Below are 53,108 nucleotides of genomic sequence, written 5' to 3' on the forward strand. Positions count from 1 at the left end.
CCATGAGGAACACCTGCGGCTTGCGCACGATGGCGCGGCCCATGGCGACGCGCTGGCGCTGACCGCCGGAGAGCGCCTTCGGCTTCCGGTCGAGGTACTGGGTGAGGTCGAGCATCTTCGCCGCGTCCTCCACCTTCTTGCGGATGGTGGCCTTGTCCTCACCGGCGATCTTGAGCGCGAACCCCATGTTGTCGGCGACGGACATGTGCGGGTAGAGCGCGTAGTTCTGGAACACCATCGCGATGTCCCGGTCCTTGGGCGGCAGGTGCGTGACGTCGCGGTCACCGATGCGGATGGCACCGCCGTTGACGTCCTCCAGGCCGGCGAGCATGCGCAGCGAGGTGGACTTGCCGCAGCCGGACGGGCCGACGAGGACGAGGAACTCGCCGTCCTGGATCTCCAGCTCAAGCTGGTCGACGGCGGGCTTGTCGCCGCCGGGGTACAGCCGGGTCGCCTTGTCGAAAGTGACAGAAGCCATGGTGATGAATCCCTTCTACCGGCAGGAACGTGCCGGACGATCCGAGTGGAAGGAAGAATGGGTCTAGTCCACCAGGTGGACTTCCGCTCGACGCTACCCGCCCGGACGGCTCCTGTCAGCACCGGGAAGGTGTCGGATTTCGCATTACGCGATGTGGGCCGCTGTGTAGAGTGAGGACGGTTGCGCCTCCTTAGCTCAGCTGGCCAGAGCAACGCTCTTGTAAAGCGTAGGTCGTCGGTTCGAATCCGACAGGGGGCTCCGAGGAAGTACACCAGAGGCCCTGTCGTCCGAGCGGACGGCAGGGCCTCTGACCGTTCGGGGGCTGTCCGGCAGGGGAGGCGGCAATGGTCACGCGGTACGTCGTTTCACCGCACGGGGGCCGGCGCGCCCACCGGGACATCTCCTCCGCCCTCGCCGAGGCGGCCCGGCGCGGCCGGCCGGCGCTGATCGAGATCGAGCCCGGCCACTACGAGGAGACGCTCACCGTCCGCGGCGAGGTCCGGCTGGTCGCGGTCCGGGGCCCCGGCTCGGTCGTGGTGGCGCGGCCCCGGGGCGCCGTCCTCGACACCTTCGCACCGGTCGCCGTCCAGGGGCTCGTACTGGTCGGCCGGGACGCCGACGTGGTGGGCTGCCGTGCGGGAACACTGACGCTGGACCAGACCGAGATCCGCGCCCACGACGGTGTCGCCGTCCACGCCCGGCCCGGTACCTCGGTGACGCTGCGGGACAGCACGGTCCTGCACGGCCGGGTGCTGATCGCGGGGGCCGGCGGGCTCGTCGAGCGGTGCCTGTTCACCGACGCCGCGGACAACGCGCTCGCCGTGATCGACGGCGGGCGGCTCTCGGTCGTCGCCAGCCGGATCGAGGGCAGCCGCATCCACGGGGTCCTCGTCAGCGGCGGGCGGGCCCGGATCGAGGGGTGCGTGCTGACCCGCACCGGGAAGGCCGCGGTCTTCGCGGGAGCGCGGGCGGAACTGACCGTGACCGACTGCCTCGTCGAATCCGTGGAGGCGGAGGGCATCGCGTACGTCGAGCAGTCCCGCGGCCGCGTGGACCGCACCCGCGTCGTCGACGCGCGGTTCGGGATCGCGGTGGCGAGCGGCGCCGACCCGGTGGTGCGCGACAGCGTGCTCACCGGCTGCCGCGACACCGGCCTCGACGTCAACAACGGCGGCCGCGGCCGCTTCGAGGAATGCGAGATCTCCGCGGCGGGCAACGTCGCGGTGCTCTCGACCCGGGGCGGAGCGCCAGAGGTCCACGGCTGCCGTGTCACGGGCGGCAAGGTCGGCGTCGCCGTCACCGACGGCGGCCGCGGCCGGTTCACCCGGATCGAGATCCGGGACCTGAGCAGTGCCGCCCTGCGGGTGTACGACGAGGCCACCGCCGTCTTCGAGCACGTCACGGTGGAACGCTGCCCGTCCGGGCTGGAGACCCGGGGCAACGGCGGCACACAGGCCGAGATCAGTGACAGCGTGCTGCGAGACGTCGCGATGGCCGCGGTGACCGCGCTCGGGCAGTCCTGGGTGACACTGCGACGGGTCTCGGTGGAGCGGGCGGCGCTGGCCTTCGGCGCCGGGGAAGAGGCCCAGCTGCTCGCGCACGACTGCGGGGCCGCGGCGGTGACCACCGGCGGGGTGTCCGCCTTCGGCAGTGCCCGGGTCGTCGCGCGGAACCTCACCGTGACCGGCAGCGACGGACTGGGCGTCTTCGCGCGGGACACGGCCCGGCTGGAGATCGAGGGCGCCACCCTCGTCGACTGCGCGGTGGGCGGCGCGGGTTTCGTCGACGACTCCGGAGGCCGGCTCCAGGACTGCTCCGTGACGGGGACGGGGCAACTGGGCATCCTCCACAACGGGCTCGTCGACCTGACCGGGCTGCGCACGCCGCTGCCCGTGCTCGAAAAGGCCGTCAGGACCGAACCGGGCCCCACCGTGATCCACCACCACTACGAGGGACCGGTGTTCAACGGCCCGGTCCGCGACGTCCAGCTGGCGTGGCGGAACATCCATGCCGTCCAGCACCGGACGACGAACGAGGACGGTACCCGCACATGAGCGATCGACCGCAGGGCGACGACCGGTCCGGTCCGGTCTTCCACGGCCCCGTCTCCGGAGCCCAGTTCGCCTGGGGCAACGACACGGCCACCCAGAACCAGCAGCACAACACCGCGCCCGCGCCCGGCTCCGAGGCCCTCGCCGCCCTCGTCGCCGACCTGCTGCGGCAGCTCCCCGGCGCGGGCCTGCCCGACCGGGACCGCGAGGACGCCGAGGCCGCCGCCCAGGACGTCCTGGCGGAGGTCGCCGGGGACGGCGAACCCGACCGGGGACGGCTGCGCCGGGCCCTGGCCGCGCTCAAGGGAGCCCTGGCACCGGTCGCGACCGGCGTGGTGGCCGGGACGGCGGTGGGGGCCCAGGAATGGGCCCGGACGGCGATCGAGGGCCTGACCTCGGCCGTCTGATCAGTGGCGGCCCGAGATGCGGTCGGCCAGGCGGGCCAGGGGGGTGGTCGTCGGGCGGTGGGTGGAGCTCTCGTGGCGGTCCGCCTCGCGGTAGGCGGCGTAGAGGGCCTGCACGCCGAGCCAGCGGAAGGGCTCCGGCTCCCACCGGCGGACGCGGTGGCCGACCCAGGGGAGGCCGGTCAGCTCGGTGGCTTCGCCGAGGACGAGGTCGCGCAGGGTGCGGGCCGCGAGGTTGGAGGTGGCGACGCCCGAGCCCACGTAGCCGCCCGCCCAGCCCAGGCCCGAGGCGCGGTCCAGGGTGACGGTGGCGCACCAGTCACGGGGCACGCCGAGCACGCCCGACCAGGCGTGCGTGATCTCCGTACCCGCGAGCTGCGGGAAGAAGGCGGTCAGGAGGTCGGTCAGCGCGGAGACGGTGGCCGGCTGGGTGCGGCCGTCGTGGTCGGTGCGCGAGCCGAAGCGGTACGGGACCCCCCGGCCGCCGATCGCGATGCGGTCGTCGGCGGTGCGCTGGGCGTACATGTACGCGTGGGCCATGTCGCCCAGGAGCGTGCTGTCCGACCAGCCCAGCCGGGACCAGGTCTCGGCGGGGAGCGGGGCCGTCACGATCATCGAGGAGTTCATCGGGAGCCACGAGCGCTTCTGGCCCTTGAGGGCGGCGGTGAACCCCTCGGTGCAGCGCAGTACGTAGGGCGCGCGGACCACGCCGTACGGGGTGACGGCCCGGCGCGGGGCGATCTCGGTGACGGGCGTGGACTCGTGGATGACCACCCCGAGGGCCTCGACGGCGGCGGCCAGGCCCCTGACCAGCTTCAGGGGGTGGATGCGGGCGCCGTGGGGGCTCCAGCTGGAGCCCACGGCATCGGCGATGTCGATGCGGGCGCGGGTGGCGGGGGCGTCGAGGAGCTCGCGGTCGGTCTCGCCGAAGGCGACCTCGTGGGCGTGGAAGGCCTTCAGACGGCCGAGTTGGGCGGGGGTGCGGGCGACTTCGAGGACGCCGCCGCGGTGGATGTCGGCGTCGATGCCTTCCTTGGCGGCGACGTCGATGACCTCGGTGACGGTCTCGTTCATGGCCTGCTGGAGGCGGAGGGCGGCCTGGTGGCCGTGGAGGGCGGCGTAGCGGTCGCGGCCGGCGATGCCGTTGTAGAGCCAGCCGCCGTTGCGGCCGGAGGCGCCGTAGCCGCAGAACTTCTGCTCCAGGACGGTGATGCGGAGGTCGGGGGCGGCGCGCTTGAGGTAATAGGCCGTCCACAGGCCGGTGTAACCGCCGCCGACGATGACGACGTCGGCGGTGGTGTCGGCGGTGAGGGGTGCGCGGGGTGGGGGCGCGGGGGTGCGGCTTCGCTCGGACGCGTACCAGAAGGAAATACCGCCGTTGATCGTCATGGGGGATTTGGTACACCTCGTTCCGGAAGGGTGTCCAGGGACGGGGTGTCGCGGTTCGGGGCGGGCGGCTAGGCGCTGTGCGGTGCCCCTGCGGGGGTGCTCGGCGGTGTGCGGTGCCCCTGCGGGGTGCTCGGCGGTGTGCGGGTCGTCCCGGCCGGGGGTGCGCGGGCCTGTCGGCATGGGGCGGGGTGGGGTGCCGCGCCGGGGTGTCTCCTCGGCTCGCGCCTGCGGCGGGAGCCCAGTCATACGGCCTGGGTTGCGCGCTCGTCCTGCGGGGACACCCCGCCACGTCCCCCCACCCCGCCGCCCAGGTGTCCGTCGAAGCCCTGCCGTGGGGCGGGGACACGCAGGAGGGTCCCCGCAGGACGAGCGCGCAACCCAGGCCGTCCAACTAGACCCCGGCCGCAGGCGCGAGCCGAGGAGACCCTCGTGCGGGGCCCCGCCCCACACCACCCAGCCCCGCCGGCGTTTGAGGCGCACCCCGCGGCGCGGGAAGGCCGTACCGCACACCGCCGAGCAACCCCGCAGGGGCACGGCCCCGCCGGCGCTTGAGGCGCGACCCCGCGCACAGGAAGGCCGTACCGCGCACCGCCGAGCACCCCGCAGGGGACCGGTACCGTCGGGGGATGGTCGAGGTTCCGGACGGGTTGGTCGAGGCGCAGGTCAGGTACAACGGGGACGCGGGGCGGGAGTTCATCGCCGCACTGCCCGGGCGGGCGGCACGCTTTCTGGAGCAGTGGGGGCTGCGGCGGACCGGGCCGGTGATGCACGGGGTGACCGCCCTGGTGCTGCCGGTGGAGCGGGCCGACGGGAGCGGGGCCGTGCTGAAGCTGGTGTCGGTGGACGAGGAGAGCGTGGGGGAGCCGGTCGCGCTGCGCGCGTGGGCCGGGGAGGGGTGCGTACGGCTGCTGCAGCACGACGTGGACACCGGGACCCTGTTGCTGGAGCGGTTGGACGAGGGCCGGGACCTGGCGGCGCTCGCGCGTGCGGACGCGCGGCAGGCGGTGGTGGTCGTCGGGGAGCTGTTGGCGCGGCTGACGGCGGTGCCGGCTCCGGCCGGGTTGCGCGGGCTCGGTGAGATGGCCGCCGGGATGCTGGAGCAGGTGCCGCGGGCGCTGGGGCAGCTGGTGGAGGCGCGGGACCGGCGGCTGCTGGCGGAGTGTGCGGCGGCGGTGGCGGAGGTCGCCGGGGAGCCGGGGGACCGGCTGCTGCACTGGGACCTGCACTACGGCAACGTGCTGGCGGGCGGCCGGGAGCCGTGGCTGGCGATCGACCCGAAGCCGCTGGCGGGCGATCCGGGTTTCGAGTTGCTGCCGGCGATCATGGGCAACTTCCGGGCCGAGGGTGTGCGGTGGCGGTTCGACCTGCTGACGGAGGCGGTCGGGCTGGACCGGGAGCGCGCACGGGCGTGGACGTTGGGGCGGGTGCTCCAGAACTGCCTGTGGGACGTGGAGGACGGGGAGGAGCGGCTGGACGAGGAGCAGTTGGCGGTCGTCGAGGTGCTGCACCCCCGTTCTAGGCTGCGGTAATGATCCGTAGTGCTGAAGTCAGCGACGTCCCCGCCATCCACGCGATGATCCGCGAGCTCGCGGAGTACGAGAAGGTGCCGCACGAGGCGCGGGCCACCGAGGAGCAGCTGCGGGAGGCGCTGTTCGGGGCGAGCCCGGCGGTGTTCGCGCACATCGCGGAGACGGAGGGCGGGGAGGTCGTCGGTTTCGCGCTGTGGTTCCTGTCCTTCTCGACGTGGCGCGGGGTGCACGGGATCTACCTGGAGGACCTGTACGTACGGCCCGGCGTGCGCGGCGGCGGCCACGGCAAGGCGCTGCTGCGGGAGTTGGCGCGGACGTGTGTGGAGCGGGGCTACGAGCGGCTGGAGTGGTCGGTGCTGAAGTGGAACGCGCCCACGATCGCCTTCTACGAGGCGCTCGGCGCCCGGCCGCAGGAGGAGTGGTCGGTGTACCGGCTGACGGACGGCGCGCTGGCCGCGTTCGGGGCCCCCTAGGCGCTCAGGGTTCCAGGACGACCTTGCCGGTCGTGGCGCGGGTTTCCAGGTCGTGGTGGGCGGTGGCGGCCTCGGCGAGGGGGTAGCGGGTCAGGGCGGGGCGCAGGCGGCCCGCGGCGGCCTCGGCGAGGGCGCGGGTTTCCAGGACGCGCAGGGGGTCGGGGGCGCCGACCCGCTGGAGCATGGCGGGGCCGAGGACGCTCCGGGTGGTGATGGCGCGGGCGTCGAGGTCGGCGCGTTCGGCGTCGGTGAGGTGGAGGGGGCCGCCGGACCAGCCGAAGACGAGGTGCCGGGCGCCGGGGGCGAGGAGGCCGAGGGCGGTGCGGGCGGTTGCGCCGCCGACGGAGTCGAAGAGGACGGTTGCGCCGTCGGGGTGGCGGGCGCGGACGGCGTCGGCCCAGCCGGGGTCGGTGTAGTCGAGGGCGAGGTGGGCGCCGTTGGCGGAGGCCCGGGCGGTTTTGGCGGGGCCGCCGGCCAGGGCGATGACGGTGGCGCCGGCGTTGACCGCGTACTGGACCAGCAGGGTGCCGATGCCCCCGGCGGCGGCGGGGATCAGGGCGACGGAGTCCGGGCCGAGGTCGGCGAACTGCAGGATCCCGAGGGTGGTGCGGCCGGTGCCGATCATGGCGACGGCCTGGGCGGGGTCGAGGCCGGGCGGTACGGGGTGCAGTCGGTCGGCGTCGGCGACGGCGTACTGGGCGTAGCCGCCGGGGGCAAAGCCGAGGTGGACGACGACGGTGCGGCCGAGCCATGCGGGGTCGGTGCCGGGGCCGAGCGCGTCCACGGTGCCGGCGACCTCGCGGCCGGGGATGGTGGGGAGCTCGGGGAGCGGGGCGGGCGGGCCCTGGATGCCCTGGCGGAGGCTGGTGTCGAGGAGGTGGACGCCGGCGGCGGCGACGGCGATGCGGACCTGGCCGGGGGCGGGGACGGGGGCGTCCGCGTGCTCGTAGGAGAGGTTCTCGGCGGGGCCGAAGGCGTGCAGGCGGATGGCTCGCATGGTGGTCATGGCGCCAGGCTGCGACCTCAGGCGGGGTTGAGGTCAAGAGCGGCCTCTGTCAGTGGGGTGGTCCACGATGGGGGCATGGCGCGCAAAGGGCAGCAGGAGCGGACGGTCAGGGCGGCGCGGCGGCCGGAGCTGAGGCTGCCGGAGCTGACGGTGTGGGAGGGGGGCGGGCTGGAGCCGGACGGGGACTACGACGGGGTGGAGTTCGCGGATCTCGACCTGGCGGGGCAGGAGGGGATCGGGGCCCGGTTCATGGACTGCGCGCTGCGGCGGTGTGCGCTGGACGAGGCGGGGCTGGCGAAGGCGCGGGTCCTGGATTCGGTGCTGGAGGGGGTCCGGGGCGTGGGGACGGACCTGTCGGGGGCTTCGCTGCGGGACGTGGAGGTGGTGGACGCGCGGCTGGGCGGGGTGCAGCTGCACGGGGCGGTGCTGGAGCGGGTGGTGGTCCGCGGGGGCAAGATCGACTACCTGAATCTGCGGAAGGCGCGGCTCAAGGACGTGGTCTTCGAGGGATGCGTGCTGGTGGAGCCGGACTTCGCGGGGGCGGTGCTGGAGCGGGTGGAGTTCCGGGACTGCGCGCTGCGGGGGGTGGACTTCGGCGGGGTGCGGATGACTGATGTGGATCTGCGGGAGGCGTCCGTGCTGGAGATCGCGCGGGGGGTGGAGGCGCTGGCCGGGGCGGTGATCAGCCCGGCGCAGCTGTTCGACCTGGCTCCGGCGCTTGCTTCCCAGCTGGGGGTGCGGGTGGTTCCGTAGGTGGGCCCGTGGGTCGGGTGCGGGCCGTTGCCGGGGCGGTTGCGGCGAATGGCCGAGCGTCCGGATGCCTGGAGGGGCGATGCGCCGGGTGAGGCGCCTAACGTCGCAGGCAGACACATCGGTGCGCGAGGCCTCTGGAGGTGGCATGTCCCGTCGGAGCCGCTGGTTGGCAGGTGCCTGCGCCAGTACGGTCGCCGTCGGCCTGCTCGTCGTGGGGGGCTTCTTCGGGAGTCCGCCGTCGCGGGAAGGGGCCGGGGGCAGCGCGGGGACGGAGGGCGCCGAGGTCACGGGGGTCGCCGTGGGCGCCTACCTCCACTACGACTCGCCCGGCGTCGAGCGGATGGCGGAACTTTCGCGCTGGCTGGGCGGTACCGAGCTGCGCGCCGGGCACACCTATCTGCCCGGCGACACCTGGCCGAACATCGAGGGGGAACCGTATTTCCTGAGCACCTGGGCACAGTGGCGCAAGGAGAAAGCCGATCGCCTGTTCGTGCTGAACGTGCCCATGCAGCAGCACAACGAGGCCCGTGTTGCCGACGACCGGGTCGCCGAGCTGATCCGCTCCGGCGCGCAAGGTGCGAACGACCACCACTTCCAGCGGCTGGCGAGGCGTCTGGTCGACCTCGGGGTGCCGGACACGGTGATCGTGCTCGGCTGGGAGATGAACGGCTTCGACTACACCCACCGGTGCAGTCCCGATCCGGAGAACTGGAAGACGTACTGGCGGCGCATCGTGACCGCCATGCGGTCGGTGGAGGGCCAGCGGTTCCGTTTCGACTACGCCCCCAACCGCGGGAGGGACGCGATCGCCTGGACCAGCTGCTATCCCGGCGACGACGTGGTCGACGTCGTCGGCATGGACTCCTACGACCAGGAGCCCGGCCGGACCTTCGAGGAGCAGGTCACCCAGCCCTACGGACTCCAGCAGCAGGTCGACTTCGCGAAGGCGCACGGCAAGCGGATCTCGTACCCCGAATGGGGGCTGTTCCGGCACGGCGACAATCCCGAGTACGTGCGGGGCATGCTGGCCTGGTTCGCCGAGCACCAGCCGCTCTACCAGAGCATCACCGACTACTGCCCGCACGGCGTGTGGCAGTGCGGGCAGAACCCGCGCTCCACGCAGGTGTTCCGGGAGTTCCTTTCCACCGGACAGGGCCACGACGCCCGGGACATCCCCCGCCGGCCGTTCTGAACCGTTCCGAACCTCCGGTCTACGCCGGGACGCGGGGGAAGCGGGCCTGGAGGGTCCAGATGGCCGGGTTGTCGGCGAGGCCGTCGTGCATGTCGATCAGGTCCGCGAGGAGGTCGTGCAGGAAGTCGCGGGCCTCGCGGCGCAGCAGGCGGTGGCTGAAGGTCAGCGGGGCCTCCTCGGCCGGCATCCAGTCGGCCTCGACGTCGACCCAGCCGAAGCGGCGCTCGAAGAGCATGCGGTCCGTGGACTCGGTGAAGTCGAGCTCGGCGTACTGGCGGTTGGCGGAGCGGTTGCCGCGGGGGTCCTTGTCGAGCTGTTCGACGATGTCGCACAGCGCCCAGGCGAAGTCCAGTACGGGCACCCATCCCCAGGCTGTGGACACTTCCCGGTCCGCGGCGGTGTCGGCGAGGTACACGTCCCCGCAGAACAGGTCGTGCCGCAGGGTGTGGACGTCCGCGGAGCGGTAGTCGGTCTGCGGGGGGTCGGGGAAGCGCCGGGAGAGGGAGTAGCCGATGTCGAGCACGTAGCTGATGGTGTCACGCGCGCCGGGGCCGCTCATCTCCGGTGTCAGGGCAGCAGGCGCTGTTCCTTGGCCACCGAGACCGCGCCCGCGCGGGTGTCGACGCCGAGCTTGTCGTAGATGCGGCCCAGGTGGGTCTTGACCGTGGCCTCGCTGATGAACAGGGCGCGGGCGATGTCGCGGTTGCCCAGGCCCCGGGCCAGCTGGCCGAGGATGTCCAGCTCGCGGTCGGTCAGGGTGGGCCGGGTGCCGCGCATGTGGGCCATCACCCGGCTGGCGACCGGAGCGGACAGGGTGGTGCGGCCCTGGGCGGCGGAGTGGATGGCGGCGAAGAGTTCCTCCGGGCGTTCGGCCTTGAGGAGGTAGCCGGTGGCGCCGGCGCCGATCGCCCGGGTGATGTCCGCGTCGGTGTCGTAGGTGGTGAGGACCAGGACGTGCGGGGGCCGGGGGAGGGCCGTGATGCGGCGGGTGGCTTCGACCCCGTCGATGCCCTCGCCCAGCTGGAGGTCCATCAGGACCACGTCGGGGTGGAGTTTCGCGGCGAGCGCGACGGCCTCCTCGCCGCTGCCCGCCTCGCCGAGGACCTCGATGTCGGGCTCGCTGCCGAGCAGGGCCAGGAGTCCGGCGCGGACCACCACGTGGTCGTCGCAGAGGAGGATCGTGGTCATGGGGCCGGCTCCAGGGGGATGGCCGCGGAGAGGACGGTGCCCTCGCCCGGCGTGGATTCGATCGTCAGGGTGCCGCCCAGCTGGCGGACGCGGGCCCGCATGGCCGGGAGGCCGTGTCCGCGCCCGTCGGCGCCGGTGCCGGAGCGGGTGCCGGAGCGCGGTTCGGTGAAGCCGTGGCCGTCGTCGGCGATGTCGAGGACGACCTGGTCGCCGAGGAAACTCAGGGTGAGCGCGGCCGTACGGGCTCCGGAGTGCTCGCGGACGTTGGCCAGTGCGCCCTGGGCTATGCGCAGCAGGGCCGACTGGACGCGGTCGGGGAGCGGGGCGGGGGTGCCTTCGAGGTGGAAGCGGACCTCGATGTCCGGGCCGGCGTCGAGGGAGCGCAGGGCCTCGGGGAGGCCGGCGCCGTCGGCGAGCTCGGGCGGGGCCAGGTCGTGGACGAGCCGGCGGGCCTCGGCGAGCCCGTGCGCGGCGATGCCGGTGGCGGTACGGACGTGCGCGCGGGCGGTGCCCGGGTCGGTGTCCCAGGTGCGGTCCGCGGCCTGGAGCAGCATCTGCTGGCTGGACAGGTTCTGGGCGAGGGTGTCGTGGATCTCCATCGACAACCGCTGCCGCTCGGCGAGGGTGCCCTCGCGGCGTTCGGTGGCGGCGAGCTCGCGGCGCGTGCGGATCAGGTCGTCGATCAGCGTGCGCTGGGCCTGGGCCTGGCGTTCCATGTGGACGAAGACGGCGGTGGCGAGCGCGGCGACGGCGGGCGGGGCGAGCAGGAGGTTGGGGTCGAAGGACTTCGACAGCTGCAGCTGGGCGATCACCACGAAGGCGGTCAGGAGGGCCACGAGGACGACGGCGGCGCGGGGCGGGAGGGTGCGCAGGGCGGTGAAGAACAGCGGTACGGCGCACCAGGCGAAGCTCGGCGCGAGGACGACCAGGATCACCCAGGTGGTGACGACCAGGCCCAGCCACAGGAGCCGCCGGGCGGTGGGGGCGGCGCCGAGGGCGGGGCCGAGCACGTAGAGCAGGGCCAGCGTGATGCTGAGGGCGATGATCCACGGGGTGCGGGGTTCGCCGGGGTGGCGCAGCAGGAAGCGGACCACGGAGGCGCCGAGGAGCAGGAAGAACGCGGTGTGGGCGACGGTGGTCAGCGTGCGGGTGTCGTCGCGCGGCGGCGGGGCGGGGTGCACGGGGTGCTCCTCGGTCGGGGGCATGCGTCCATTGTCGGCTGCGGCGTCGTTGCGGGGCTCCGCCCCGCACCCCGTACCCCGCGCCTCGAACGCCGGCGGGGCTGAGCGAGCCGGCGTGGCGTGACCAGCCAATACCTCGCCGGAGGCGGTGCGCATCGACCGATCGGACGACCCGGGGGTCAGCCGGTGCGCTGGGTGGGGCGAGCCGGTACGGGGACGGGGTGGCGGGGGGTTCGGACCGAGGCTTGGAGCAGTGAAGGAGCCGGTCCGACCGGCCGCCCCGTGCCACCGTTCTCAGGAGCAGAGATGAAGACCCGCACCCGCGTTCTCACCGGTACCGCCCTTGCCGTCGCCCTGGGCGCCGGAGCCTTCGGTGCCGTGAGCGCCAGCGCGACCCCGGCCTCCGAGGCCGCTTCGGCGTCCGTCGCCTCGGTCTCCTCGAAGAAGGACGGGCCGGCCGACAAGAACTTCACCACGACGACGCACCTCACCGTCGATGCCGCGACGCGCGCCGCCCAGGCCGCCCTGAAGGCCGCGGAGTCCGAGAACCAGAAGGTGACGGTCGCGGTCGTCGACCGCAACGGCAACACCATCGTCACGCTGCGCGGCGACGGCGCGGGCCCGCAGTCCTACGACTCGGCGCAGCGCAAGGCCTTCACCGCCGTGTCCTGGAACGCCCCGACCTCGGTGCTCGTGGGCCGGCTGGCCCAGACCCCGAACCTGAAGGACATCCCCGGCACCCTCTTCCTCGGCGGTGGCACCCCAGTCCAGGCGAACGGCGCGCCCGTCGCCGGTGTGGGTGTGGCCGGTGCCCCGAGCGGTGACCTGGACGAGAAGTTCGCCAAGGCGGGCGTGGACGCGCTCGGCAAGTAGTCCGCGGCGCCGGCCCGCTTAGGATCGAGTGCGTGGAACTCCGTACGCTCTACCGCCTCGCCGCCCCCTCCGCCGTCGCCCTGCTCGCCCTCACCACGGGGTGTACGGGGGACACGGTGCAGGGGCGGCCGGGTGCGTCGGGGCTGCGGGACCCGTACTTCCCCCGGGCCGGGAACGGCGGCTACCAGGTCGACCACTACGCGCTGGACCTGGACTACGACCCCGCCGACGGGCGGCTGCACGGCAAGGCCGTCATCACCGCCCGCGCCGAGCAGGCGCTCAGCTCCTTCAACCTGGATTTCAGCGGCCTGAACGTCGAGGGCGTGACCGTCCAGGGCGAGGGGGCCCGGTACAACCGGACCGGCAACGAGCTGACGGTGCGCCCCGCCGAGGACCTGGCGAAGGGCGAGGTCTTCCGTACGGAGGTCGACTACAGCGGGAAGCCGAAGCCCCTCGTGGACGTGGACGGCGCCAAGGAGGGCTGGATCACCACGTCGGACGGCGCGGTGGCCGTCGGCGAGCCGGTCGGTTCGATGACCTGGTTCCCCGGCAACCACCACCCCGGCGACAAGGCCGCTTACGACATCACCATCACCGTCCCGCGCGGCTACGAGGCGGTCTCGAACGGCGAGTTGCGCTCCCGTACCGAGGACGCGGACGGGCGGACGGCGTTCGCGTGGCACAGTCCGGAGCCGATGGCGAGCTATCTCGCGACCGCCGCCGTCGGGCCGTTCAAGGTGACGACCGGGCGGACGCCCTCGGGGGTCGGCCTCTACAGCGCCGTGGCGCCCGGGGAGCAGGCCGCGAACACGGGTCCGCTGGCCCGGCTGCCGGAGATGGTGGAGTGGGGCAGCGGACGGTTCGGTCCGTACCCCTTCGCCTCGGCGGGCGCGATCGTGGTGCCCGCGGGGACCCTGTCCTACGCGCTGGAGACCCAGGGACGCCCCGTCTTCTCCGGCGCGCCGACCGAGGAGGAGCTCGTCGTGCACGAGCTCGCCCACCAGTGGTTCGGCGACTCGGTGTCCCCGAAGACCTGGAAGGACATGTGGCTCAACGAGGGCTTCGCGACCTACGCGGAGTGGCTGTGGGCCGAGGACCACGGCGGGTCCACGGCGCAGGAGTACTTCGAGGCGTTCCGGACCGGTGACACGGACGTCGACCGGGACGCCGGCAGCGACTGGTACGCCTTCCCTCCGGCCGCTCCGCCCGGGCCCGCGGACATCTCGGCGGAGCCGGTGTACTACCGCGGCGCGATGGTCCTGCACCGGATCCGGCAGGAGGTGGGCGACGAGAAGTTCTTCGCCCTGGTGCGCGGCTGGGTCGCCGACCACCGGCACGGGAACGTGAGCACGGCCGACTTCACGGCCTACGCCGAGAAGAAGACGGGCCACGACCTGAAGAAGGTCTGGGACGTGTGGCTGTACGGGAAGGACCGTCCCGAGTAGGCCTCGTGTCCGCTACGGGGCTTCGAGCGGCTTGCGCAGCACGGTGCAGTCGCGGCCCAGCTCGCGGTCCTTGGCCCGGCGCAGCTCGACGTAGCCCTGGGACTGCCAGAAGGCGAGCGCCGTCGGGTTGTTGTCCAGTACGGCGATGCGCACGCCCGCGCGTCCGGCGGTGCGGAAGCGGTCCTCGATCAGGGTGGCCACGGCGCGGCCGTATCCCTCGCGGTGGGCGGTGGCGTCGATGAGCAGCAGGCCGATCCACGGGTCCGGGTCGTCGGCGGCGGGTGCCTGAGCGAGGGTGGCGGCCAGCCCGACGAGGCGGCCGGCGGACCGGGCGAGGAGCACCTCGGCGCTGTCGTGGGCGAGTTCACCGGCGAGCGCGGCGGCGACCTGTTCGACCGTGATGCGGTCCGGGTCGGGGAAGTCCCCGCTGAGTTCGAAGAAGGCGTGGTTCGTCGAGTAGAGCGCGGCGATCTCGGTGAGGACCGGGCCGGGGAGGGCGCCGTCGACGGGGACGAGGGGGTGCAGGATCACCTGTCGAACGGTAGCGAAGCCCCCTCCCCGGACGGCCGGGAGGGGGCTTCGCCGGCGCTGGTGTCCTAGACGTTGACGCCGAAGTCCTGCGCGATGCCGGTGAGGCCGGAGGCGTACCCCTGGCCGACCGCGCGGAACTTCCACTCGGCGCCGTTGCGGTAGAGCTCGCCGAAGACCATGGCGGTCTCGGTGGCCGCGTCCTCGGAGAGGTCGTAGCGGGCGATCTCGGCGCCGCCGGCCTGGTTCACGACGCGGATGTACGCGTTGCGGACCTGGCCGAAGTTCTGGCTGCGGGCCTCGGCGTCGTAGATGGAGACCGGGAAGACGATCTTGTCGACGTCGGCCGGCAGGCCGGCGAGGTTGACGTTGATGGCCTCGTCGTCGCCCGCGCCCTCGCCGGTGCGGTTGTCACCGGTGTGGACGATGGTCTGGTCCGGGGTGGACTTGTTGTTGAAGAAGACGAAGTGGCCGTCGGAGACGACCTTGCCCGTCGGGTTGACCGCGATGGCCGAGGCGTCGAGGTCGAAGTCGACTCCGGTCGTCGTACGGACGTCCCAGCCGAGGCCGACCGTGACGGCGGCGAGGCCCGGGGCCTCCTTCGAGAGCGAGACGTTGCCGCCCTTGGACAGGCTGACAGCCATGGGAATGTCCCTTTCCTCATCCAACATGTACGTACAGGCGGTCAAACTACCGCTGCCCCCTATAACGCGACGAGAGGCCGGTCGGGTTCCCGTCGTGAATTGTCCGTGACGGCGGATCTCCGCCGCCCGGATGCGGCGGGCGGTAAATACGGGTGACGGCGGCCGGGCCGGGGGCGGATCATAGGGGGCATGCCTGGTCCCTATGTCATCCGCGGTTCGGTCGTGCTCCCCGAGGGAGAGCTCGCCTGGCGGTTCTCGCGTTCCTCGGGGCCCGGCGGTCAGCACGTGAACACCTCGGACTCGCGCGCGGAGCTGCTGTTCGACCTGGCGGCCACCAAGGCGCTGCCCGAGGTGTGGAAGGAGCGGGCGCTGGAGCGGCTCGCGGCGAGGCTGGTGGACGGTGTGGTGACCGTACGGGCCTCCGAGCACCGCTCGCAGCTGCGCAACCGGGAGATGGCGCTGGTCCGGCTGGCCTCGCTGCTGGCCGAGGCGACGGCGCCGCCGCCGAAGCAGCGCCGGGCGACGAAGATCCCGCGCGGGATCAACGAGCGCCGGCTGCGGGAGAAGAAGGCGCGGGCCGAGACCAAGCGCGGCCGCACGGGCCGGGACTGGTAGCCGCGCCCTTGCCCGCCTTACGCGCCCCGCTCGCCCAATCCGCTCTGCCCGCCCTGTCCGCTCTGCCGGCCCTGTCCGCTCTGCCCGCCCCGCCCGCCTTACGTGCCCAGGTGCCGGTAGCGCCCGCGGAAGTACGTGAGGGGCTGACCGTCCGGGGACGGCAGGCCGGCCGTCAGGACCCGGCCGACGACCAGGGTGTGGTCGCCCGCCTCGACGCGGTTCTCCGTACGGCATTCCAGGGTGGCCAGGGCGCCGCTCAGCAGGGGGGCGCCGGAGGCCTCGCCGCGTACGTGCGGCAGGTCGGCGAAGAGCAGCCGGTCGCTGATGCGGCCCTTCATCGCGAAGCGGCCCGCCACCTGGAGCTGGTGGTCGGCGAGGACCGACACCGCCCACAGGGGCTGTTCCGCCAGCAGGTCGTCCATCCGGGAGCCCTCGCGCAGGCTCACCAGGACCAGCGGCGGATCCAGGGACACGGACATGAAGGCGGTCGCCGTCATGCCGACGTCCTCTCCGCGCGGGCCGTCCGCGGTCAGCGGGGGCTCGTGCGCGGTGATCAGGCACACGCCCGCCGCCAGCCGGGACATCGCGGCCCGGAACTCGTCATTGCTCACTCCCTCAGCATGGGGGGTTCCGCGGGACACGGTGGGTACGGGGGTCGTCTTCAGCACGCTGAAACGCTAATCTCGCCCTTCCGCGCCGCGCATCGGGCCCTGGTCCGAGTCGCGTCCCCGCCCCTTGGCCTAGGCCCGGGCGTATCGTTTGCTCTCGGGAATGTGAGGGAGCGCTCCCAGTCGTGCACGAGCCCACCGCGCACCGATATTCACCTGATGTGACTTGAGTCACAGAGGGCAAGATTTGTTGACCCTGTGTACCTGCCGCACAGCTCACTGTGATTCAGTGGACGGGACACCGCAACGAAACGCCGATGACAAACCTGGAGTTGCTGTCGAGGTCTCGGGGAGAGCGAGCAATGGAGACCGAGTCGGAGCCGTACGTCCGTCTTGCGACCCTGCGGCAGCTGCACCGGGTGGTGGCCGAGCTCAATACGGCCCGGAGCCTGGCGGACACTCTGCAGACCGTCGTGGACGGCATCGTCGTGGGCCTCGGCTACGAACTCGCCTGTGTCAACCTCGTTCGCCCGGACGGTGATCTCGTCGTCGCCGCCTTCGCGGGAGACCCCGCCGCGGAGGCCCTCATCACCGGCCGCGTCGGCTCCCGCGCCTCCTGGGAACGCCGCCTGACGATGGGTGAGAACTGGGACGGGCTCAGGTTCATCCCGCACACCGAGGGCTGGGTCCTCATGGAGGACGACGTCCCCCAGTGGCACACCGACGGCCCCGATCCCCGGTTCGAGGACGAGTGGCACCCCGAGGACCGGCTCTACGCACCCATGTATGCGTCCGGCGGGGAACTTCTGGGTGTCATTTCGGTGGACAGACCGCGCAACGGCCGCAGGCCCGGCGCCTGGGGCCGCGAAGCGCTCCAGATGTACGCCTTCCAGGCGGCGATTGCCATCAGCAATGCGCGGCTCCGCGCGAACATGCAGCGGGCCCTCGTCCGGCTGGAACGCGAGCAGCAGGCACTGCGGGCCAGTGAAGAGTCGTTCCGCCAGGCCTTCGAGTACGCGCCCAGCGGCATGGCCATCGCCGAGATGGGCGGCGACCAGCACGGCCGGCTGCTGCGGACCAACGACGCGCTGTGCCGGCTGCTCGGCCGGCCCGCCTCCGTCCTGCGCCGCTACTCCTTCTCCGACCTGGTCCACCCCGAGGACATCGGCACCCTGCTGCGCACCTCCGCCGAGGGCGGCCGCGCCGAGCTGCGCCTGGGCCGCCGCGACGGCACGTATGTATGGGTCTCGCTGCGCAACTCCGTCGTCGCCGACGCCGCCGACGGCCCCCGGTTCCTGCTCACGCACGTCGAGGACATCGAGGAGCGCAAGCGGCACGAGCTCCAGCTCGCCCACCGCGCCAGCCACGACTCGCTGACCGGCCTGCCCAACAGCGCCGAGCTGCGGGCCCGCCTCGGCGCCCGGCTGTGCCGCAGGCCACAGTCGGTGCGGGCCAGCGCGGTGGAGGCGCTGGACGCGGCCTTCGAGGGGCGCGACACGTACGACGGTCACGCGGCGCACGGGGGCCACGCCGCGCACGCGGCGCACGACGGGCACCCGGTGGGGGCGGAGGCGGGTGGTGCCGGTGAGCACGGGTTTCACGGCGACGGCTCCGACCGGTTCCCCGGGGGCGACCCCTTCGAATTCCCCGGGGCGCCGCCCGCCCCGGCGGACGGTCCGTACGACCACCACGTGCACACGGTGGCTCCCGCGACCGACATCGACGACGGGACGAAGGGGCTCGCGGTCCTCTTCTGCGACCTGGACGGCTTCAAGTCGATCAACGATCGGTTCGGGCACCACACCGGCGACGCGGTCCTGATCGAGGTGGCCCGGCGGCTGACGACCGGCGTCAGGGACGGTGACACCGTCGCCCGGCTGGGTGGTGACGAATTCGTCGTCCTGGCCGACGGCCTGGGCGCCGCCGACGCCGCCGACCTCGCCGTCCGGCTGCGCAACGCGATCATCCCGCCGATCCGGGTGGACGGCCGTGCGGTGCGGGTGGGGGCCAGTTTCGGCATCGGCTGGGCCAGCTGCGGGATGTCCGCCGACGAGGTGCTGCGCTCCGCCGATCAGCGGATGTACATCGAGAAGAGGTCCCGGTCGAAGGCCCATCGCCGGGCGGGATGAAGCGGTCTGCCGCTCGTGGGCGCACGTGTTCGGGGTAGGCTCCCGGGGGTCGAAAGGAGTGACCTGCGATGACGACGCCCGCGAACAACGGCCCGCACGGTGGGGCGAACAAGCCCGAGGACGACGATCCGTTCGGCTACCTCTACGAGGACGGCCAGGCCGCCGGGGCCACCCCGCCCGGGCAGGGCGGATACGGCTACCCCGGTTCGGCGGGCGGCGGTCAGCCTGGTCCTCAGCCCGGCGTCCCCCGCACCTCGCACCACCAGGTGCGTACGGTCGGTGACCGCAGGAACGGCGGCCAGCGCGGCCCCGTCCCGCAGCAGCAGGGCCCGGGCTACCAGGCCCAGTACCAGGCCCCCGAAGCGCTCCAGGCGGGCGGCTACGGCGTTCCGGCGCAGCAGGCGCAGTCCCCGCAGCACCAGACCCAGGCGGTTGCGCACCCCGGCGGTCACGGCGGCGGCCGAGGCGGCGGCGGGTCCAGCCGGCGCGGTCTGCTGATCGCGGCCGTCGCCGTGGTCGCGGTGGTCGTGATCGGCATCGCCGCGGCCCTGCAGTTCGGTGACAAGGACAAGGGCAAGGAAGGGCCGACCACGAACGCCGGCCAGCAGTCGCCGGCCCCCCAGAACCCGGCCAGCCCGGCCCCGAGCAGCCCGAAGCCCTCGCAGGACCCGCTGCCGAAGGGCGAGGCGGCCGGTGCGGGCATGGTGCTGACCGGCGGTGCGCGGCTGGAGAGCACGGTGCCCGGTTCGAAGAGCTCGGGCGGCCAGTACGTCGCCGGCTTCAACCAGACCGGTGCGGCGCTCACCTGGACGGTGGACGTGCCCGAGGCGGGCGACTACACGCTGTTCGTCAACTACGGCGTTCCCGGCAAGCCCGGCAAGGCGACCCTCACGGTCAACGGGCAGAGCCCGAACCAGTCGTTGAACCTGGACAACTTCGCCAAGGCGGCGGACGGCGCCTGGGACAAGGGCTGGACGCGCACCTTCGCGTGGATCACCCTCAAGAAGGGCACGAACGCGATGAAGATCTCGTGCGAGGCCGGCAACCAGTGCGATGTCGTCTTCGACCAGCTGGAGCTGGCCTCGGGCCACACCCGGCGCTGACGGCGGGGACGGGCGCCCCCGGAACGCAATCAGGCTCTGCCGCGCACGCGGCAGAGCCTGATTGCATCTACGGGGGGCCTGCCGGCCGCCGAAGGACCGTCAGGAGCGTTGTCCGCAGGACATTTCGCGGGATGTTCGGCCCGGATCCGCGGATCCGCGGATCCGTCAGCTGCCGGCGGTGACGCGTACGGCGCCCCGCAGCTCCTCGTAGACGCCGGGGTCGAACTCCCCCGCCACCGGGGCGAGGACCGTGGCCGCCGAGAGGGCGACCGCGCGGGTGAGGCGGTCCGGCCAGTCCAGGCCCTCGGCCAGCGCGGACAGCAGGCCGGCGACCGCGGAGTCGCCGGCTCCGGTGGGGTTGCCGGACAGCGGGCGGGGCGGGGACGCCTGCCAGCAGCCCTCGGCGGTGGCGGCCAGCAGGCCGGCCGGGCCGAGCGAGGTGACCACCGCGTGGGCGCCCCGGCGGCGGGCGTCGCGGGTGGCGGGGAGCGGGTCGCGGGATCCGGTGAGCTCGGCCAGTTCGGCGGCGTTCGGCTTGATGATCTCCGGGCGGGCGGCGACCCCGCGGCGCAGGGCCTCGCCGCTGGTGTCCAGCAGGACGGGCACCCCGGCCGCGCGGGCCGACCGGACGAGCAGCGCGTACGCGCCCACGGGCACGCCCGGCGGGAGGCTGCCGCACAGGGCGACGGCGCGGGCCCCGGACACGAGGTCCTCGTAGCGCGTGAGGAACCGTGACCACTCCGCGGCGGTGATCAGCGGGCCCGGCTCGTTGAACTGGGTGGTGTCGCCGGTGCCCGCGTCGGCCACGGCGACCGTGCGGCGGGTGGTGCCGGCGCAGGGCACCAGGGCGTCGACCACGCCCGGGGACCGCGCGAGCAGCCCCCGGACGACGGAGCCGACCGGTCCGCCCGCGAAGCCGGTGGCGGTGACCTCGTGGCCGAGGGCGGCCAGGACGCGCGCGACGTTGATCCCCTTGCCGCCGGCGCGTTCAGTGACGGCCGAGACCCGGTGCGAGGCGTGCGGAAGCAGCCGCGGCACTTGGTACGTGACGTCGAGCGCGGTGTTGAGCGTCACGGTAAGGATCATGGGCACTCCCGGGTCCGATGCTGCCGGGATCATGCCAAACGCAGGGCGGTCGGCCCAGTGCCGGGGCCGACCGTTTTCCCTGTCCGCGGCCGCTCGGCCGTCAGATCGGCGGTCAGGAGGGCGGGTTGACGATCCATTCGCCGCGCCGCATGACGCCCTTGAGTTCGAACGCGGCGTCCAGCACGACGAGGTCGGCGTACTTGCCGGGCTCCAGCGAGCCGATCTCGTCGTAGAGGCCGATCAGCTTGGCCGGGTTGGCGGAGATCGCCTGGACCACGGACTCCACGGGCAGTTTGTCGAGGGTCACCGAACGCTTGAAGGCGGTGTCCAGGGTCAGGGTCGAGCCGGCGATGGAGCCGCCCTCCACCAGCCGTGCCACGCCGTGCCTGACCTCCACCTCCAGCGGGCCGAGGTGGTAGGTCCCGTCGCCGAAGCCGGCCGCGTCCATCGCGTCGGTGATCAGCGCGACGCGGTGCGCGCCCGCGTGGTGGAAGGCCAGTTCCAGGGCCGCCGGGTGCAGGTGGGTGCCGTCGTTGATGAGCTCGACGGTGATCCGCTCGTCCTCCAGCAGCGCGGCGATCGGGCCGGGTTCGCGGTGGGCGAGGGGCGGCATCGCGTTGAAGAGGTGGGTGGCCACGGTCGCGCCCGCGTCGATGGCGGCCCGCGTCTGCTCGTACGTGGCGTCCGTGTGGCCGATCGCCGCGATCACCCCGTGCTCGGCCAGCAGCCGTACGGAGTCCAGGCCGCCGGGGAGTTCGGTGGCGAGGGTGAACATGCGGGCGGCGCCGTGCGCGGCGTCGATGAGCTTGCGGACCTCGGCCGGGTCGGGGTCGCGGAGCAGGTCCTCCTTGTGGGCGCCCTTGCGGCAGGGGTTGATGAACGGCCCCTCGAAGTGGATGCCGGCGATCTCGCCCTGCTGGGTCAGTTCGGCGAGCAGGGCGGCGCGGCGGGCCAGTTCGTCCAGGTCCCCGGTGACGGTGGAGGCGACCAGGGTGGTGGTGCCGTGCTCGCGGTGGGTGCGGACGCCCTTGAGGACGTCCTCGGCGGTGCCGGAGGTGAACGAGGCGCCGCCGCCGCCGTGGTTGTGCGTGTCGACGAAGCCGGGGACGATCCAGTGCCCGGACAGGTCGACGGTCCGCGCGCCCTCGTGGGCACTGCCGGCGATGCGGTCGCCGTCGACGATGACCCTGCCGTTCGCCACCGTTCCGGTGGGCAGCACCACCCTGGCGCCCGAAAGAACAGTGCTGTGCGCGCTTCCGGACATCAGGCAGGTACCTCCGTGGCGAGTAGGTCCCAGGCGAGCAGCCCTGCGCCCAGGCATCCGGCGGTGTCCCCGAGGGCCGCCGGAACGATGTGGGGGAGCCGCTGGAACGTCACGCGCTCCTCCACGGCCGTCCGTAGTGGTGTGAACAAGGTTTCCCCGGCCTCCGCGAGCCCGCCACCGATGATCAGCGTCCGCGGGTCCAGCAGGGTGATGGCGGTGACCAGTCCGTCGGCGAGGGCGCCGACGGCGGCCAGCCACACCTCCCGGGCGCGCGCGTCACCGGAGGCGACGGCCTTGGCGCAGTCCGCGGCGTCGGCCTCGGGGTCGCCGGAGGCGGCCGCCCAGGCGCGGCTGACGGCCGAGGCGGAGGCGAGGGTCTCCAGGCAGCCGTGCTGGCCGCAGCCGCAGGCGGGGCCGCCCGGGCGTACCACGATGTGCCCGATCTCGCCCGCGTAGCCGTGGGCGCCGGCCTCGATGCGGCCGGCGATGCCGATGGCCCCGGCGATGCCGGTGCCGAGCGGGACGAAGAGGAAGCGGTCGGCGCCCCGGCCGGCGCCGATGCGGCCTTCGGCGAGTCCGCCCGTGCGCACGTCGTGGCCGAGGGCCACCGGGATGCCGCCGAGGCGGCTGCTGAGCAGGGCGCGCATCGGTACGTCGCGCCAGCCCAGGTTCGCCGCGTAGACGGCGATCCCGTGCTCGGCGTCGACGATGCCCGGGACGGCGACGCCGGCCGCCGAGGCGGGCCGTCCGAAGCGTTCCCGGCCGGTGTCGAGCAGCTCGGCGGCGAAGTCCTGGATCGTCTCGACGACGGCGTCGGGGCCCCGCTCGCGGCCGGTGGCCCGGCGCGCTTCGTGGAGCAGGGTGCCGTCGTCCGCGACGAGGGCGGCCTTCATCCCGGTGCCGCCCACATCGAGGGCGATGACGTGTTTCACGGATTTCACAGAGACAGTCTCGCGTGCTCGGCGGGGAAAGGTCTAGTCCAATGAGGGAGATTGTTGAGCGGCCATACAAATCCGGGACCCCGGGCGGGAGCCCGATGTGGACGAGCCGCCAAAGTGGTGTAGACCTTACGTGGATCGTACGTACAAGAAGAGTGGATGGAGAACTGTGAAGGGCCGTTACCTGAGCCTGGCCGCGTCCGGCGCCGTGCTGTGCCTGACTGCCGTGACGCTGACGGGCTGCGGAGCCCTCGGCGGGCTCACCGGAGACAACGAGGTGACCCTGCGGGTCGTGGCGGCCGACTACGGGGACAATCCGCAGAACTCCTCCGAGTCCTACTGGAAGGACCTCGCCGCAGGCTTCGAGAAGGCCAACCCGGGCATCAAGGTCGAGGTCAGCGTCTACTCCTGGTCCGAGGTCGACGCCAAGGTCGCCGAGATGGTCAAGGCCGGCAAGGCCCCCGACATAGCCCAGATCGGCGCCTACTCCGACTACGCGGCCGCCGACAAGCTGTACTCGGCCGAAGAGCTGCTCTCCGTGAAGACCGAGGCCGACTTCCTCGGCCCGCTCGCGGACGCCGGCAAGGTCAAGCAGATCCAGTACGGCATGCCCTTCGTGGCCAGCACCCGGCTGCTCTTCTACAACGAGAAGCTGCTCGCCGACGCCGGTGTGATCGGCAAGGACGGCAAGGGCTGGCAGCCGAAGAGCTGGGCGGACCTCGAAGCCGCCGCCAAGAAGCTCAAGGCCGCCAACGTCCCCACCCCCTTCGCGCTGCCGCTGGGCCGCGAGGAGGCGCAGGCCGAGACGATGATGTGGATGCTCGCGGGCGGCGGCGGATACACCAACAACGAGGAGTCGTACTCGATCGACTCCGCCCCCAACATCAAGACGCTGGAGTTCCTGCGGGACAAGATGGTCGGCCAGGGGCTGACCGGCCCCGTGGAGCCCGGCAAGCTGGACCGCCAGGCCGCCTTCGACGCCTTCACCAAGGGCGAGGTAGGCATGCTCAACGGGCACCCGACACTGCTCAAGCAGGCGGAGGCCAAGGGCGTGAAGTTCGGCATGGTGCCGCTGCCCACCGCCGACGGCAGCGACAAGCCCGCGATGGGTGTCGCCGACTGGGTCATGGCCTTCAAGACCGGCCACCGCCAGCAGTCCGGCAAGTTCCTCGACTTCATGTACCAGCCGAAGAACGTGACGGCCTTCACCGAGAAGTACGACCTGCTGCCCGCCACCACCACCGGCTACCAGGCCAAGCAGGCCGCGACCGGCGGCAACGCCCCGCAGCTGAAGCCGTTCCTGACGGCGCTGCCCGGCTCGCGGCTGTACCCGGTCGGCAAGAAGTCCTGGGCGGGCGTCAGCGAGGACATCAAGCAGAACATCGGCAAGACCGTCCAGCCGGGCGGACAGCCGGCGAAGGTACTGGAGGGGATCGCCACCACCGCCCGCGCGGCGGACCCGCGCTGAGCGGTGGCGGCGGGCCGGGTGTCAGAGCGCGGCGTTAATCTGGCGGTATGACGGACGAGGGGCAGCTGACGGCCACGGAGGCCGCGGTGCTCGCGTACGAGGGACGCACCTGGCCAGGGCCCGGAGCCAAGGAACGGGCCATCCGGGAGGGGCTGGGCATGACCCCCGTCCGCTACTACCAGCTGCTCAACGCGCTCATGGACGATCCGAGGGCCCTGGCGCACGCCCCGGGCACGGTGAACCGGCTGCGCAGGATCCGCGAGGCCCAGCGGGCCCGGCGATAGCCGTAGCCGTCACACCGTTGGGCCGTTAGGGTCGTGCATATGGGGAGCCATCCGCACGACCTGCCGATGCCCGTCACCGCAGCCGGACGCGAGGGACTCGAAGCCCTGCTCCGCGCACCCCGCCGGTCCGTGGTCGCCCTGGACTTCGACGGCACCCTCGCCGACATCGTCCCGGACCCGGACCAGGCCCGAGCCCACCCCGGAGCCGTCCCGGCCCTGTCCGCACTCGCCCCCGAGGTCGACTCGGTCGCGGTGATCACCGGACGGCCGGCGGGCGTCGCCGTCCGCTACGGGGGCTTCGCCGGGGTCCCCGGACTCCAGCACCTGGTCGTCCTCGGCCACTACGGGGCCGAACGGTGGGACGCCGTCAGCGGCATCGTCCACGCGCCCGCCGAGCACCCCGGGGTGGCGGCCGTCCGGGCCGAGCTGCCGGGGTTCCTGGACTCCATCGGGGCCTGGCGCGGCACCTGGATCGAGGAGAAGGGCCGGGCGCTGGCCGTGCACACCCGGCGGGCCGAGGACCCGGCGGCGGCCTTCGCTGCGCTGCGGGAGCCGCTGGCGGAGCTCGCGGCGCGGCACGGGCTGATGGTCGAGCCGGGGCGGGCGGTGCTGGAGCTGAGGCCGCCCGGCATGGACAAGGGCGTCGCCCTGACCGAGTTCCTGGCGGAGCGGGACGCGGAGGCGGTGCTGTACGCGGGCGACGACCTGGGTGACCTGGCGGCCTTCGCGGCCGTGGAGAAGGGCCGTAAGGACGGCCTGCCGGGGCTGCTGGTGTGCAGCGGCTCGGCCGAGGTCCCGGAGCTCGCCGCACGGGCCGACCTGGTCCTGCCCGGACCGGGCAAGGTCGCCGCCTTCCTGGCCACCCTGGCCGGGGCCATCCGCGGCTGACGCTGACGCTCTCAGCCGCCTGCACATTTCAGCCTCTCCGGCGTGTGAGGAGCGGGGTCCGGGGCGGAGCCCCGGCAGCGGCGCCGCTGCCGGGGGCCGGCCCCCGGACCCCCGCGCCTCACACGCCGGCGGGGCTGGATGGGCCGAGGTCCGAGAGCTGGGCCGTGAACCACTGGGCCGGGGGGAGGGCCGTCGCCGCGGCGGCCAGCCGCTTCGTGCGTTCCGCACGCTCACCCACCGGCATGGTCAGCGCAGCGTGCAGGGCCTCCGCCGTCGCCGACACGTCGTACGGGTTCACCGTCAGCGCGTCCTGCCGGAGTTCCTCGTACGCCCCCGCCCCGGTGGACAGCACCAGCACGCACCCCGCCTCCGACACCACCGGGATCTCCTTCGCCACCAGGTTCATCCCGTCCCGCACCGGATTCACCAGCGCCACGTCCGCCAGCCGGTAGGCCGCCAGCGACCGCGCGAAGTCGTCCTTCACCGACACCAGCACCGGCTGCCAGTCCTCCGTGCCGAACTCCGCGTTGATCTGCGCCGCCAGCTCCGCGACGGACGCCGTGTAGTCCCGGTACACCTTCAGGTCCTGCCGCGACGGGTACGCCGAGGCCAGGTGCACGACCCGGCCGCGCCATTCGGGGTGGACCGTCAGCAGTTCCCGGTAGGCCAGCAGGCCGCGCAGGATGTTCTTCGACAGCTCCGTCCGGTCCACCCGGACGATGGTCTTCAGGCCACCGGTCTCCGCCCTGAGCTGCGCCAGCTTGGCGTCCACCTCCGGCCGGTGGGCGAGCGCCCGCAGCTCGTCGGCGTCCACGCCCAGCGGGTACACGGCCACCTCGGTCCGCTTGTGCCGCACCGCACCCGACGGGCTCTTCTGGACGTACCTCGCCCCCGACGCCTCCACCCCCGCCGCGAACCGGGGCTCGGCGATACCGCGCTCGTCGTTCAGGTGCGCGCCGCCCATGAAGGTGTGCGCCCAGGCCCAGGTGTGGAAGCCGACCACGTCCGCGCCGAGCATCCCCCACATCAGTTCGCCGCGGATGTCGTCGGGCAGCATCCGCAGGAACTCCTGCGAGGCCCACGGGGTGTGCGTGAAGTGCGCGATCCGCAGGTCCGGCCGCAGTTCCCGGAGCTGCCCCGGGACCAGCGCCAGGTGGTAGTCCTGCACCAGCACGCGGGCGCCGTCCGCCGCCTCCTCGGCCAGGGCCTGCGCGAACGCCCGGTTGTACGCCACGTACGACTCCCACCGCCGCCGGAACCGCGCGTCGAAGACCGGCTCGCGCGGGACGTCGTACAGGTGGTGGTGCGTGAACCACAGCACAGAGTTGGCGATCCCGTTGTACGCGTCGTCGTACACGGTGGGATCGATGTCCAGCATGCGGACGCCCGGTTCGGCGACGCCCCGGCGGACCGCCTCCCGGTCCGCGTCCGACAGCGCCGCACAGATCCACAGGGCCCCCGGTTGCTCCGCGAGGGCCGCGGAGAGTCCGGAGACGAGACCGCCCCCGCCGCGCCGGGCGCTGAGCGTCCCGCCGTCGTCGAGGGCGTAGGAGAGGGGGCCGCGGTTCGCTGCTACGAGTACCTGGGAAGCCATGCGGCCAACCTAGCCCGGCCCGCTCTCGCTCAAACGTATGGACGCGGTCACGCCACGCGACGCAGCGCGTACTCCTTGATGCCCGCCATCGGCGGCCGCTCCTCGGTGTCCACCGGGTACGTCCGCGGTACGAAGCCCTCCGGGCCGCGCTCGAACTGCGTGAGCTCCGGCCGTACGAGGTGCCCGCGCGAGAGCCGTACCTGGGCGGTGCGGTAGATCGCCGCGGCCATCCGGCCCAGCGCCTGCCCGTCCTGATGGCGGTGGACCCGTACGCCCACGTCCACCTGGGCCAGCGCGTCCAGCCCGACCGTGTGCAGCGCGTCGACCAGCAGGCCCAGCTCGACGCCGTACCCGACGGGGAACGGCAGCCGTTCCAGCAGGGAGCGCCGTACGGCGTACTCGCCGCCCAGCGGCTGGACGAAGCCGGCCAGTTGCGGCCAGTGGAGGTTGAGGAGCGGCCGGGCGACCAGCTCGGTGACCCGGCCGCCCTGGCCGGGGGCGTCGCCCAGCGGGCGGTCGTACATCGCCTTGACGAACTGCACGTCGGGGTCGGTCAGCAGCGGTCCGACGATCCCGGAGACGAAGGCGGCGGAGAAGTCCCGCAGGTCGGCGTCGACGAAGCAGACGATGTCCCCGCCCGTGGCCAGGAGCGAGCGCCACAGCACCTCGCCCTTGCCGGGCAGCGCCGGGATCCTCGGGAGGATCTCGTCACGGTGCACCACCCGGGCCCCGGCCTTCGCCGCGACCTCCGCGGTGCGGTCGGCGGAACCCGAGTCGATCACGACCAGTTCGTCGACCAGGGGGACCGGCAGTCCCTCGATCAGCTCACGCCGGATGACCTCGACGATCGCGCCGACCGTGGCCTCCTCGTCCAGCGCGGGCAGCACGACGCTGACCGTGGTCCCGGCCGCCCGTTTCCGGTCGAGCAGCTGGTCGAGCGGTCGGTCGGCGGCGGACCAGGAGCGGTCGGCCAGCCATCGCTCCACCTCTTCCAGCACCCTCAGCACTCCCTGCGTGTCGGCGATATACGCCCTTATGTGATCCATCTCGCGGTTCGGACGGCTGTCTCAACCGCCCGGGCCTTCGGTTACAGTCTTGAACAACGCGAAGGACCACCGCATGCCGGGGGTCCCCCGCGTACAAACGCACCGGCGCGCCACAGAGCGCGTATGCCGGTGCCATACCGCTCATCCAGAGGGGCAGAGGGACACGGCCCGTTGAAGCCCCGGCAACCCTCCAGTCGGTTCTCGCGATCGCGCACCAGCGTCGTCAGCGAGGTCCCCGGCTAGGGAAGGTGCCAATTCCGTCTCATGGCGAAATGCGCCATGGGGAAGATGAGGAGAAAGGGCCTCGCCATCATGGCTGCACAGACTGTCGCCACCTCTGTTGATCTCGGACCCGCCAACGGCCTTTCCTGTCGTGAGTGCGGCACCCGCTTCGAACTCGGCCCCATCTTCGCGTGTGCCGAGTGCTTCGGACCGCTGGAAGTCGCCTACGACCTCCCGACCGGTGACCCCGAGGCCCTGCGCGCCGCGATCGAGGCCGGCCCGAACAACATCTGGCGCTACGCGCCGCTCCTGCCCGTCCCGGCCGACGTGGCGTCGAAGCCCAGCCTGAACCCCGGCTTCACCAAGCTCGTGGACGCGGCCAACCTGGCCAAGGAGCTGGGCATCACCGGCAAGCTCTACGTCAAGGACGACTCCGGCAACCCGACGCACTCCTTCAAGGACCGCGTCGTGGCCATCGCCGTCGAGGCCGCCCGCGCCTTCGGCTTCACCACCCTGTCCTGCTCCTCGACCGGCAACCTGGCCGGCGCCGTCGGCGCCGCGGCCGCCCGGGCCGGCTTCCGCTCCTGCGTGTTCATCCCGCACGACCTGGAGCAGGGCAAGGTCGTCATGGCCGGTGTGTACGGCGGCGAACTCGTCGGCATCGAGGGCAACTACGACGACGTCAACCGCTTCTGCTCCGAGCTCATCGGCGACCCGCTGGGCGAGGGCTGGGGCTTCGTCAACGTCAACCTGCGCCCGTACTACGGCGAGGGCTCCAAGACGCTCGCGTACGAGATCTGCGAGCAGCTCGGCTGGCAGCTGCCCGACCAGATCGTCATCCCGATCGCGTCCGGCTCGCAGCTGACGAAGATCGACAAGGGTCTGCAGGAGCTCATCAAGCTCGGCCTCGTCGAGGACAAGCCCTACAAGATCTTCGGGGCCCAGGCCGAGGGCTGCTCCCCGGTGTCGACCGCCTTCAAGGCCGGTCACGACGTGGTCCGCCCGCAGAAGCCGAACACCATCGCCAAGTCGCTGGCCATCGGCAACCCGGCGGACGGCCCGTACGTCCTGGACATCGCCCGCCGCACCGGCGGTTTCGTCGAGGACGTCACCGACGAGCAGGTCGTCGAGGCCATCAAGATCCTCGCGCAGACCGAGGGCATCTTCGCCGAGACCGCGGGCGGCGTGACCGTCGGCGTGACGAAGAAGCTCATCGACAACGGGCAGCTCGACCCGACGCTGACCACCGTCGTCCTCAACACCGGTGACGGCCTCAAGACCCTGGAGGCGGTGGCCGCTGACAGCGGGCAGACCGCCACCATCCGCCCGAGCCTGGACGCGTTCCGCGCCGCCGGCCTGGCCTGACCCCTTCTCCTCCGCCCTACCGGAAAGGCAGTAGCGCCATGAGCGTCAACGTCCGCATCCCCACCATCCTGCGCACCTACACCGGCGGCGTCGCCGAGGTCCCGGCCGAGGGCGCGACCCTCGCCGAGGTCATCGAGTCCCTGGAGAAGAACCACCCGGGCATCGCCGCGCGCGTCCTGGACGACCAGGGCAAGCTGCGCCGCTTCGTGAACGTCTACGTGAACGACGACGACGTGCGTTTCGAGGGCGGGCTGCAGGCGGCGACGCCGGACGGCGCCGGTGTCTCGATCATTCCGGCCGTCGCCGGCGGCTGCTGACACGCGAAAACCGAAATTGCCCCCTCCGCTAAAAGCGGAGGGGGCAATTCTGCTTGATTGGGCACGGTAGGGTTGGGGAAGTCCCCTCCGCTGTTCTTGCCCCCTGCATATGAACGGGCCGCGCAAGGGTCGACATCGGGCCAACATGCGAGTGCGGTATGGGGCTTTGGCGAGATATGTCAGGCCCGACTTGCCCGGGAGTATGGCAAATTTTCACTCTATTTCAATGTTTCTCGGTGTCCAGAATTCTCATCGGATTGACCTGTTGCAGACAGCATCCGCGCAGATACATTCAGCCTCGGTCGACGCGTTCCGACGCAAGTTCTGACCCGGGATCGTGAAGTGCGTTCCTGCGCAAGGGCCAGTAATAGGGGAGTTAGGCATGGCTCAGGGCACCGTCAAGTGGTTCAACGCGGAGAAGGGCTACGGCTTCATCGCGGTCGACGGTGGTGCGGATGTGTTCGTCCACTACAGCGCCATCCAGATGGACGGGTACCGCACCCTTGAAGAGGGTCAGCGGGTCGAGTTCGAGATCTCGCAGGGCCAGAAGGGTCCGCAGGCGGACATGGTCAAGCTCGCACTCGGCTAGTCCTGGCGCGATCGACCGCCGACGCATCAGTCTTCGTCGAAGACCTGGAACACCACGAGGGGCCCACATCCTGGACACGGGATGGGGGCCCCTCGTGCGTACGCCCGGTAGTGGCGGGGCGTTCCCCGAAGCCGCTTGCACTCTCGGGGGGCGAGTGCTAATCATTGGCGTTAGCACTCTCCATGTGAGAGTGCTACTGAAACGAGGACCGGGTCGGTGAGGCCCGCAGGGTCCGGTGGGAAGGAACCGCCGGGCACGCAGGCCGTCCGTCGCGGGCGCGGGCGCGGTCCGGAGTAATCCACCGCTGTCCGGGAGGACCACTTCAGATGGCCAAGATCATTGCGTTCGACGAGGAGGCCCGCCGCGGCCTCGAGCGTGGGATGAACCAGCTCGCCGACGCCGTCAAGGTCACCCTTGGCCCCAAGGGTCGCAACGTCGTCCTTGAGAAGAAGTGGGGCGCCCCCACGATCACCAACGATGGTGTCTCCATCGCCAAGGAGATCGAGCTCGAGGACCCGTACGAGAAGATCGGCGCCGAGCTGGTCAAGGAAGTCGCCAAGAAGACGGACGACGTCGCCGGCGACGGTACGACCACCGCCACCGTTCTCGCCCAGGCGCTCGTCCGCGAGGGTCTGCGCAACGTGGCCGCGGGTGCGAACCCGATGGCCCTCAAGCGCGGTATCGAGAAGGCCGTCGAGGCCGTCTCCGCCGCCCTGCTGGCGCAGGCCAAGGATGTCGAGACCAAGGAGCAGATCGCTTCGACGGCCTCCATCTCCGCCGCCGACACCCAGATCGGCGAGCTCATCGCCGAGGCCATGGACAAGGTCGGCAAGGAAGGCGTCATCACCGTCGAGGAGTCCCAGACCTTCGGTCTGGAGCTGGAGCTCACCGAGGGTATGCGCTTCGACAAGGGCTACATCTCGGCGTACTTCGCCACCGACATGGAGCGCATGGAGTCGTCCCTCGACGACCCGTACATCCTGATCGTCAACTCCAAGATCGGCTCGGTCAAGGACCTGCTGCCGCTCCTGGAGAAGGTCATGCAGTCCGGCAAGCCGCTGCTGATCATCGCCGAGGACGTCGAGGGCGAGGCGCTCTCCACCCTCGTCGTCAACAAGATCCGCGGCACCTTCAAGTCCGTCGCCGTCAAGGCCCCGGGCTTCGGCGACCGCCGCAAGGCCATGCTCGGTGACATCGCCATCCTCACGGGCGGCACGGTCATCTCCGAGGAGGTCGGCCTCAAGCTGGAGAACGCCGGTCTCGACCTGCTCGGCCGCGCCCGCAAGGTCGTCATCACCAAGGACGAGACCACCATCGTCGACGGTGCCGGCGAGAGCGACCAGGTCGCCGGTCGCGTGAACCAGATCCGCGCAGAGATCGAGAACTCCGACTCGGACTACGACCGCGAGAAGCTCCAGGAGCGCCTCGCGAAGCTGGCCGGCGGCGTGGCCGTCATCAAGGCCGGTGCCGCGACCGAGGTCGAGCTCAAGGAGCGCAAGCACCGCATCGAGGACGCCGTTCGCAACGCGAAGGCGGCCGTCGAGGAGGGCATCGTCGCCGGTGGTGGCGTGGCCCTGCTGCAGGCCTCCGCGGTCTTCGAGAAGCTGGAGCTCGAGGGTGACGAGGCGACCGGCGCCAACGCCGTGAAGCTCGCGCTGGAGGCCCCGCTCAAGCAGATCGCCGTCAACGGTGGTCTCGAGGGCGGCGTCGTCGTCGAGAAGGTGCGCAACCTTCCGATCGGTCACGGCCTGAACGCCGCGACCGGCGAGTACGTCGACATGATCGCCGAGGGCATCATCGACCCGGCGAAGGTCACGCGCTCCGCGCTGCAGAACGCCGCGTCGATCGCCGCGCTGTTCCTCACCACCGAGGCCGTCATCGCCGACAAGCCCGAGAAGGCCGGTGCCCCCGCGGGCGGCGGCATGCCGGGTGGTGACATGGACTTCTGATCCACCCCTGGCTCCGGCCACCGGTAGATCGGCTGTTCTCGAACGAGGGCGGCACCCCCACGGGGGTGCCGCCCTCGGGCGTTCCCGGGCTAGAAGCCGGTGGTGTCGATGATGCAGTCGAAGGGTTCGGGGACGTGCAGCTCCTCGCCGAAGGACACCGTCTTGCGGGAGCGGTAGCCGTGTGGTGAGGGTTCGGAGAAGCAGGTGATCTCTTTCGCCTGCATATCGGCCACCAGGTACACGGGGACCACCTGGCCGTACACCTCCAGCTTCTCGTTCCAGTCCACGTCCTTCGTGGATGTGGACGTGAACTCGGCGACCAAGGACAGGGCCGCACTGTCCGCGTGACGGCCATCGTCCTCGAAGGCGGCCTCGTCCGCGACGAACAGGTCGGGGCCGTAGGCCCGCTCTGCGGCAGGGAACCGGAAGAGGAACGGGGAGGTCTCGGCGACGTGGCCTTCGGGAGCATGGACCTTGAGCTGCTCACGAAGGGCACGCATGCTGCGCAGATAGCGCAGCGACGAGAACGGCGACACGATGATCTTCCCCCGGATGAGCTCGGCCTTGAAGCCGTCTGGCGTGTCCATCTCCGCGACCGTGCGCAGGAGCGTCTCGAACGTCGGCGGTGCCGCCTGCTCTATCGGTGTGGCCCGTTCGATCATGATCGTCACCGTGTCCTCCGCGTGGCGTGCCGTGCACTGGGCGTGAGCCTCGTTCCAGGCTAGCGGCGGGGGGAGACACGTGCCCGGCCCGCGGAGCGCTCTCCGCCGACCGGGGGGTAAAAGCGCTGGCCCGGGTGGGTGGGGGCGTGTGACGGTACGGGCATGGGCCATTCCGTCGCGTACCCCGTCCACCGCACCTCCGATCCCGCCGAGGCGTATGCCCAGGCGCGGCTGCCGGGCGAGCCCGAGCGGGGCTGAGCGGGCGGTGGGAAGTTCGCGCGCCTACCCCGTGTTCCGGACCGACGACCTCGCCGACGCCTATCGGCGGGCCCGCCTGCTGTCCGGGCTGATGAAGCCGCTCGACGCGGAGATGTGGCTGTGCGCGCAGGCGCTCACCGTCCCGGAGGCCCGCGGGCTGGCGGCGCTCCTTCCGACGGGCCTGTTCGAGCCCTCGTACGACTGGGACCGGGACGTCTGGTTCACGGGCGCCGAACTGCCCCGCGACGACCGGGAGCTGGCGGCCGAACTGCCGCTGACCGTCGACACGTACGCGGCTCCGGGCCCCGTCGAACCGGCCTTCCTGCGCGCGCTGGGCGCCGGGTCGGCCACGATGCTCTGGTACGGAGTCTGGCCGTCGGCCCCCGGGATCCCGTCCGCGGTGCGGGACTCGGCGAACCAGCGGGTGGAACTCGGCATCAACGAGGAGCATCCCGACGGCCGGCACACGCTCTACGTGCACTTCACGTACGCCGACGAGACCGGCGCGGCCCGGCTCGCGGCCGCGATCGGCGGGTCGGTGCTGGGCCCGGCGCAGGTGGGCCGCTGACGCGGCCGGGCCCCGTCCGGTCCGCATAGGCTGGACGCATGGCTGATCTCTTCGTCAAGATCTGCGGTCTGCGGACCGCGCACGATGTCGACGCGGCCGTGGCGGCCGGGGCCGACGCCGTCGGGTTCGTCTTCGCGCCCGGCAGCCCGCGGACCGTCGACGCCGCCACCGCGCGGGAGCTGGCCGCGCGGGTGCCCGAGGGGGTGCTCACGGTCGGGGTGTTCCGGGGGCAGGCGGTGGCGGAGGTGCGCCGGTTCGCCGAGGAGAGCGGTGTGCGCGGGGTGCAGCTGCACGGCGAGGAGGGGCCCGAGGAGTTCGAGGCGCTGCGCGCCGAGGGCCGGACCCTGCTGCGGGCCACCGCCGAGCGCGTGCGGCGCTGCGGTGAGTACGGCGAGGACCTGCTGCTGCTGGACGCGCCCGACCCGGGCTCCGGCAAGCCGTGGAACTGGGGGGCGGCGGACTTCACGGCGCCCGAGGGGCGGTGGCTGCTCGCCGGCGGGCTGAACCCGGGCAATGTGCGGGCGGCGCTGGCGGCCACCGGGGCGTGGGGCGTGGACGTGTCCAGCGGGGTGGAACGGGAGCGCGGTGTGAAGTCGCCGGAGCTGATCCGCGCCTTCGTCGGGGCCGCCCGGGCCTGACGGCTCGCCCGGACTGACCTCCGTAATTATGTAATGATCGCTACGGAAGTCGTGCTACCTTCATTCTGTAGTGATCATTACCGAATCCGAGGGGGACTTCATGAACAGGACAGCGCTGGTCACGGGCGGCAGCCGGGGCATCGGCCGGGCCATCGCCGAGCGGCTCGCCGCCGACGGCGTCACGGTCGTGCTCGCGTACGCGAGCGACGCGGCGGCCGCCCGCGAGACCGTCGAGCGGATCACCGAGGACGGCGGCCGGGCCTTCGCCCTCCAGGCGGAGCTCGGCAGCCCGGGCTCCGCCGCCGCGCTCTGGGCGGCGTACGACGCGCTGGGGCTGGACGGGGTCGACATCATCGTGAACAACGCGGGCATCGGACTGCCCATTCCGTTGGGCGAGATCACCGAGCAGGACTTCGACCGGGTCTTCGCGGTGAACGTACGGGCGCCGTTCTTCGTCGTCCAGGAGGCCCTCGGGCGGCTGCGCGACGGCGGCCGCATCATCAACATCTCCAGTGGCGCCGCCCGCATCGCGATGCCCGAGATCCTCGCCTACGGGGCCACCAAGGGGGCGCTCGACACCCTGACCCTGAACCTCGCCAAAGCCCTCGGCGCGCGCGGGATCACCGTGAACTCGGTCGCCCCCGGCATCGTCGACACCGACGTCAACGCCGGCTGGCTGCGGGGCAACGCCGAGGCCGAGGCGCACGCCGCCTCGCTCTCCGCGCTCGGCCGTGTCGGCCGCCCCGAGGACATCGCGGACGTCGTCGGCTTCCTCGCCTCCGACGCCGCGCGCTGGGTGACCGGGCGTGTGGTCGACGCCACCGGAGGCTCCGCGCTCTGACTCCGGAGCCCCCGGTTAGGCTGCGGTCCGGGGGGATCATGGACATGGAACGACGGCGGCCCGTACGGCTCTTGGGCTACCTCGCGTTCGCCGCCGCCGCGGCGTTCGCGGCGGTGGCGGCGCTGTACCTGGTCCTCCTGACCAAGCTGGTGTTCGCCGACGCCCCCGGCCGCATGTGCGGCATCGACAGCTGCCCGCGCGGCATGGGCACGCTCGCGCTGCTCGCCCCGCTGTGCGCCGTGGCCGCGTGGCTGCTGTGGCGGGTGCCGAGGAAGCGCGGCCACCGCCGCGCCCCGGTGCACGTCCGCGTGATCGCCGTCTGCGCGGCGCTGGCCGCGCTGGGGCCCGGCTGGCTGGGCTTCGAGTACGCGCGCGGCCCGCAGCTGGACCTGTCGGGCTGGCAGGAGCCCGTGCATCCGGCGGCGGCCCCGGTCGGCGTCTGGGCTCCCGAGCCCGGCTCGCTCGTACGGGCCCGCAGGGACGGCCTCGTCGGCTACAACGGGGAGGGCCGCAAGAGCTGGCGGCTGCCCGCCCCGGAGCGTACGCCGCTCTGCGCGCTCAGCCGGACGACCCCGTCGGGCACCGGCCTCGTCGCGTACGGGGAGAGCCCCGGGACGTGCGGCTCGCAGGTCGTCGCCGTGGACCTGTCCGACGGCCACGCGCGGTGGACCCGGGACACCGGCCGGGCGCTGGTGGCCGCGGCGGGCGCGAGCGCCGTCGTCGCGGACCGGGACACGGTGACCGGCCTCGACCTGGAGGGCGGCCACGAGCTCTGGCGGGCCCCGGTCCCCGCCGAGTGCACGGTGAAGGCCGTCGACGGTTCGGAGCGCCATGCCCTGTACGTGGAGGAGTGCGGCGACTCCGCCCGGATCACGGCCGTCGACGCCCGTACGGGAACCCGCGCCTGGCAGACCGCGCTGCCGACGGTGAGCAGGCTGCGCGAGGTGCGGGTGCTGTCCGCCGCCCCGCCGGTCGTACGCCTTACGGAGACGGCCGAGCGCGGCACGGACGCGGTGCTGCTGTTCGACGCCGAGGGCCGGGCGCGCGGCTCCGTACCGGCCTCGGGTCCGGCCGGGGACCTGCTGTCCGAGCCCGCCCCGGTCCTGACCGGCGACCTGCTGGTCACCGCGGTGAAGCAGGGCAAGAAGAACGGCGTGTCCGCCTACTCCCTCACCGACGGCCGTCGCGTCTGGCACGCGGCCGCGGGCGCCGGCGACGCGCAGATCCGCGGACTGGCCCCGACCGGCCCGGGCGAGGTCGGCGTGGTGACCTCCGACCGCTGGTGGACGTACCTCTCCCACCGCCGTCTGGCCGACGGCGTGCGCCGGGCGGAGCCCACCGTCCTGCGCGACCTGCCGCTGGGCGAGCGGTTCACCTTCTACCCGGGCCCGCCCGGCTCGTACGTCTTCGTGAACCTGGACCGCAAGGGCCTGCTGCCGCCGATTTTCGACATCGGCCCGGTCTTCGGCTGGTGACGGCGGCGGGCCGCGGTCACCTGCCTCCGGGCCCCCACCCCCAGTAGTCGCCGGGGGCGTTGTCGCCGCTCGCCCGGCCGTCCTCCTCCACGGTCTCGACGTCCGGCATCGCCTGCAGGGCCTCGACCTGGTCGGGGCTCAGCCGGGCGGCGAAGCCGTGCAGGACGGTGCGGTAGACGTGCAGCGGGGTGGCGCCGACCCGCTCGGCCACTTCGGCGGGGTCGCTGTCCTCCCGCACGGTGACGATGTACGTGGCGTGGTCGGCGGCGGGAAGCGTGTGCGGTACGGGTTCCGGCACGTCGGCGGTGGCCGCGGCCACGGGCAGTACGGCGACGGCGGCCAGTACGGCCACGGCCACGGGCAGGGCTCGGCTCAGGCGGATGCGCATGCAGGGAGGCCATCACGGGCGACCGGGCCGGTCAACGACGTCCGCGGGTGTGGCGGGGGCACGGGGCGGCGCACCGTCCGTGCGCCCCCTGGTCCGGCGGCGGACCGTACGGGTGATCTTGTGGGGCGGGCCGACGGCCGCCCGGGACGGGGCACGACCCGTACGGCACAGCGGGACAACCCTTTCTGCACAGGGCGCGCGACCGGGCGCGTCGACGCGGGCGGGGACGGGCAACCAGGTGAGCTGTTGGTTCAAGCTGCACACGGGTGGCAGCGATGGAGCTGAGGGCCGCCCCCGCAGGAGCACTGGTGCCGTGAGGGCGGCTCCCCCATGCCGCCTTCCGCATAACGTCAGGGAGTTCCCTTCCATGCGCCTGCTCGCACGCCTGGCCGCCGCCGCCCTCCTCACCGTCCCCCCGGTCGCCGCCGGCACGGCTTCCGCCGCGGCCCCGGAGCCGACCCCGGCACCGCTGAAGACCGCCGCCAACCCGGTGCCCGGCAAGTACATCGTGACGCTGGAGAAGGGGGTGGACGCGGCCAAGGCCGCGCAGAAGCTGGGCCTGAAGCCCACGTTCGTCTACACCTCGGCGATCAACGGCTTCGCGGTCCCGATGACCCCGCTCCAGCTGATGATCGTCCGCAACGCCCTGGGGGTGAAGTCGGTCGAGGAGGACGCGAAGGTGCAGTCGGTGCCGAAGCAGAGCACCGCGGCGGGCACCCGGGCCCCGGCCCTGTCCTGGGGCCTGGACCGGATCGACCAGCAGAGCGACTGGGACAAGGCCAACGGCAAGGGGGACGGGCAGTTCTCCCCGGAGGGCAACGGCGCCGGGGTGACCGCCTACATCCTCGACACCGGCATCGACTACGACCACACCGAGTTCGGCGGGCCCGACGCCACCCGCGCCACGTTTGGTTTCGACGCGATCAACGACGGCCGCAACGGCGCCGACTGCCAGGGCCACGGTACGCACGTCGCGGGTACGGTCGCGGGGAAGACGTACGGGGTCGCGAAGAAGGCCAGCCTCGTCAGCGTCCGAGTCCTCGGCTGCGACGGCAAGGGCGAGTACTCGGGGATCATCGCCGGGCTGGACTGGGTGGCCAAGAACGCCAAGCAGCCGGCCGTGCTCAACGGCTCGCTGGGCGGTGAACTGTCGAAGGCCGTGAACGACGCCGCTGACGCGGTCACCGCGGCGGGCGTGCTGCCCGTCATCGCGGCGGGCAACTCCGCGAAGGACGCCTGCGGCGTCTCGCCGGCCTCCGCGGGGAAGGTGGTCACCGTCGCCGCCTCCAACCGGTACGACGAGGAGACCAGCTTCTCCAACTGGGGCCAGTGCGTGACCCTCTACGCCCCCGGTGAGGCCATCGTCTCCGCGAAGCTCGGCGGCGGCAGCGTGGCCCTCGACGGTACGTCGATGGCCGCGCCGCACGTCGCCGGTGTCGCGGTCCTCTACAAGGCCAAGAACCCCACGGCGGACCCGGAGACCCTCGCCGAATTCCTGGAGTCCGAGACCACCAAGGACGTCCTGAGCAACCTCAGCCCGGCCAGCCCGAACAAGCTGCTCTACACCGCCGGACTCTGATCCCGGATCCGGCTACGGGCGCGCCCGGGCCTCAGAAGCCGGTGGCCCCACGGTCCTCCTCCACGGTCTCGACGTCCGGCATCGCGCGCAGGGCCTCGACCTGGTCGGGGCTCAGCCGGGCGGCGAAGCCGTGCAGGACGGTGCGGTAGACGTGGAGCGGGGTGGCGCCGACCCGCTCGGCCACTTCGGCCGGGTCGGCGTCCCCCCGCACGGTGACGATGTACGTGGCGTGGTCGGCGGTGGGGGCCGTGTGCGGTACGGGTTCCGGCACGTCGGCGGTGGCCGCCGACACGGGCCGGGCGGCGACGGCGGCCACTGCGGCGACGGCGGCCAGTACGGCGGCGGCCACGGGCAGGGCCCGGCTCAGGCGGATGCGCATGGCCCGAGGGCATCACGCACGGCAGTGCGGGTCAACGACGCCGGCGGGTGTGGCGGGTGCGCGGCGGGCACGGGCCGCGCGCTCACTGGTGTGGGGGTGGGACGTACGGGTGAATCTCGCACGGGTTTCCACACCCCGGCTGGAACGGCCCACATTTCGGGCGCCACAAGGGATTAACCCTTTCTGCTGTGTCCGGCACGCCAGGTTGACGCGCTGATCGGACGCTCGGCCAGGTGGCGACGATGGTTCAAGTCGCGCCGAGGCGGTGCCCGATGTAGAGAGGGGCCGCACCCGCGGAGGACTCCAGACCGCGGGGGCGGCTCCCCCACGCCGACACACCACGCACTTCAGGGAGTTCCTTCCATGCGTCACCTCGCAGCCCTGACCGCCACCGCCTTGCTCGCACTGACCCCCCTCGGAGCCGGTGCGGCTTCCGCAGACAGCCCGGAGCCGACCCCGGCGCCGCTCCTCACGTCTGCGGACGCCATCCCGGGCAGCTACATCGTCACCCTCGACAAGAGCGTCTCCCCGGGGGCGTTCGCGAAGCGACTGGGTCTGGCGGCGAAGTTCACCTACACCAGGACGATCAACGGCTTCGCGGCGTCCCTCACGGCGGAGCAGCTGAAGTCCGTCCGCGGGGCGCACGGTGTGACGTCCGTGACGGAGGACGCGACGGTGACCGGGCCGCCGACCCCCGCGAAGGGGATCGGGACCAAGTCGCCCTCCCACTCCTGGGGCCTGGACCGCATCGACCAGCGGTTCCTGCCGCTGGACAACGACTTCAGCGCCAACCGCAGCGGCCAGGGCGTGACGGCGTACATCCTCGACAGCGGCATCGACTTCCGCCACCCCGAATTCGGCGGCCGCGCACGGGCGGGCTTCGACGCGATCGGGGACGGCCGCAACGGCGCGGACTGCAACGGCCACGGCACGCACGTCGCGGGCACGGTCGGCGGCGAGACCTTCGGCGTGGCGCGCAAGGTGAGCCTGGTCAGCGTCCGGGTCCTCGGCTGTGACAACCGGGGTGCCTGGTCGGGCATCATCGCGGGCTTCGACTGGATCGCCCGCAACGCCCAGCAGCCGGCCGTCCTGAACGCCTCGCTGGGCGGCGACCGGCTCGAAGCGGTCAACGCGGCCGCGACGGCCGTGTCCGACCGGGGCGTGCTGCCGGTCATCGCGGCGGGCAACGACAACCGCGACGCCTGCCGCGTCTCGCCCGCGTCCGCCGCGCGCGTGGTGACGGTCGGCGCGACGAACCGCTTCGACGAGGAGACGGACTTCTCGAACCACGGCTCCTGCCTGGACCTCTACGCCCCCGGCAAGGACATCATCTCCGCGCGTCTGGGCGGCGGCAGCGTGGCCATGGACGGTACGTCCATGGCCGCGCCGCACGTGACCGGTGTGGCCGCGCTCTACAAGTCGGAGCACCCGAACGCGCTGCCGGCGGAGGTGACGGACTTCCTGAACGAGGTGTCCACGAAGGACATCGTCCAGAACCTCAGCAACAACGGCCCGAACAAGCTGCTGTTCACCGACGGTCTCTGATCGCTCAGAGCGACCCGACGAACCGGGCCCAGGCCTGCGCGTGGAACACCACGTGCGGGCCTTCGGGTTGCTTGGAGTCCCGTACCGGGATCAGGTCGGGGTGCCCGTCGGAGACTTCGAGGCAGTTACCGCCGCTGGCGTCGCTGTAGCTGGACTTGTGCCAGGTGGCCGCCGACAGGTCGTACTCAGGCGTGCTGGTCATGTTCGCAATCCTCCGCCACGGACTCGATCAAGGCCAGGGACTTCCGAGGGGAGAGCGCGTTGGCCGTGAGGAGATCGTAGGTCAGGGTGTGATGGGTGACTGTCGCAGGATCGTCGAACAGGAGCCCCGTACCCATGCCTTCGACGTAGGACAGAGGTGGAGCGTCGTCGAAGGACATCAACTTGATAGCGCCGCCCATGGCTGCGTGCATGCCCGCGCTGAACGGGAGCACCTGCACGATGATTCGGTGAGCCCGGATCAGACGCGCGATGTGCCGTAGTGCCTCGGCCATGACTTCCGGGCTCTCCCCGCCCCGGCGCAGGACCGCCTCGTCAAGGACGCACCAAAACAGTGGTGCTGTTGGATCATCGAGGAGGGCGGCGCGGGCCAATCGGTTTGCGACCAGTTCGTCGATCACTTCCTCCGGCGCGGTCGGATGGCCAGCGCGGAAGACGGCACGCGCGTACGCCTCCGTCTGGAGCAGCCCCGGGATCAGCTGGGGCGCGTACTCCCGGATGGAGGTCGCCAGAGCCTCCGCCTCGGCCGCCGCCGCGAAGTGGTCCGGGTACTTGGACTTGGCGGCCGCCCCGCAGTTGCGGACGAAGAAGCCGCCCGTGTCGAGGATGTCGTCGATCTGGCGGGCGAACTCCAGGTGCATACGGCGCGTGCCCGCTTCGAGCTGGCCGATGAACGCGCCGCTCACGAAGAGCCGTTCGCCGAGTTCGGCCTGGCTCATGCCCGCGCGTTCGCGCGCTACGCGCAGCTCCGCCCCCAGGAGGGCGCGGGGGGATGAGGACGGATCGAGGTTCTTTTGTGGCATGGCAACTCCCTGAGCAACATGAACGGTTGTTGCGGGGTCCGCACTTGAAAGGCTAGTGAGCGCGTCGCCACTCTGTGTGAAGAAGTTGAATACTCAGAGTGGAAAGGTGACATGTCATGGTGCTCTCCCCACAGGAGCGCATGCAGGCGGCCGAGGAGGCCGTCCGGCAGTTGCGGGAGTCGCTCGCCGGGGTCGGTGTGCTGTTCCCCTCGCTGGACGTGGAGCGGGTCTCGGCCGCCGGTACCTACGGCCTGCCGCTGGTCGACCTCGGCCGCTGCAACCTCGACACCGCGCTCCGGCTGGCGGCCGTTCTGCACGAGCGGGCGGGGGGCTCGTGAGCGAGGCCGTGGAGGCGGTGAACTTCGCCTTCGAGCTCGGCTGGAAGCTGCGCGGTCTGGAGACGGCCCTCGCCCCGCGCGGGGTGTGCGGGCCCGAGGCCGGGGATCCGAAGCCGCCTCCGCCGGCCGGCTGGCAGCGGTTCACGCTGGTGCACTGCCCGCTGGAGGGCTATCCGGGGTTCGACGACCCGCGCTACGAGGGTCTCAGGGCGGCCCCGCCCCAGGGGTGCGCGGTGGAGGACCTCGGCGGGTGCCTCGGGCTGCGGTGCGAGCGGCCGGGCGGGCGGCTGCTCGACGCGGTGGCGGAGCTGTGCGCGGAGATCCGCACCCGGTATGGGCTGCTCATGACCGGGCTCGGCATCGACAAGCTGTGGGAGTGGTCCGAGGACGGTCCGGACGGCTGGGGCGCGGAGATCGTCGGGCAGCTGCTGCTGATGGCGGCCGAGCGCGGCCCGAGGCTCGGCTACGGCGTGGACGACCTGGCCGGCTTCCTGACGGAGGCCGCCGGCGGGGGCTCGATGTGAGGCGCGGCCCCCGCCTCGGTCGGTGCTCAGTCGGTGCTCAGGCGGGCGTGCAGGTGTTGGTCGTGCCAGCCGTCCGCGTGCAGGAGGGCGCCGCGCATGGTGCCCTCCAGGGGGAACCCGGCCTTCGTCGCGACGGCGCAGGAGGCCGGGTTGGCCACGGAGTGGGTGATCCGTACGCGGTGCAGGCCGAGGTCCTCGAAGGCCCAGCGGCCGACGCGTTCCGTGGCGGGCGCCATGACCCCGCGGCCGCGTCCGGCGGGCAGCAGCCAGTAGAGGATCTCGCCGCTGCCGCCCGCGAGATCGAGGTCGGCGATGCCGATGAGCCCGACGGCCGGGCCTCCGGAGGCGGGGGCGACGGCCCACGTCGCGGCCGCCTCGTCCTGCCAGCGGGTGTGCCAGCGGGCGATCCGTTCCTCGGCCTCGGCCGGGGTGAGCAGGTCGGGCCGGTTCCAGTGCCGGATGTCGGGGTCGTGGCAGGCCTCGACGAGCGCGGGGACGTCGTAGGCCGTCCAGGGGCGCAGCAGCATGCCGCCCGGCAGTTCGAACTCGGGCTGCGGCAGGGCGCGCATCCGGCCGGCCGGGACCACGGGGGGTATCGAGTTGATCATCCGGACATGATTCCCGACCGGTCTCGCTCACGGGCGCGACACTCCGTGAGTTCTCCTGGGCCCGGCCGGCGGTGCAGGGCCGGGCCCAGGGTTTTCACGTTCGCTGGTTCCGCACTGATGAAGGACCCGAGGATTCCGGCCGCGCCCGCAATTGTGGCGAGCGGCGGAAGCGACTGCGGCTCCCGCCCCGCCCCCGCGCGGCATCGGCCCGGGGGCTTACACCCGCGGGGTGAGCCGGCCGGGGGATTGCCGTCCACGGCCCCATGTCCGGAGGGTGGTCCTCCCGACAGTGTGGGTGCCGTGATCGAAGTCAACGAACTCACCAAGCGCTACGGCGGCAGGACGGCCGTCGACCATCTGACCTTCACCGTGCGGCCGGGCCGGGTCACCGGATTCCTCGGCCCCAACGGAGCCGGCAAGTCCACCACCCTGCGGATGATCCTCGGCCTGGACGCGCCCACCACCGGCTCCGCCACCGTCAGCGGTGTCCCCTTCCACCACCACCGGCGCGGGCTCCGGCACGTCGGCGCCCTCCTCGACGCCGGACAGGTCCACGGCGGACGCAGCGCCGCCGCCCACCTGTCCGCCCTGGCCCGCAGCAACGGCATCGCGCGGCGCCGGGTGGACGAGGTGCTTCAGGAGGTGGGGCTGGCCGAGGCGGCGAAGCGCCGCATCGGCGGATTCTCCCTCGGCATGAAGCAGCGGCTGGGAATCGCCACCGCCCTGCTCGGCGACCCGCCCGTGCTCATGTTCGACGAGCCGATCAACGGTATGGACCCGGAGGGCGTGCTCTGGGTACGCCGGCTGTTCCGGCGGCTGGCCGCCGAGGGGCGCACCGTCTTCCTCTCCAGCCACCTGATGTCGGAAATGGAGAACACCGCCGACCAGCTGGTCGTCATCGGCCGGGGCCGCCTCGTCGCCGCCGAGTCGGTACGGGACTTCGCGGCGCGCAGCACCCGTAGCAGCGTCGTGGTGGGGACACCACAGACCGCCGAACTGGCAGCCGTGCTGACCGCTGCGGGCGCGGCGGTCGAGCCGGAAGGCCCGGCGGGCGCCGCGAGGCTCGCCGTGACCGGGCTCCCGGCGGACCGGATCGGAGCGCTCGCCTTCGAGCACCGCATCCGGGTGGACGAGCTGACCACCCGCAGCGCCTCACTGGAGGCGGCCTTCATGGAACTCACCGCCGACAGCGTCGAATACCAGGCAGGAGAGGCCCGATGACCACGCTCGCCTCCGTCCCCCCGGCCGCCCCCGTCACCGGGCCGTCCGCCCGCTTCGGCGACCTGGTCGCCTCCGAGTGGATCAAAATGCGGTCCCTGCGCTCCACGCCGTGGACGATCGCCCTCACCGTCCTGTTCGTCATCGGGTCCTCCGCCGTGACCACGCTCGCGGGCGGCACCGACCGTTCCGGCCCTGCCGTCTTCCTGCCCTACGCCGCCTATCCGCCGGCCGGCTACTGGACGCTGATACTCGTCGCCGGCAGCGTCGGCGCCCTCACCGTGGTGAGCGAGTACGGCAGCGGCCTGATCCGCACCACCACCGTGGCCGTCCCCGCCCGCGGCTCGGTGGTGCTGGCCAAGGCGGCCGTCACCGCCGTGCTGTGGACGGCGGTCGGCGCGGTCGTCTCCACCGGTTCCTTCCTGGTCTCCCAGGCCGTCCTCGGCGGGCGGCACGCCGGGGTTCCGCTCACCCACCCCGGTGTGCTCCGGGCGCTGGTGGCATCCGCGTTGCTGGCCCCGGTCTGCGCACTGATCGGACTGGGCCTCGGCGTCCTGATCCGGCACAGCGCCGCGACCATGGTCACCACGGTCTTCATCCTGCTGATGCTGCCCCCCATGTTCTCGGAGGGCGAGCGCTGGTCGGCGGACGTCAACCACGCGATGGTGTCGGCCGCCTGGAAGCGCCTGGTCCAGGACTGGGAGCCGGACCCGGGAGCCCTCGGTCACGCCGCCACGGTCTCCGGCTCCTGGACCGTGTACCTGCTCTGGCCGGTGATCGCGGTCGCCGTCGCCGTGCTCGTCGTGCGGCGCCGTGACGTATGAGCGTGTCCCCTTTACGGTCAGGCCGCTGCCGCGCGCATGCGCATGCGCAGGAACAGCGCGTAGGGCGAGTCCGAGGCGAAGGTCTGGCGGTGCAGCGGCTCCGGGACGCGGGGGCCCCAGAGCCAGACGATGTCGCAGCCGTAGCAGAACGCCGCTTCGTAGAGGGGCGTCGCGGCCGCCTCGGCGTAGGCGCGGATGCCCCAGCCGGGGGCGAACCCGCACAGGGTGAGGCCGGCGGAGGGGATCTTCCGTACGGCCGCGAGCATCTCCGCGACGGCGGGACCCTCCCAGTGCCCCACGACGGGCCCGGTCATCGGGTCGCCGTGCCGCTCGGGACCGGCGGTGATGCGTACGACGTCGATACGGACCGTGGCGGCGACGGCGTCGGCGGGGAGCTGCATCCGCACAGCATGGCGGGCCGGACCGGGCCCGTCGGCGGCGGGGCGGGGCGGCTCAGAGCCGGTGGTGGATCAGGCGGCAGCGGGGGCCGAGGCGGGTGTGGAGCTCGCGGAGGAAGGCGTCGCCGAGCGGCGGCCAGTTGGTGAAGCGCACGGCGAGGTGGGAGACGAGCACGGCCCACTGGCCGGTCCAGTCGCCCAGGAGCGCGGCGGCCCCGCAGTGTGCGCAGGTCACGAGGGGCTCCTCCCGGTCGAACCAGGTCCGGATCAGCACGGTGTGCGCGTCCTCGTCGAGCGGGACGGCGCAGTGCGGGCAGCCCGGCGGGGTGTAGTTCCCGCCGGGGTGGTGGATCCGGCGCTGGTCGAGGAGGTCGACGCCGTCGCCGACGGCGTCGTCGGGGGCGTGGCGGCGGTCGGCGAGGGCCGCCTGGGCGGCGGGTCCGGGGACGTACGGGCTCGGGCGCCAGAGCGGGTCGGGGCGGTCCTCGGGCCGGATGACGCCCTGGTCGAGGAGCCAGGCGGCGGTGGCGGCCGCTCGCGCGGGGGCTTCCCGGGCGGGGACGGTCAGCTCCGCGACGATGATCGCGCTGTCGCTCATGGCCGCGATCGTAGTGCCGGGGTGCCGGGGGCCGGCCGTCCCGTTCAGCGGGTGAGTACGGAGGGATCCGCGGGCTCGGGACCGGCGGCCGGTCCCGGGGCGGCGGGTGTGCCGGGCCGGTCCGCCGGGGTCGCCCGGGGTTCGTCCTCGCTGCGGTTGAGCGCTGCGTACTGGGCGCGGCTGAAGCCGAAGAAGTAGGTGGCGGCGAAGCCCACCAGGTAGCCGACCAGCAGGCCGCCCGCATAGATCGCGAGGGTGGTGCCCGCTCCGGCGCGGCCGTCGAGCAGCGGGAACAGGGCCCAGCCCGAGGGGCCGATGGCGGTGGAGCCGAAGGCGACGCCCAGTTGGTGGAAGAGGCCGACGAAGGCGCCGCCGGCCGCGCCGCCGATGCAGGCGGTGACGAAGGGGCGGCCGAGCGGCAGGGAGACGCCGTAGATCAGCGGTTCGCCGATACCCAGGAAGCCGGCCGGGAGCGCGGACCTGACGGTGGCGCGCAGTGAGCCGTTGTGCGGGAGGCGGTAGTAGACGGCGATGGCCGCGCCGACCTGGCCGGCGCCCGCCATGGCGAGGATGGGCAGCAGGACGGTGTAGCCGTCCTGCTCGATGAGGGTGGTGTGGATGGGGATCAGGGCTTGGTGCAGGCCGAGCATGACGAGGGGGAGGAAGAGGCCGCCCAGGACCAGGCCCGCGAAGGCGCCGCCACTGGAGAGGAGCCAGTTCGCGAAGGTGCCGATGGCGGTGGAGGCCTCGCCGGCGAGGAACATCAGGCCGAAGAGGGTGACCAGGCCCGAGATCAGCACGGTGAGGGTGGGGGTGACGAGGACGTCCAGGGCCTCGGGGACCCACCTGCGGCACCACTTCTCCACGTGGACGGCGAGCAGGGCGGCGGCGAGCGCGCCGAGGACGCCGCCCTGGCCGGGCTTGAGCTCCAGGCCGAAGGCGTCGATCTTCGCGACGCCCGGGAAGACGATGACCGCGGCGACGGCGCCGCCGAGGACGGGCGTGCCGCCGAACTCCTTGGCCGTGTTGTGGCCGACGAAGACGGCGATCAGGGACATGAAACCGGCCGAGATCGCGGCGAGGGCGGGGACGACGGAGGGAACCCAGCCGAGGTTCGTCAGCAGGCCGTTCAGGCCGGCGATGATGCCGCAGCCGATCAGCGCCGGGATCAGCGGGACGAAGATGTTCGCGATCCGGCGCAGGAACAGCTTGAAGGGCGTGGCGTTCCTGGCCTTCTGAGCCTGTTTCAGCGCCGCGCCCTGGGCGGCGAGGTCGTCCGCGGTGATCGCGCCGGAGGCGGCCGGGGCGGCCGGGGCGGCCGGTGTGGCCGGGGTGGCCGCGCGGGCCTCTTCGACGAGTGCCTCGAACTCCGGGGTCACGCGGGCGACGGCCCCCGGGCCCAGCACGATCTGGTACGTGGCGTCCTCGACCACGCCGAGGACCGCCGGGAGGGCGCGCAGGGCCTCGTCCTGGACCAGCGAGCGGTCGCGCAGCGTGAGGCGCAGTCGGGTCATGCAGTGCGCGATCGAGGAGATGTTGTCCGGGCCGCCGACCAGCGGAAGGATCGCGGCGGCTGTGGCGCGGTGCTTGTCAGTGGACATAGGGGATCGCCTTGGCTCGGTGACGGGGGCAGGGGTCGGGGAGTCGGGGGTCGAGGGGCGCGCTCAGCGGGCGGGGGCGAGGGCGAGTTCGAGGGCGGCGCGCAGGTGGCCCTGGGAGGCGGTGAGCAGTTCGGCGGCCTTCGGGCCGTCGACTCCGCCGAGGACGACGAGTACGGCGTTCTTGACCTCGCCGCCGGTGGCGGTCAGGGCGGCCTCGATCTCCTCGTCGGGCGCGCCGGTGGCCAGCGCCACGATGCGGCGGGCGCGGGCGCGCAGCTTCTCGTTCGAGGAGCGCATGTCGACCATGAGGTTCCCGTACGTCTTCCCGAGGCGGATCATCGTGATGGTCGAGATGAGGTTGAGGACGAGCTTCTGCGCGGTGCCGGCCTTCAGGCGGGTGGAGCCGGTGAGGAGTTCGGGTCCGACGACGACCTCGATGCCGTGGTCGGCCGCCGCGGCGAGGGCGGATCCCGCGTTGCAGGAGAGCCCGACGGTGAGCGCGCCGCGGCTACGGGCGAACTCGACCGCGCCGATCGCGTACGGGGTGCGGCCGGAGGCGGAGATGCCGACGACCGCGTCGTGCGGCCCGAGGTCCAGGGCGGTGAGGTCCTCGGCGGCCAGTTCCTTCGAGTCCTCGGCGCCTTCGACGGCCTTGACCATGGCGGACGGGCCACCGGCGATCAGGCCGACCACGTCGGCCGGGTCGGTGTTGAAGGTCGGCGGGCACTCGCTGGCGTCCAGGACGCCCATCCGGCCCGCGGTGCCGGCGCCCGCGTAGACCAGCCGGCCGCCGCGGGCCATCCGCTCGGCGATGGCGTCCACGGCGGCGGCGATCCGTGGCAGCTGCCCGGCGACGGCGGCCGGGACGGTGGCGTCCTCGGCGTTCATGGTGCGGGCGATGTCGAGGGTGGAGAGCCGGTCGATCTCGGCGAGTTCCGGGCGGAAGGCCTCGGTGGTGAGGCTGTCCAGCTGGGCGCGGAGTTCTTCGTACGCGGTCATGTGGGTCCCTGGCGGGTGCGGGTGCGGGTGCGGGTGGTGCGCGGGCTGGGCTTCGAGATCGGGGCTCCGCCCCGGACCCCGCTCCTCAAACGCCGGAGGGGCTGGACGGGGAGGGGCTGGATCTGCCGGTGTGGCGGTGGGCCAGGGCCTCGTACGAGGCGGCCAGGGCGGGGGCGGCGGTTTCGTAGGTCTGCTGCGCGACGCCGACGAAGAGGCAGTCGACGACGAGGAGCTGGCTGGTGCGGCTGGACATGGCAGCGGGGCGCAGCCGCGTCTCGCGGGCGGCGGAGGTGGCCAGTACGAGGTCGGCGTGGCGGGTGACGGGGCTGTTCGGGCCGCCGGTGAGGGCGAGGGTGGTGGCGCCGCGCTCGAAGGCGGTGCGCAGCGGTTCGATGACGTCGCCGGTGGTGCCGGAGTGGGTGATCGCGACGGCGACGTCGCCGGGGCGGAGCTGGACGGCGTTGGTGACGGCCAGGTGGGGGTCGCTGTGGGCGTGCGCGAGGAGGCCGATGCGCAGCAGCTTCTGGGCGAGGTCCTGGCCGACGAGGGCGGAGGCCCCGACGCCGTAGATGTCGATGCGGCGGGCGGTGGCGAGCGCGGTGACGGCGGCGGCGAGCTGGGTGAGGTCGAGCGCGGCGGCGGTGTCGGTGAGGGTCTGCGCCTCCTCGTGGGCCAGCTTGGCGACGACGTCCGCGAGCGGGTCGTCGACGGCTATGTCGACGGTGACGGTGGGGGCGGCGCCGGATTCCTGCTGGGCGGCGAGGGCGGCGAGCGCGAGGCGCAGGTCGCGGTAGCCGGGGTAGCCGAGGAGGCGCGCGGTGCGGACGACGGTGGCCTCGCTGGTGCCGGTGTGCTCGGCGAGGGCGGAGACGGTGAGCCGGGAGCATGCGGCGGGGTCGGCGGCGACGGCGTCGGCGACGGCCTGCACGGAGCGGGTGAGGGAGGGGCCGAGGCTGCGGATCCGGGCCCGGAGGGCGTGGGGCGGGGGAGCCGGGGCCGGGTCGGGCCTCTCGGCGGGGCCTGCGGCGGCGGGCAGGGACGCGCGGCTGGCAGTTTCCTTCATGTTCTGGCTCATTCCTGAAACTTATTTTCAGGGCGATGCCCGGTCAATCCGCCATTGGGCCCTCGCGAAAGTGGGCCTTCAGCGCCGGGCCCTCGCGGGTCCACAATGGGCGCATGGACCACGCGACCCCCCTGGAGCAGGCGCTGCACGTCGCGCGCGCACTTGTTCTCGCCGATCTCGCCGCGGGCGAGGTCGCCGACGCCGATGTCGTCTCCCTCGTCGAGGACTCGGTCACGCACCGCCGGTGGTGGGTGGAGCAGTGGCCGGAGGGTGTCGACTACCTTGCCGGACTCGTCGCACAGGATGTGAAGGACGCGCTGCTGGAGAAGTACGGACGATGGCCGCTGTGCCCGGTCTGCAACCACGGCGAACCGCACGCGCTGGACGTGGAGCCGGAGCTGGGACCGGACCCGCACTGGGTGTGCTCGGAGGCGGGCGTGAAGGTGGCCGCGATCGGCGGCCTGGGCCCGGTCTTCGGCCTCCGGTGAGCCGCCGGTGACCGTCTACATCGACCCGCCGACCTGGCCGGGTCATGGCCGCATGTGGTCGCACCTGGTCAGCGACGTCTCGTACGAGGAGCTGCACGCCTTCGCCGCGGGCATCGGATGTCCGCCGCGGGCCTTCGAGCGGGACCACTACGACGTGCCGTCGTACCGCTACGCGGCCGCGGTCGGCGCCGGTGCGGTGGAGATCGGCAGCAAGGAACTCGTCCGCCGCCTCACCGCGGCGGGCCTGCGCCGCCCGAAGGGCCGGCCGGCGGCCTAGGCCTAGGAGCTCGGGGTCGGGGCCGGAGGTGCGGACGGCTCCGGGACGGTGTTGGGGTGGGCCGCGGGAGGGAGCTCCCAGACGTGGTCCGGGGTCGCGATCTTGGTGACCGTGTTGGCGATGAGGGAGCTCAGGTTGCCGAACTTCCCGTCGACGTCGGAGTTCACCACGATCACCAGGGTGGCGCGGGCCTGCGGGAGCCGGACGGCGATGGTCTCGTAGCCGGGCAGCTCGCCGTTGTGGCCGATCCAGCCGTCGAGCTCGGCGATGCCGAGCCCGTAGCCGATGTCGGGGTACCCGGTGGGCAGCATGCGCAGCCGCTGGGCCTGGGTGCCCGGCTCCAGCAGGCGGTCGCCGTCGGGCAGCTTCCCGGTGACCAGGGCCGGGACCCAGGCGTGCAGGTCGTCGATGGTGGAGATCGTCGCGCCGGCCGCCCAGGCCCAGGACGGATTCCAGGTGGAGGCGTCGACGGTCGCGCCGTCCGGGGTGAAGTTCGTGTAGCCGTGCACGTACGGGGAGGCGATCTCCGCGCCGGTCGGCAGCGAGGTCGCGTCCAGGCCGGCCGGTTCGAGGACGTGCTGCTGGAGGTAGGTGTGCAGGGGCTGGCCGCCGACCTTCTCGACGAGCAGGCCGAGCAGCACGGTGTTGGTGTTGGAGTACTCCCAGCGCGTGCCCGGCGGGAAGTTGGCAGGGTGCCGGAAAGCGGTGTCCAGCAGCTCCTGCGGGGTCCAGGCGCGGTGCGGGTCGGCCTTGTAGGCGTCCAGCAGGCGCGGGTCCTCGGTGTAGTTGAAGAGGCCGCTGCGCATGTCGGCGAGCTGCCGGACGGTGATCTCGTCGCCGCCGGGCACGCCGTCGAGGTACGTCGAGATCGGCGCGTCGAGCCGTACCTTCCCGTCGTCGACGAGCTGGAGGACGGCGGTGACGGTGAAGGTCTTGGTGACGCTGCCGATGCGGGTGTGCATGTCGGTCTTGATGGGGACGCCGGTGGCCTTGTCGGCGGTGCCGAAGGCGCGTACGTAGGGGGCCTCGCCGTCGATCCACAGGCCGACGCCCACACCGGGGATGGCGGCCTTGTGCATGGCCGCGGTGATCGCGTCGTCGAGCCGCCCGGCGGTCACGGGGTCGATGTCGACGCGGCCCTGCGGGGCGGCGGCGGGGGCCTGGCCCGCGCACAGTGCGGTCAGCAGCAGCGAGGCGGCTGCCAGGACGGTGGGCGTCCGGTACCGGCCCATGGAGGATCACCTCTGGCAGACGTCCCCGCCGGTGACGGCGAGCGGTCTCCGGATCCCCGAGCGGACCTTCCCATCGTAGGAACCGGGGCCGGGGGCGGCGACCGGGGCCGCGGTCACGCGCGGGCGGGCTCCTCGACGGGGGTCGTCGCGGCGGTGGCCGTCGCGGCGGCGGTGCCGCCTCCGGCGACCACACGGGTGGTGTGCGGGCGCGTACGGCGGTCCAGGCGCAGGGCGAGGACGGTCAGGGCGATCGCGGTGACGGTCATGGCGGCGCCCGCCCAGGCGGTGGCGGCGAAGCCCAGGCCGACGTCGATGACGGTGCCGCCGAGCCAGGGGCCACCGGTGTTGCCGAGGTTGAAGGCGGCCGTGGTGGTGGCGCCGGCCAGGGTCGGGGCGGCGCCGGCCACGTTGAACATGCGGGCGTTGAGCGCCGGGGCGGTGAAGAAGGCCGAGAAGCCGAGGAGGAACGCGAGGGCGATCGCCGCGGCGGCGGTGGAGGCCAGCAGGGCCAGCGCGGTGAGGAAGACGGTGGAGGCGGTGATGCCCCAGATCATCACGCCGAACAGGTGCGCGTCGGCGACCCGGCCGCCGACGGTGGTGCCGGCGAGCGCGCCGATGCCGAAGAGGCCGAGGATCCACGGGACCCACCGCGAGTCCAGCCCGGCCACGTCCGTGAGCAGCGGTGACAGGTAGCTGAAGGCGCAGAAGACACCGCCCGCGGCCAGCGCGGTGATACCGATGGAGAGCCACACCTGGCGGTCGCGGTAGATGCGCAGCTCGCGCCCCAGCGAGGGCTTCTCGGCGGGCAGCGGGATCTTCGGGATCAGTGCCAGGATGCCGACGAGGGCGATCGCGGAGGCGGCGGCGACCGACCAGAAGGCGGAGCGCCAGCCCAGGTGCTCGCCGAGGAAGGCGCCGGCGGGGACGCCGAGGACGTTCGCGATCGACAGACCGCCGATCATGACGGCCATCGCGCGGGCCCGCTG

At 72.6% G+C, this 53,108-nt stretch carries 57 protein-coding genes, 1 tRNA gene and 1 riboswitch (2 of these 59 running past the window's edge); of the genes, 31 read left to right on the forward strand and 27 right to left on the reverse strand.

Annotated features, from left to right (window positions below):
* Positions 1–478, reverse strand: partial view of an ABC transporter ATP-binding protein gene (locus tag Sspor_RS23935; RefSeq protein WP_202200956.1) — the start only. Its footprint begins 611 nt before the window's first position; only the first 478 of its 1,089 coding nucleotides appear in the window; it begins with the start codon at positions 476–478; its stop codon lies beyond the left edge, outside the window.
* Between the two features lie 184 nt (positions 479–662).
* Here Sspor_RS23935 and Sspor_RS23940 point away from each other — a divergent pair.
* The 3 genes from Sspor_RS23940 (at position 663) to Sspor_RS23950 (ending at position 2,936) form a co-directional block, all read left to right on the forward strand.
* Positions 663–736, forward strand: a tRNA-Thr gene (locus tag Sspor_RS23940).
* An 86-nt stretch (positions 737–822) separates the two neighbouring features.
* The gene (locus tag Sspor_RS23945) at positions 823–2,532 is read left to right on the forward strand and encodes a right-handed parallel beta-helix repeat-containing protein (RefSeq protein ID WP_202200957.1); all 1,710 of its coding nucleotides are present in this window, start codon (positions 823–825) and stop codon (positions 2,530–2,532) included.
* Positions 2,529–2,936, forward strand: coding sequence for a hypothetical protein (locus Sspor_RS23950; RefSeq protein WP_202200958.1), 408 nt, complete (start codon positions 2,529–2,531; stop codon positions 2,934–2,936). Before Sspor_RS23945 ends, Sspor_RS23950 begins: the two co-directional genes overlap by 4 nt.
* On the opposite strand, the gene Sspor_RS23955 is transcribed toward Sspor_RS23950, so the two are convergent.
* Entirely contained in the window at positions 2,937–4,322 is a 1,386-nt protein-coding gene (locus Sspor_RS23955; RefSeq protein WP_202200959.1) for an NAD(P)/FAD-dependent oxidoreductase, read from the reverse strand.
* A gap of 626 nt (positions 4,323–4,948) precedes the next feature.
* Here Sspor_RS23955 and Sspor_RS23960 point away from each other — a divergent pair.
* Together Sspor_RS23960 and Sspor_RS23965 are read left to right on the forward strand one after the other, a co-directional pair.
* Positions 4,949–5,851 carry an aminoglycoside phosphotransferase family protein gene (locus Sspor_RS23960; protein ID WP_202200960.1) on the forward strand — a complete coding sequence of 301 codons (903 nt, stop codon included), beginning with the start codon at positions 4,949–4,951 and terminating at the stop codon, positions 5,849–5,851.
* Complete coding sequence (locus tag Sspor_RS23965; RefSeq protein WP_202200961.1) at positions 5,851–6,324, forward strand: GNAT family N-acetyltransferase; 474 nt, start codon at positions 5,851–5,853, stop codon at positions 6,322–6,324. Before Sspor_RS23960 ends, Sspor_RS23965 begins: the two co-directional genes overlap by 1 nt.
* 4 nt (positions 6,325–6,328) lie before the next feature.
* On the opposite strand, the gene Sspor_RS23970 is transcribed toward Sspor_RS23965, so the two are convergent.
* On the reverse strand, positions 6,329–7,321 hold the full coding sequence (locus Sspor_RS23970; RefSeq protein WP_202203820.1) for a zinc-binding dehydrogenase: 993 nt from the start codon (positions 7,319–7,321) through the stop codon (positions 6,329–6,331).
* Positions 7,322–7,405: 84 nt separating this feature from the next.
* Here Sspor_RS23970 and Sspor_RS23975 point away from each other — a divergent pair, with 84 nt between their 5' ends.
* The gene (locus Sspor_RS23975; protein WP_202200962.1) at positions 7,406–8,083 is read left to right on the forward strand and encodes a pentapeptide repeat-containing protein; all 678 of its coding nucleotides are present in this window, start codon (positions 7,406–7,408) and stop codon (positions 8,081–8,083) included.
* Positions 8,084–8,228: 145 nt separating this feature from the next.
* A complete protein-coding gene (locus Sspor_RS23980) occupies positions 8,229–9,275 on the forward strand; it encodes a glycosyl hydrolase (RefSeq protein WP_202200963.1) in 1,047 nt (348 codons plus the stop codon).
* A gap of 19 nt (positions 9,276–9,294) precedes the next feature.
* Here the strand turns inward: Sspor_RS23980 and Sspor_RS23985 are convergent, their stop codons facing one another.
* Genes Sspor_RS23985 through Sspor_RS23995 form a run of 3 tightly spaced genes read right to left on the reverse strand, consistent with a single transcriptional unit; the run spans position 9,295 to position 11,668 of the window.
* Positions 9,295–9,798: a hypothetical protein gene (locus Sspor_RS23985; RefSeq protein WP_202203821.1), complete on the reverse strand. Its 504-nt coding sequence runs from the start codon at positions 9,796–9,798 to the stop codon at positions 9,295–9,297.
* 44 nt (positions 9,799–9,842) lie between these two features.
* A complete protein-coding gene (locus Sspor_RS23990) occupies positions 9,843–10,463 on the reverse strand; it encodes a response regulator (protein WP_030009243.1) in 621 nt (206 codons plus the stop codon).
* Positions 10,460–11,668 carry a sensor histidine kinase gene (locus tag Sspor_RS23995; RefSeq protein WP_202200964.1) on the reverse strand — a complete coding sequence of 403 codons (1,209 nt, stop codon included), beginning with the start codon at positions 11,666–11,668 and terminating at the stop codon, positions 10,460–10,462. The genes Sspor_RS23990 and Sspor_RS23995 overlap by 4 nt, the downstream gene beginning before the upstream one ends.
* 282 nt (positions 11,669–11,950) lie before the next feature.
* Here Sspor_RS23995 and Sspor_RS24000 point away from each other — a divergent pair, with 282 nt between their 5' ends.
* Complete coding sequence (locus tag Sspor_RS24000; protein ID WP_202200965.1) at positions 11,951–12,517, forward strand: GlcG/HbpS family heme-binding protein; 567 nt, start codon at positions 11,951–11,953, stop codon at positions 12,515–12,517.
* Between the two features lie 32 nt (positions 12,518–12,549).
* Positions 12,550–13,962, forward strand: coding sequence for a M1 family metallopeptidase (locus Sspor_RS24005; protein ID WP_202200966.1), 1,413 nt, complete (start codon positions 12,550–12,552; stop codon positions 13,960–13,962).
* Between the two features lie 12 nt (positions 13,963–13,974).
* On the opposite strand, the gene Sspor_RS24010 is transcribed toward Sspor_RS24005, so the two are convergent.
* Complete coding sequence (locus Sspor_RS24010) at positions 13,975–14,493, reverse strand: GNAT family N-acetyltransferase (RefSeq protein ID WP_202200967.1); 519 nt, start codon at positions 14,491–14,493, stop codon at positions 13,975–13,977.
* Positions 14,494–14,558: 65 nt separating this feature from the next.
* On the reverse strand, positions 14,559–15,134 hold the full coding sequence (locus Sspor_RS24015) for a TerD family protein (RefSeq protein WP_030009238.1): 576 nt from the start codon (positions 15,132–15,134) through the stop codon (positions 14,559–14,561).
* A 189-nt stretch (positions 15,135–15,323) separates the two neighbouring features.
* Here Sspor_RS24015 and arfB point away from each other — a divergent pair, with 189 nt between their 5' ends.
* Positions 15,324–15,749, forward strand: coding sequence for an alternative ribosome rescue aminoacyl-tRNA hydrolase ArfB (arfB, locus tag Sspor_RS24020; protein WP_030727527.1), 426 nt, complete (start codon positions 15,324–15,326; stop codon positions 15,747–15,749).
* Between the two features lie 98 nt (positions 15,750–15,847).
* Here the strand turns inward: arfB and Sspor_RS24025 are convergent, their stop codons facing one another.
* Positions 15,848–16,417: a flavin reductase family protein gene (locus tag Sspor_RS24025; protein WP_237403997.1), complete on the reverse strand. Its 570-nt coding sequence runs from the start codon at positions 16,415–16,417 to the stop codon at positions 15,848–15,850.
* A gap of 302 nt (positions 16,418–16,719) precedes the next feature.
* Here Sspor_RS24025 and cdgB point away from each other — a divergent pair, with 302 nt between their 5' ends.
* Positions 16,720–18,486, forward strand: coding sequence for a diguanylate cyclase CdgB (gene cdgB, locus Sspor_RS24030; RefSeq protein WP_202200968.1), 1,767 nt, complete (start codon positions 16,720–16,722; stop codon positions 18,484–18,486).
* 68 nt (positions 18,487–18,554) lie between these two features.
* Positions 18,555–19,589 carry a CBM35 domain-containing protein gene (locus Sspor_RS24035; RefSeq protein WP_202200969.1) on the forward strand — a complete coding sequence of 345 codons (1,035 nt, stop codon included), beginning with the start codon at positions 18,555–18,557 and terminating at the stop codon, positions 19,587–19,589.
* 165 nt (positions 19,590–19,754) lie between these two features.
* Here Sspor_RS24035 and Sspor_RS24040 read toward each other — a convergent pair whose 3' ends face one another.
* The 3 genes from Sspor_RS24040 to Sspor_RS24050 all read right to left on the reverse strand — a co-directional run bounded on the left by Sspor_RS24040 (position 19,755) and on the right by Sspor_RS24050 (position 22,871).
* Positions 19,755–20,675 (reverse strand): 1-phosphofructokinase family hexose kinase, encoded by a 921-nt coding sequence (locus Sspor_RS24040; RefSeq protein ID WP_202200970.1) that lies wholly within the window; start codon positions 20,673–20,675, stop codon positions 19,755–19,757.
* A gap of 112 nt (positions 20,676–20,787) precedes the next feature.
* The gene (gene nagA / locus Sspor_RS24045) at positions 20,788–21,939 is read right to left on the reverse strand and encodes an N-acetylglucosamine-6-phosphate deacetylase (RefSeq protein ID WP_202200971.1); all 1,152 of its coding nucleotides are present in this window, start codon (positions 21,937–21,939) and stop codon (positions 20,788–20,790) included.
* Positions 21,939–22,871, reverse strand: a complete 933-nt coding sequence (locus Sspor_RS24050) for an ROK family protein (RefSeq protein ID WP_202203823.1) — start codon at positions 22,869–22,871, stop codon at positions 21,939–21,941. The genes nagA and Sspor_RS24050 overlap by 1 nt, the downstream gene beginning before the upstream one ends.
* A 175-nt stretch (positions 22,872–23,046) precedes the next feature.
* On the opposite strand from Sspor_RS24050, the gene Sspor_RS24055 reads away from it, so the two are divergent.
* Genes Sspor_RS24055 through otsB form a run of 3 tightly spaced genes read left to right on the forward strand, consistent with a single transcriptional unit; the run spans position 23,047 to position 25,517 of the window.
* Complete coding sequence (locus Sspor_RS24055) at positions 23,047–24,345, forward strand: extracellular solute-binding protein (RefSeq protein WP_372499687.1); 1,299 nt, start codon at positions 23,047–23,049, stop codon at positions 24,343–24,345.
* 47 nt (positions 24,346–24,392) lie between these two features.
* Positions 24,393–24,629 (forward strand): DUF3263 domain-containing protein, encoded by a 237-nt coding sequence (locus tag Sspor_RS24060; protein ID WP_030031449.1) that lies wholly within the window; start codon positions 24,393–24,395, stop codon positions 24,627–24,629.
* 39 nt (positions 24,630–24,668) lie between these two features.
* Positions 24,669–25,517, forward strand: a complete 849-nt coding sequence (gene otsB / locus Sspor_RS24065) for a trehalose-phosphatase (RefSeq protein ID WP_202200972.1) — start codon at positions 24,669–24,671, stop codon at positions 25,515–25,517.
* Positions 25,518–25,635: 118 nt separating this feature from the next.
* On the opposite strand, the gene Sspor_RS24070 is transcribed toward otsB, so the two are convergent.
* Both Sspor_RS24070 and Sspor_RS24075 read right to left on the reverse strand, forming a co-directional pair.
* Positions 25,636–27,111, reverse strand: coding sequence for an alpha,alpha-trehalose-phosphate synthase (UDP-forming) (locus Sspor_RS24070; protein WP_202200973.1), 1,476 nt, complete (start codon positions 27,109–27,111; stop codon positions 25,636–25,638).
* Between the two features lie 47 nt (positions 27,112–27,158).
* Positions 27,159–28,109: a glucosyl-3-phosphoglycerate synthase gene (locus tag Sspor_RS24075; protein WP_202200974.1), complete on the reverse strand. Its 951-nt coding sequence runs from the start codon at positions 28,107–28,109 to the stop codon at positions 27,159–27,161.
* Between the two features lie 186 nt (positions 28,110–28,295).
* Positions 28,296–28,452: riboswitch (SAM riboswitch) on the forward strand.
* A gap of 17 nt (positions 28,453–28,469) precedes the next feature.
* On the opposite strand from Sspor_RS24075, the gene thrC reads away from it, so the two are divergent.
* The 4 genes from thrC to groL all read left to right on the forward strand — a co-directional run bounded on the left by thrC (position 28,470) and on the right by groL (position 32,599).
* On the forward strand, positions 28,470–29,744 hold the full coding sequence (gene thrC, locus Sspor_RS24080; protein WP_202200975.1) for a threonine synthase: 1,275 nt from the start codon (positions 28,470–28,472) through the stop codon (positions 29,742–29,744).
* A 38-nt stretch (positions 29,745–29,782) separates the two neighbouring features.
* On the forward strand, positions 29,783–30,061 hold the full coding sequence (locus Sspor_RS24085) for a MoaD/ThiS family protein (protein ID WP_033223628.1): 279 nt from the start codon (positions 29,783–29,785) through the stop codon (positions 30,059–30,061).
* Between the two features lie 382 nt (positions 30,062–30,443).
* The gene (locus Sspor_RS24090; protein WP_030009783.1) at positions 30,444–30,650 is read left to right on the forward strand and encodes a cold-shock protein; all 207 of its coding nucleotides are present in this window, start codon (positions 30,444–30,446) and stop codon (positions 30,648–30,650) included.
* Between the two features lie 326 nt (positions 30,651–30,976).
* A complete protein-coding gene (groL, locus tag Sspor_RS24095) occupies positions 30,977–32,599 on the forward strand; it encodes a chaperonin GroEL (protein ID WP_202200976.1) in 1,623 nt (540 codons plus the stop codon).
* Positions 32,600–32,688: 89 nt separating this feature from the next.
* Here the strand turns inward: groL and Sspor_RS24100 are convergent, their stop codons facing one another.
* A complete protein-coding gene (locus Sspor_RS24100; RefSeq protein WP_202203825.1) occupies positions 32,689–33,261 on the reverse strand; it encodes a Uma2 family endonuclease in 573 nt (190 codons plus the stop codon).
* A gap of 265 nt (positions 33,262–33,526) precedes the next feature.
* On the opposite strand from Sspor_RS24100, the gene Sspor_RS24105 reads away from it, so the two are divergent.
* From Sspor_RS24105 to Sspor_RS24120, 4 genes are all read left to right on the forward strand, one after another.
* Positions 33,527–34,087: a hypothetical protein gene (locus tag Sspor_RS24105; protein ID WP_202200977.1), complete on the forward strand. Its 561-nt coding sequence runs from the start codon at positions 33,527–33,529 to the stop codon at positions 34,085–34,087.
* Between the two features lie 38 nt (positions 34,088–34,125).
* Positions 34,126–34,725, forward strand: a complete 600-nt coding sequence (locus Sspor_RS24110) for a phosphoribosylanthranilate isomerase (protein ID WP_202200978.1) — start codon at positions 34,126–34,128, stop codon at positions 34,723–34,725.
* Positions 34,726–34,825: 100 nt separating this feature from the next.
* Entirely contained in the window at positions 34,826–35,566 is a 741-nt protein-coding gene (locus tag Sspor_RS24115) for an SDR family oxidoreductase (protein WP_202200979.1), read from the forward strand.
* 44 nt (positions 35,567–35,610) lie between these two features.
* Positions 35,611–37,041 (forward strand): outer membrane protein assembly factor BamB family protein, encoded by a 1,431-nt coding sequence (locus tag Sspor_RS24120; protein WP_202200980.1) that lies wholly within the window; start codon positions 35,611–35,613, stop codon positions 37,039–37,041.
* A 16-nt stretch (positions 37,042–37,057) separates the two neighbouring features.
* Here the strand turns inward: Sspor_RS24120 and Sspor_RS24125 are convergent, their stop codons facing one another.
* Positions 37,058–37,429, reverse strand: coding sequence for a protease inhibitor I9 family protein (locus Sspor_RS24125; protein WP_202200981.1), 372 nt, complete (start codon positions 37,427–37,429; stop codon positions 37,058–37,060).
* A 367-nt stretch (positions 37,430–37,796) separates the two neighbouring features.
* On the opposite strand from Sspor_RS24125, the gene Sspor_RS24130 reads away from it, so the two are divergent.
* Positions 37,797–39,008 carry a S8 family peptidase gene (locus tag Sspor_RS24130; protein ID WP_202200982.1) on the forward strand — a complete coding sequence of 404 codons (1,212 nt, stop codon included), beginning with the start codon at positions 37,797–37,799 and terminating at the stop codon, positions 39,006–39,008.
* Positions 39,009–39,039: 31 nt separating this feature from the next.
* On the opposite strand, the gene Sspor_RS24135 is transcribed toward Sspor_RS24130, so the two are convergent.
* Complete coding sequence (locus Sspor_RS24135) at positions 39,040–39,387, reverse strand: protease inhibitor I9 family protein (RefSeq protein WP_202200983.1); 348 nt, start codon at positions 39,385–39,387, stop codon at positions 39,040–39,042.
* Positions 39,388–39,750: 363 nt separating this feature from the next.
* Between Sspor_RS24135 and Sspor_RS24140 the strand changes: the two genes are divergently transcribed.
* Positions 39,751–40,932 (forward strand): S8 family peptidase, encoded by a 1,182-nt coding sequence (locus Sspor_RS24140; RefSeq protein WP_202200984.1) that lies wholly within the window; start codon positions 39,751–39,753, stop codon positions 40,930–40,932.
* Between the two features lie 4 nt (positions 40,933–40,936).
* On the opposite strand, the gene Sspor_RS24145 is transcribed toward Sspor_RS24140, so the two are convergent.
* Both Sspor_RS24145 and Sspor_RS24150 read right to left on the reverse strand, forming a co-directional pair.
* A complete protein-coding gene (locus tag Sspor_RS24145; protein WP_202200985.1) occupies positions 40,937–41,134 on the reverse strand; it encodes a DUF397 domain-containing protein in 198 nt (65 codons plus the stop codon).
* Entirely contained in the window at positions 41,118–41,954 is an 837-nt protein-coding gene (locus Sspor_RS24150) for a helix-turn-helix domain-containing protein (RefSeq protein WP_202200986.1), read from the reverse strand. The genes Sspor_RS24145 and Sspor_RS24150 overlap by 17 nt, the downstream gene beginning before the upstream one ends.
* A 116-nt stretch (positions 41,955–42,070) precedes the next feature.
* Between Sspor_RS24150 and Sspor_RS24155 the strand changes: the two genes are divergently transcribed.
* Both Sspor_RS24155 and Sspor_RS24160 read left to right on the forward strand, forming a co-directional pair.
* Positions 42,071–42,292, forward strand: coding sequence for a hypothetical protein (locus tag Sspor_RS24155; protein ID WP_030766320.1), 222 nt, complete (start codon positions 42,071–42,073; stop codon positions 42,290–42,292).
* Positions 42,289–42,816 (forward strand): amidase, encoded by a 528-nt coding sequence (locus Sspor_RS24160; RefSeq protein ID WP_237403998.1) that lies wholly within the window; start codon positions 42,289–42,291, stop codon positions 42,814–42,816. The genes Sspor_RS24155 and Sspor_RS24160 overlap by 4 nt, the downstream gene beginning before the upstream one ends.
* A gap of 26 nt (positions 42,817–42,842) precedes the next feature.
* Here the strand turns inward: Sspor_RS24160 and Sspor_RS24165 are convergent, their stop codons facing one another.
* The gene (locus Sspor_RS24165; protein WP_202200987.1) at positions 42,843–43,424 is read right to left on the reverse strand and encodes a GNAT family N-acetyltransferase; all 582 of its coding nucleotides are present in this window, start codon (positions 43,422–43,424) and stop codon (positions 42,843–42,845) included.
* Between the two features lie 300 nt (positions 43,425–43,724).
* On the opposite strand from Sspor_RS24165, the gene Sspor_RS24170 reads away from it, so the two are divergent.
* Entirely contained in the window at positions 43,725–44,645 is a 921-nt protein-coding gene (locus Sspor_RS24170; protein WP_202200988.1) for an ATP-binding cassette domain-containing protein, read from the forward strand.
* The gene (locus tag Sspor_RS24175) at positions 44,642–45,466 is read left to right on the forward strand and encodes an ABC transporter permease (RefSeq protein WP_202200989.1); all 825 of its coding nucleotides are present in this window, start codon (positions 44,642–44,644) and stop codon (positions 45,464–45,466) included. The genes Sspor_RS24170 and Sspor_RS24175 overlap by 4 nt, the downstream gene beginning before the upstream one ends.
* Positions 45,467–45,483: 17 nt before the next feature.
* Here the strand turns inward: Sspor_RS24175 and Sspor_RS24180 are convergent, their stop codons facing one another.
* The 5 genes from Sspor_RS24180 to Sspor_RS24200 all read right to left on the reverse strand — a co-directional run bounded on the left by Sspor_RS24180 (position 45,484) and on the right by Sspor_RS24200 (position 50,137).
* Entirely contained in the window at positions 45,484–45,867 is a 384-nt protein-coding gene (locus tag Sspor_RS24180) for a hypothetical protein (protein WP_202200990.1), read from the reverse strand.
* 52 nt (positions 45,868–45,919) lie between these two features.
* Complete coding sequence (locus Sspor_RS24185; RefSeq protein WP_202200991.1) at positions 45,920–46,462, reverse strand: hypothetical protein; 543 nt, start codon at positions 46,460–46,462, stop codon at positions 45,920–45,922.
* A 44-nt stretch (positions 46,463–46,506) separates the two neighbouring features.
* A complete protein-coding gene (locus Sspor_RS24190; RefSeq protein WP_202200992.1) occupies positions 46,507–48,063 on the reverse strand; it encodes a PTS transporter subunit EIIC in 1,557 nt (518 codons plus the stop codon).
* A gap of 63 nt (positions 48,064–48,126) precedes the next feature.
* Complete coding sequence (murQ, locus tag Sspor_RS24195; protein WP_202200993.1) at positions 48,127–49,062, reverse strand: N-acetylmuramic acid 6-phosphate etherase; 936 nt, start codon at positions 49,060–49,062, stop codon at positions 48,127–48,129.
* Positions 49,063–49,147: 85 nt separating this feature from the next.
* Positions 49,148–50,137: a MurR/RpiR family transcriptional regulator gene (locus Sspor_RS24200; protein WP_202200994.1), complete on the reverse strand. Its 990-nt coding sequence runs from the start codon at positions 50,135–50,137 to the stop codon at positions 49,148–49,150.
* Between the two features lie 101 nt (positions 50,138–50,238).
* Between Sspor_RS24200 and Sspor_RS24205 the strand changes: the two genes are divergently transcribed.
* Both Sspor_RS24205 and Sspor_RS24210 read left to right on the forward strand, forming a co-directional pair.
* Complete coding sequence (locus Sspor_RS24205; RefSeq protein ID WP_030727652.1) at positions 50,239–50,613, forward strand: DUF8819 family protein; 375 nt, start codon at positions 50,239–50,241, stop codon at positions 50,611–50,613.
* Positions 50,614–50,620: 7 nt separating this feature from the next.
* Complete coding sequence (locus tag Sspor_RS24210) at positions 50,621–50,890, forward strand: DUF4031 domain-containing protein (RefSeq protein WP_202200995.1); 270 nt, start codon at positions 50,621–50,623, stop codon at positions 50,888–50,890.
* A 2-nt stretch (positions 50,891–50,892) separates the two neighbouring features.
* Here Sspor_RS24210 and Sspor_RS24215 read toward each other — a convergent pair whose 3' ends face one another.
* Together Sspor_RS24215 and Sspor_RS24220 are read right to left on the reverse strand one after the other, a co-directional pair.
* Positions 50,893–52,122: a serine hydrolase domain-containing protein gene (locus Sspor_RS24215; RefSeq protein WP_202200996.1), complete on the reverse strand. Its 1,230-nt coding sequence runs from the start codon at positions 52,120–52,122 to the stop codon at positions 50,893–50,895.
* 113 nt (positions 52,123–52,235) lie between these two features.
* Positions 52,236–53,108, reverse strand: the 3' portion of a protein-coding gene (locus tag Sspor_RS24220; RefSeq protein WP_202203827.1) for a Cmx/CmrA family chloramphenicol efflux MFS transporter. 369 nt of this gene lie beyond the right edge of the window; 873 of the gene's 1,242 nt are visible here — the last part of the coding sequence; its start codon lies beyond the right edge, outside the window — the gene reads right to left on this strand; it ends in the stop codon at positions 52,236–52,238.

The organism is Streptomyces spororaveus (assembly GCF_016755875.1).
In the GTDB taxonomy this organism is placed as follows: Bacteria; Actinomycetota; Actinomycetes; order Streptomycetales; family Streptomycetaceae; genus Streptomyces; species Streptomyces spororaveus.

What these genes read in the sequence shown, in the direction of transcription:
- Sspor_RS23945 (WP_202200957.1), top strand. Translation starts at nt 823, where the DNA reads ATGGTCACGCGGTACGTCGTTTCACCGCACGGGGGCCGGCGCGCCCAC.
- Sspor_RS23950 (WP_202200958.1), top strand. Translation starts at nt 2,529, where the DNA reads ATGAGCGATCGACCGCAGGGCGACGACCGGTCCGGTCCGGTCTTCCAC.
- Sspor_RS23955 (WP_202200959.1), bottom strand. Translation starts at nt 4,322, where the DNA reads ATGACGATCAACGGCGGTATTTCCTTCTGGTACGCGTCCGAGCGAAGC.
- Sspor_RS23960 (WP_202200960.1), top strand. Translation starts at nt 4,949, where the DNA reads ATGGTCGAGGTTCCGGACGGGTTGGTCGAGGCGCAGGTCAGGTACAAC.
- Sspor_RS23965 (WP_202200961.1), top strand. Translation starts at nt 5,851, where the DNA reads ATGATCCGTAGTGCTGAAGTCAGCGACGTCCCCGCCATCCACGCGATG.
- Sspor_RS23970 (WP_202203820.1), bottom strand. Translation starts at nt 7,321, where the DNA reads ATGCGAGCCATCCGCCTGCACGCCTTCGGCCCCGCCGAGAACCTCTCC.
- Sspor_RS23975 (WP_202200962.1), top strand. Translation starts at nt 7,406, where the DNA reads ATGGCGCGCAAAGGGCAGCAGGAGCGGACGGTCAGGGCGGCGCGGCGG.
- Sspor_RS23980 (WP_202200963.1), top strand. Translation starts at nt 8,229, where the DNA reads ATGTCCCGTCGGAGCCGCTGGTTGGCAGGTGCCTGCGCCAGTACGGTC.
- Sspor_RS23990 (WP_030009243.1), bottom strand. Translation starts at nt 10,463, where the DNA reads ATGACCACGATCCTCCTCTGCGACGACCACGTGGTGGTCCGCGCCGGA.
- Sspor_RS23995 (WP_202200964.1), bottom strand. Translation starts at nt 11,668, where the DNA reads ATGCCCCCGACCGAGGAGCACCCCGTGCACCCCGCCCCGCCGCCGCGC.
- Sspor_RS24000 (WP_202200965.1), top strand. Translation starts at nt 11,951, where the DNA reads ATGAAGACCCGCACCCGCGTTCTCACCGGTACCGCCCTTGCCGTCGCC.
- Sspor_RS24015 (WP_030009238.1), bottom strand. Translation starts at nt 15,134, where the DNA reads ATGGCTGTCAGCCTGTCCAAGGGCGGCAACGTCTCGCTCTCGAAGGAG.
- arfB (WP_030727527.1), top strand. Translation starts at nt 15,324, where the DNA reads ATGCCTGGTCCCTATGTCATCCGCGGTTCGGTCGTGCTCCCCGAGGGA.
- cdgB (WP_202200968.1), top strand. Translation starts at nt 16,720, where the DNA reads ATGGAGACCGAGTCGGAGCCGTACGTCCGTCTTGCGACCCTGCGGCAG.
- Sspor_RS24035 (WP_202200969.1), top strand. Translation starts at nt 18,555, where the DNA reads ATGACGACGCCCGCGAACAACGGCCCGCACGGTGGGGCGAACAAGCCC.
- Sspor_RS24040 (WP_202200970.1), bottom strand. Translation starts at nt 20,675, where the DNA reads ATGATCCTTACCGTGACGCTCAACACCGCGCTCGACGTCACGTACCAA.
- nagA (WP_202200971.1), bottom strand. Translation starts at nt 21,939, where the DNA reads ATGTCCGGAAGCGCGCACAGCACTGTTCTTTCGGGCGCCAGGGTGGTG.
- Sspor_RS24060 (WP_030031449.1), top strand. Translation starts at nt 24,393, where the DNA reads ATGACGGACGAGGGGCAGCTGACGGCCACGGAGGCCGCGGTGCTCGCG.
- otsB (WP_202200972.1), top strand. Translation starts at nt 24,669, where the DNA reads ATGGGGAGCCATCCGCACGACCTGCCGATGCCCGTCACCGCAGCCGGA.
- Sspor_RS24070 (WP_202200973.1), bottom strand. Translation starts at nt 27,111, where the DNA reads ATGGCTTCCCAGGTACTCGTAGCAGCGAACCGCGGCCCCCTCTCCTAC.
- thrC (WP_202200975.1), top strand. Translation starts at nt 28,470, where the DNA reads ATGGCTGCACAGACTGTCGCCACCTCTGTTGATCTCGGACCCGCCAAC.
- Sspor_RS24085 (WP_033223628.1), top strand. Translation starts at nt 29,783, where the DNA reads ATGAGCGTCAACGTCCGCATCCCCACCATCCTGCGCACCTACACCGGC.
- Sspor_RS24090 (WP_030009783.1), top strand. Translation starts at nt 30,444, where the DNA reads ATGGCTCAGGGCACCGTCAAGTGGTTCAACGCGGAGAAGGGCTACGGC.
- groL (WP_202200976.1), top strand. Translation starts at nt 30,977, where the DNA reads ATGGCCAAGATCATTGCGTTCGACGAGGAGGCCCGCCGCGGCCTCGAG.
- Sspor_RS24100 (WP_202203825.1), bottom strand. Translation starts at nt 33,261, where the DNA reads ATGATCGAACGGGCCACACCGATAGAGCAGGCGGCACCGCCGACGTTC.
- Sspor_RS24110 (WP_202200978.1), top strand. Translation starts at nt 34,126, where the DNA reads ATGGCTGATCTCTTCGTCAAGATCTGCGGTCTGCGGACCGCGCACGAT.
- Sspor_RS24115 (WP_202200979.1), top strand. Translation starts at nt 34,826, where the DNA reads ATGAACAGGACAGCGCTGGTCACGGGCGGCAGCCGGGGCATCGGCCGG.
- Sspor_RS24120 (WP_202200980.1), top strand. Translation starts at nt 35,611, where the DNA reads ATGGAACGACGGCGGCCCGTACGGCTCTTGGGCTACCTCGCGTTCGCC.
- Sspor_RS24125 (WP_202200981.1), bottom strand. Translation starts at nt 37,429, where the DNA reads ATGCGCATCCGCCTGAGCCGAGCCCTGCCCGTGGCCGTGGCCGTACTG.
- Sspor_RS24130 (WP_202200982.1), top strand. Translation starts at nt 37,797, where the DNA reads ATGCGCCTGCTCGCACGCCTGGCCGCCGCCGCCCTCCTCACCGTCCCC.
- Sspor_RS24135 (WP_202200983.1), bottom strand. Translation starts at nt 39,387, where the DNA reads ATGCGCATCCGCCTGAGCCGGGCCCTGCCCGTGGCCGCCGCCGTACTG.
- Sspor_RS24140 (WP_202200984.1), top strand. Translation starts at nt 39,751, where the DNA reads ATGCGTCACCTCGCAGCCCTGACCGCCACCGCCTTGCTCGCACTGACC.
- Sspor_RS24145 (WP_202200985.1), bottom strand. Translation starts at nt 41,134, where the DNA reads ATGACCAGCACGCCTGAGTACGACCTGTCGGCGGCCACCTGGCACAAG.
- Sspor_RS24150 (WP_202200986.1), bottom strand. Translation starts at nt 41,954, where the DNA reads ATGCCACAAAAGAACCTCGATCCGTCCTCATCCCCCCGCGCCCTCCTG.
- Sspor_RS24155 (WP_030766320.1), top strand. Translation starts at nt 42,071, where the DNA reads ATGGTGCTCTCCCCACAGGAGCGCATGCAGGCGGCCGAGGAGGCCGTC.
- Sspor_RS24165 (WP_202200987.1), bottom strand. Translation starts at nt 43,424, where the DNA reads ATGATCAACTCGATACCCCCCGTGGTCCCGGCCGGCCGGATGCGCGCC.
- Sspor_RS24175 (WP_202200989.1), top strand. Translation starts at nt 44,642, where the DNA reads ATGACCACGCTCGCCTCCGTCCCCCCGGCCGCCCCCGTCACCGGGCCG.
- Sspor_RS24180 (WP_202200990.1), bottom strand. Translation starts at nt 45,867, where the DNA reads ATGCAGCTCCCCGCCGACGCCGTCGCCGCCACGGTCCGTATCGACGTC.
- Sspor_RS24185 (WP_202200991.1), bottom strand. Translation starts at nt 46,462, where the DNA reads ATGAGCGACAGCGCGATCATCGTCGCGGAGCTGACCGTCCCCGCCCGG.
- Sspor_RS24190 (WP_202200992.1), bottom strand. Translation starts at nt 48,063, where the DNA reads ATGTCCACTGACAAGCACCGCGCCACAGCCGCCGCGATCCTTCCGCTG.
- murQ (WP_202200993.1), bottom strand. Translation starts at nt 49,062, where the DNA reads ATGACCGCGTACGAAGAACTCCGCGCCCAGCTGGACAGCCTCACCACC.
- Sspor_RS24200 (WP_202200994.1), bottom strand. Translation starts at nt 50,137, where the DNA reads ATGAGCCAGAACATGAAGGAAACTGCCAGCCGCGCGTCCCTGCCCGCC.
- Sspor_RS24205 (WP_030727652.1), top strand. Translation starts at nt 50,239, where the DNA reads ATGGACCACGCGACCCCCCTGGAGCAGGCGCTGCACGTCGCGCGCGCA.
- Sspor_RS24215 (WP_202200996.1), bottom strand. Translation starts at nt 52,122, where the DNA reads ATGGGCCGGTACCGGACGCCCACCGTCCTGGCAGCCGCCTCGCTGCTG.